Here is a 57671-nt window from a genome sequence, read left to right as displayed (position 1 = left end):
GATCCCCTCTTCGCCCCGCTTGAAGATGTTGCCCGGCAGCTCGTCTGAGAGCAGCACGCGCTGCGGACGACGATGCGCAGGATCGGCCACCGGAACGGCGGCCATCAGTTTACGGGTATAGGGGTGCTGCGGGTTTTCAAACACGGCGCGGCGCGGGCCGATCTCGACAATGCGCCCGCGATACATCACCGCCACGCGGTGGCTGATGCGCTCAACCACCGCCATGTCATGGGAGATAAACAGAAATGCGATACCCATCTCACGCTGTAGATCGAGCATCAGATTGATAATTTGCGCGCGAATCGACACATCAAGCGCCGATACCGACTCATCGGCAATCACCACTTTCGGATTGAGCGCCAGCGCGCGGGCAATACAGATGCGCTGCCGCTGGCCGCCGGAAAACTCGTGCGGATAGCGCCACGCATGCTCCGGCTCCAGCCCGACGCGTTCCAGCAGCCAGCTGACCCGCTCACGAGCGGCATCGCCCTCCAGCAGCCGATGCACGCGCAGCGGTTCCATAATCGAATAGCCCACCGTTTGCCGTGGGTCGAGGGAGGCGTAGGGGTCCTGAAAGATAAACTGGATATCGCGGCGCAGCGCCTGAAGCTTACTGCCCGTCAGCGTATCAATCCGCTGGCCGTTGAAGGTGATGCTGCCGCCCTGAGTTTCCACCAGCCGCAGCAGCGCCCGGCCGGTCGTTGATTTACCGCAGCCGGACTCCCCCACCAGGCTCAGGGTTTCGCCGGGCCATAAATCAAAGCTGACCTTTTCGACCGCATGCACCTCGCGGGTAATGCGGTTGAGAATGCCGCTACGCAGCGGGAAGCGCGCCACCAGATCGCGAACTTTCAGGATCGGTTCCCCGGGCACAACGGTGTTCTGCCCCTCCGGCGACGGGCTCTGGTTTAACAGCGGGAAGAGGCGCGGCAGCGAAGTGCCGCGCATTGCCCCCAGCCGCGGCACCGCGGCCAGCAGCGCCTGAGTATACGGGTGCTTCGGCGCGCGGAAAATCTCCTCCACGCTGCCGGTTTCCACCGCTTCGCCGCGATACATCACCAGCACGCGGTCGGCGATATCGGCGACCACCCCCATATCGTGGGTAATAAAGATAACGCCCATCGCCATCTCTTTTTGCAGGACGGCAATCAGCTGTAAAATCTGCGCCTGAATAGTCACGTCCAGCGCGGTGGTCGGTTCATCGGCAATCAGCACAGCCGGTCGGCAGGAGAGCGCCATGGCGATCATCACCCGCTGACGCATCCCGCCGGAAAGCTGATGCGGATAGCGCGAGAGCATGGCTTCCGCTTCCGGAATGCGCACCTGATCGAGCATTTTCTTCGCTTCGCGCAGGGCCTCATCATGCTTCAGGCCCTGGTGTAAGCGGATAGATTCGGCAATCTGTTCACCGATGGTGAAGACCGGATTCAGCGACGTCATCGGCTCCTGGAAGATCATCGCCATATCCGCGCCGCGCACGCCGCGCATCTCGGTTTCAGACTGTTCGCTCAGCTCAATCACCTGCCGGCTGCGACGACGCAGCAGCAGCGCATCGCTGCGCACTTCGCTGACCGCCTGGTCGAGCAGGCGCATCAGCGCCAGGGACGTCACCGACTTCCCGGAGCCGGACTCGCCGACAATCGCCAGCGTCTCGCCGCGCCGCAGGGTAAACGACAGGTCGCGGACGGCGGAAAAAGCCTGCTGCTGCTGATTGAACACGACGTTCAGGCCGCGCACCTGCAGAACATCATCGGCATCGATTTCTTGACTATGCGGCAACGCCCTTTCCTCTTATTCGCGATAAATACCAATCGTGGGCGTATCGCCCGCATAACACCAGGCCCGGTACATGCCTTCGCTATTAAACGGCAGCGCCACGTTGCCTTCTCTGTCGATGGCGATCAGGCCGCCGCTGCCGCCCAGCGCCGGAAGTTTCTCCATCACCACCCTTTCGCAGGCCTCCTGCAGGCTGAGCTGGCTATACTCCATCAGCGCCGAAATATCGTAGGCCGCGAGCGTACGTATAAACACTTCGCCGGTACCGGTACAGGAAACGGCGACGCTGGCGTTATTGGCATAGCAGCCCGCACCGGGCAGCGGGCTGTCGCCGACGCGTCCCGGTAGCTTATTGGTCATGCCGCCGGTGGAGGTCGCCGCCGCGAGGTTGCCCGCCAGATCCATCGCGACCGCGCCGACGGTGCCCATTTTGTGCCGTTCATCCAGCGGCGCGGCGTGATGATCGAGCACGATATCGTCGCCCTCCTGCGCCTGACGCAGCTGCAGCAAACGCTCGGGAGTCGAAAACAGGCTGTTATCGACCCGCGCCATACCGCGGGAAGCGGCAAACGCTTCCGCCCCCTCGCCAATCAACAGCACGTGCGGGCTTTGCTCCAGCACCAGACGCGCCGCCAGCACCGGATTGCGTAAATGCTGAACCCCGGCCACGGCCCCCGCCTGTAAGCTGTAACCATCCATCACGCAGGCATCGAGCTCATGGCGGGTATCGCGGGTAAATACCGAGCCAATACCGGCGTTAAATAACGGGCACTCCTCCAGCAGCCGGACCGCTTCGGTGACCGTATCCAGCGCGCTGGCCCCGGCAGCCAGCATTTTTTGTCCACTATCGACAATCGCCGACAGCGCCGCCACGTACTCCCGCTCGCGCGCCGGCGTCATCTGCGCGCGGCTAATCGCCCCGGCCCCGCCGTGAATTGCTATAACCGCCTTACCCATTGCGCCATTCCTTAACGATAAAGTGTATAAATATCATTATCGTGCTGACTGTCCTATACAATTTTTGAATATAGAAAGAGCGGACGGTGATGTAAAGCTTGTCGCCAGGTGGGATATAGCCCGCCTCTCTTTTCTGCCATAATAGGCGTTTTCGATGTTTGCCCGCAGGAGAAACCCATGGATTTTACCGCCGGACTGATGCCGCTCGACACAGCCCTGACCCAGATGCTCACTCGTATTACGCCGCTGAATGCGACGGATACCGTACCGCTGTTGCAGGCCTTTTCGCGCGTGACCGCCCATGATCTCGTTTCGCCGCTTAACGTTCCCGGTTTTGATAACTCGGCGATGGACGGCTACGCCGTGCGCCTGGCGGATCTCACCGACGGCGCAGCGCTGCCGGTGGCCGGCAAGGCCTTCGCCGGTCAACCCTTTGACGGCGTCTGGCCCGCGGGCACCTGTATCCGCATTATGACCGGCGCGCCGGTGCCGGAAGGCTGCGACGCGGTGGTGATGCAGGAGCAGGCCGAACAAACCGATGAGGGTATCCGCTTCCTCGCCCCGGTGAAAAACGGGCAGAATATTCGTCGTCTTGGCGAAGACATCGCCCACGGCGCGGTCGTCTTCCCCGCAGGTACCCGCCTGACCGCCGCCGAGCTGCCGGTCATCGCCTCGCTGGGAATTGCCGAGGTTGAGGTGGTGCGTAAAGTGCGGGTGGCGGTCTTCTCCACCGGCGATGAGCTCCAGCTGCCGGGCCAGCCGCTGGCCGACGGGCAAATTTACGATACCAACCGCCTGGCGGTGCACCTGATGCTGCAGGAGCTGGGCTGCGAGGTCATTAACCTCGGCATTATTCCCGACGACCCGGCTAAACTGCGCGAAGCCTTTATTCAGGCTGACCAGCAGGCCGACGTGGTGATTAGCTCCGGCGGCGTTTCCGTCGGCGAGGCGGACTACACCAAAGCGATCCTCGAAGAGCTGGGGGAAATCGGCTTCTGGAAGCTGGCAATTAAGCCGGGTAAACCTTTCGCTTTCGGCAAGCTCAACCACAGCTGGTTCTGCGGCCTGCCCGGCAACCCGGTTTCCGCAACGCTGACCTTCTACCAATTGGTTCAGCCGCTGCTGGCGAAGCTGTCCGGCAACGTCGGGCAAGCTCAGCCGATGCGCCTGCGCGTTCGCGCCGCCTCCGGCCTGAAGAAATCGCCGGGCCGCCTCGATTTTCAGCGCGGCGTGCTGCAGCGCGGTCCGGACGGCGAGCTGGTGGTTAGCAGCACCGGTCACCAGGGCTCGCATATCTTCAGTTCATTCAGCCTCGGCAACTGCTTTATCGTTCTCGAACGCGAGCGCGGCAACGTGGAAGCGGGCGAATGGGTGGAAGTCGAGCCGTTTAATCATCTGTTCGGAGGGCTGTAATGGGCGTGGAGCTGAGCGATGCGGAGATGCTGCGCTATAACCGGCAGATTATTCTCCGCGATTTCGATTTTGACGGTCAGGAGCAGCTGAAAGCCTCCCGTGTGCTGGTCGTCGGCCTCGGCGGGCTGGGCTGCGCCGCCGCGCAGTATCTGGCGGCGGCAGGCGTGGGCCAGCTAACCCTGCTCGATTTCGACACCGTCTCGCTCTCCAACCTTCAGCGCCAGACGCTGCACAGCGACGACACCATCGGCCAGCCGAAGGTCGACTCCGCCCGCGCCGCGCTGGCACGGATTAATCCCCACGTTCAGCTCACGGCGCTCAACGCGCGGCTGGAAGACGAGGCGCTGGCGGCGCAAATCGCCGCGCACGATCTGGTGCTCGACTGTACCGACAACGTCGCGATCCGTAACCAGCTCAACGCCGGATGTTTCCGCCATACAACGCCGCTAGTCTCCGGCGCGGCGATTCGCATGGAAGGGCAAATCAGCGTCTTTACGTATCAGGAAGATGAACCCTGCTACCGCTGCCTGAGCCGCCTGTTTGGCGAAAACGCCCTCACCTGCGTCGAAGCCGGCGTCATGGCGCCGCTGGTCGGCACCATCGGTTCACTGCAGGCGATGGAAGCGATTAAGCTGCTGACCCGCTACGGCAGCCCGGCAACGGGAAAAATCGTCATGTACGACGCCATGCGCTGTCAGTTCCGTGAAATGAGGCTGCCGCGTAACCCTCACTGCGAGGTGTGCGGTACGCCCTGACCCTTTTCCGGCGGCGCTGTCGCCGGATGTTTTGTGACCCGCAGCGGCATTTTAACCTTCATTCTCCTTCCTCTTTATGCTTGTTGATTTATATCAATACAACTTTCATTCGAAAGTAATTTAATCTTCATATGCAAATAAGAGGGTGAATCATGATCTTCAACATTCAGCGTTATTCAACCCATGACGGCCCGGGGATCCGCACTGTTGTCTTCCTCAAAGGGTGTTCGCTGGGCTGCCGCTGGTGCCAGAATCCGGAAAGCCGCGCCCGCACGGCGGATTTGCTGTATGACGCCCGCCTTTGCCTGGACGGCTGCGACCTCTGCCAGCAGGCTGCGCCGGAGGTGATTACCCGCAAGCTGGACGGTCTGATTATCCACCGCGAAAAGCTCACCGATGCGCATATCGGCAAATTGCGCGACTGCTGCCCGACCACGGCATTAACCGTGTGCGGCGAAGAGAAAAGCGTCGAAGAGATTATGGCCACGGTGCTGCGCGACAAACCGTTTTACGACCGCAGCGGCGGCGGCGTCACGCTTTCCGGCGGCGAGCCGTTTATGAATCCCGAACTGGCCCGACAGCTGTTTGAGGCCAGCCACAACGCGGGGATCCACACCGCGGTCGAAACCTGCCTGCACGTGCCGTGGAAATACGTCGAACCCGCTTTGCCGTTTATCGACCTGTTTCTCGCCGACCTCAAGCACGTCAACGAAGCGATTTTTCAGCAGTGGACGGACGGCAGCGCCCGCCGGGTGCTGGATAACCTGCAGCGCGTCGCGCAGGCCGGAAAGAAAATCATCATTCGCGTGCCGCTGATCCAGGGCTTTAACGCCAACGAAAGCGATATTGCCGCCATTACCGATTTTGCCGCTGACCGTTTACAGGTTGGCGAGATCCACTTCCTGCCTTACCACACCTTAGGCATGAATAAATACCAATTACTCAGTCAGCCCTATACCGCTCCGGATAAACCGCTTGCTGCACCCGAGCTGCTCGCCTTCGCGCAGCGCTATGCTCAGAGCAAAGGTTTAACGGCGACTCTACGAGGATAACCTTATGACAACGTTGAAACTGGATACTCTGAGCCCGCGCATTCAGGCGCATAAAATGGCGCTGGTGCATATCGTTAAGCCGCCGGTTTGTACCGAGCGCGCCCTGCACTATACCGAAGCCTATCAGCAGCACCTGGATAAGCCGATCCCGGTACGCCGCGCGCTGGCGCTGGCCCATCACCTGGCGGAACGCACGATCTGGATTAAGCACGATGAACTGATCGTCGGCAACCAGGCCAGCGAAGTTCGCGCGGCGCCTATCTTCCCGGAATACACCGTTAGCTGGATCGAAAAAGAGATCGACGACCTCGCCGATCGCCCCGGCGCCGGGTTTGCCGTTAGCGAAGAGAACAAACGCGTGCTCCATGAAGTGTGCCCGTGGTGGCGCGGTCAAACCGTACAGGATCGCTGCTACGGCATGTTTACCGACGAGCAAAAAGCGCTGCTGGCGACCGGCATTATCAAAGCCGAAGGCAATATGACCTCCGGCGACGCTCACCTTGCGGTTAACTATCCGCTGCTGCTGGAAAAAGGCCTCGACGGCATGCGGGCGAAAGTCGCCGAGCGCCGTTCGCGCATTAACCTAACCGTGCTGGAAGATCTGCACGGCGAGCAGTTCCTTAAAGCCATTGATATCGTGCTGGAAGCGGTCAGCGACCACTGTAAGCGCTATGCCGGGCTGGCGCGCAATATGGCCGCGACGGAGAGCCGCGAATCCCGCCGCGACGAGCTGCTGGCGATAGCCGAAAACTGCGATATTATCGCCCACGAGCCACCGAAAACCTTCTGGCAGGCGCTGCAGCTGTGCTATTTCATCCAGCTGATTCTGCAGATCGAATCCAACGGTCACTCGGTCTCTTTCGGCCGTATGGACCAGTATCTCTACCCTTACTATCGCCGCGACGTTGAGCTGGCGCAATCATTGGATCGCGAACATGCCATCGAGCTGCTGCACTGCTGCTGGCTGAAGCTGCTGGAAGTGAACAAAATTCGCTCCGGCTCGCACTCTAAGGCTTCCGCCGGTAGCCCGCTGTATCAGAACGTCACCATCGGCGGCCAGAATCTGGTGGACGGCAACGCGCAGGACGCGGTGAACCCGCTCTCCTACGCCATCCTGGAATCCTGCGGTCGGCTGCGTTCGACTCAGCCTAACCTCAGCGTGCGCTATCACGCGGGCATGAGCAACGACTTCCTCGACGCCTGCGTGCAGGTGATCCGCTGCGGCTTCGGCATGCCGGCGTTCAACAACGATGAAATCGTCATCCCGGAATTTATCAAGCTGGGGATTGAGCCGCAGGACGCGTACGACTATGCCGCTATCGGCTGCATCGAAACCGCCGTCGGCGGTAAATGGGGCTATCGCTGCACCGGGATGAGCTTTATCAACTTCGCCCGCGTCATGCTGGCAACCCTGGAAGGCGGCCGCGACGCCACCAGCGGCCAGGTTTTCCTGCCGCAGGAACATGCGCTGTCAAAAGGCAACTTCGACAACTTTGAACAGGTTCTGGCCGACTGGGATACGCAGATCCGCTACTACACGCGCAAATCTATCGAGATTGAGTACGTGGTCGACACCATGCTGGAAGAGAACGTGCACGATATTCTCTGCTCGGCGCTGGTCGATGACTGCATCGAGCGCGCGAAGAGCATCAAGCAGGGCGGCGCGAAGTATGACTGGGTTTCCGGTCTGCAGGTCGGCATCGCTAACCTCGGCAACAGCCTGGCGGCGGTGAAGAAGCTGGTGTTCGATCAGGGCGTTATTGGTCAGCAGGAGCTGGCAAAGGCGCTGGCTGAAGACTTCGAAGGCCTGACCCACGAGCAGCTGCGCCAGCGCTTAATCAACGGCGCGCCGAAATACGGTAACGATGAAGACAGCGTGGATATGCTGCTGGCTCGCGCCTACCAGACCTATATCGACGAGCTGAAGCTGTATCATAACCCGCGCTACGGTCGCGGCCCGATCGGCGGCAACTACTACGCCGGCACCTCGTCCATCTCCGCCAACGTGCCGTTTGGCGCCCAAACGATGGCGACGCCGGATGGCCGTAAAGCGCACTCGCCGCTGGCGGAAGGGGCCAGCCCGGCCTCCGGTACCGACCATCTCGGGCCGACAGCGGTAATCAGCTCGGTGGGTAAACTGCCGACCGGCTCAATCCTCGGCGGCGTACTGCTTAACCAGAAGCTGAACCCGGCCACGCTGGAGAACGCGTCGGATAAGCAGAAACTGATGGTGCTGCTGCGCACCTTCTTCGAGGTGCACAAAGGCTGGCATATTCAGTACAACATCGTGTCGCGCGAGACGCTGCTGGAAGCGAAGAAACACCCAGACCAGTATCGTGATTTAGTGGTCCGCGTGGCCGGTTACTCGGCGTTCTTTACCGCCCTGTCGCCGGATGCTCAGGACGATATTATCGCCCGTACCGAGCATACGCTGTAAGTCACATCCCCCGGCTTGCGCTACGCTTAGCCGGGCTACAGGTTCGAAGCCGTTTGCGGGCCGGTAGCCCGGGTAAGGCGTTTACGCCGCAATCCGGGGTTTTATGCTGCACAGAGGTGAACGCAAACTTTCATTCGAAATAAATTTGTGCTCCCCATCACATTGTAATTAGAATGTTACTGGTCGAAGTTAAGCCAGGAGCATGTGTTATGACCGTTAAAGTTATCGTCACCGATATGGACGGAACTTTTCTCAATGACGCCAAGCAGTATGACCGCTCGCGTTTTCTTGCGCAGTTCGCGCAACTCCAGCAGCAGGGTATTGAGTTCGTGGTCGCCAGCGGCAACCAGTACTACCAGCTGATCTCTTTTTTCCCGGAAATCCGTGACCAAATCTCCTTTGTTGCCGAGAACGGCGCGCTGGTTTACGAACGCGGTCAACAGCTGTTCCACGGCGAACTCACCCGTCATGAATCCCAGGTCGTCATTGGCGAACTGCTGAAAGACCCGCAGCTCAACTTCGTCGCCTGCGGCCTCGAGAGCGCTTACGTCAGCGAGCGCGCGCCCGAGGCGTTCGTCACCCTGATGTCAAAGCACTACCACCGCCTGCAGCGCATTAGCAGCTATCATGACATCGACGACACGCTGTTTAAGTTTTCCCTGAACCTGCCGGATAGCGAAATCCCGCAGCTTATCGACAAACTGCACGTCTCGCTGGACGGCATCATGAAGCCGGTCACCAGCGGCTTCGGCTTCGTCGATTTGATTATCCCCGGCCTGCATAAAGCCAACGGCATCAGCCGCCTGCTGAAGCGCTGGAACATCTCGCCGCAGGCCTGCGTAGCCATTGGCGACAGCGCTAACGATACGGAAATGCTCAAGCTGGTGAAATACTCTTTCGCGATGGCCAACGCCGCCGAAAGCATCAAAGCGGTGTCGCGTTTTGCCACCGATGATAACAACCACGACGGCGCGCTGAACGTCATTCAGGCCGTCCTCGACCACGCCGCCCCGTTCAACGAGTAACGCCACCCGGGGTTTACCGCCCCGGCTTCCCGTTTTGTGCACCTCCGCATAATTTTAAACTTGCATTAACTTAATTTTAACTTAAATTATCACATGTAAGATAAATTACTTTCGAATGAAAGATGAGAGGTCATTATGGCTGTTACCCATACCTGTGAAACTTTACCCGCCGACCCCAAAGCGGCCATCCGCCGGATTAAACAGGAGCTGCGGGCGCAAATTGGCGACGTGCAGGCGGTGTTCGATCGGCTGACGGCGCGTATCTCCGCGCGTCTGGAAGAGATTGACGCCCTTAAGGCCAGCGGTCAGGACGTCTGGCCAACGATCCCGTTCGCCGATATTGCCCGGGGCCAGGTCACGGAAGCCCAGCGCGAGCTCATCAAGCGTCGCGGCTGCGCCGTTATCAAGGGCCATTTTTCTCGCGAACAGGCGCTGGCGTGGGACAACGCAATGCTCGAGTATCTCGACCGCAACCATTTCGATGACGTTTATAAAGGTCCCGGCGATACCTTTTTCGGGTCGCTGGAAGCTTCGCGCCCGGAAATCTATCCGATTTACTGGTCCCAGGCGCAGATGCAGGCGCGACAGAGCGATGAAATGGCCGCCGTGCAGTCGTTCCTCAACCGTCTGTGGACCTTTAACCGCGACGGCAAACAGTGGTTCGACCCGGACGTCAGCGTCATTTACCCGGACCGCATTCGCCGCCGCCCGCCGGGAACCACCTCGAAAGGTCTGGGGGCGCATACCGATTCCGGCGCCCTGGAGCGCTGGCTGCTGCCGGCCTATCAGAAAGTGTTTGCCGACGTGTTTAACGGCAACATTGATGCTTACGACCCGTGGGACGCGGCGCACCGCACCGAAGTCGAAGAGTATACGGTCGACAACACCACCAAATGCTCGGTATTCCGTACCTTTCAGGGGTGGACCGCGCTCTCCGATATGATCCCCGATCAGGGCCTGCTGCACGTGGTGCCGATCCCGGAAGCGATGGCGTACGTGCTGCTGCGTCCGCTGCTCGACGATGTCCCGGAAGATGAGCTGTGCGGCGTCGCGCCGGGCAAGGTGCTGCCGATTTCGGAAAAATGGCACCCGCTGCTGATCAAAGCCTTAAGCTCTATTCCGGCGCTGAATGCAGGCGATTCGGTATGGTGGCACTGCGACGTGATCCACTCGGTCGCGCCGGTGGAAAATCAGCAGGGCTGGGGCAACGTGATGTATATTCCCGCCGCGCCAATGTGCGAGAAAAACCTCGCCTACGCGCAGAAGGTCAAAGCGGCGCTGGCGCGCGGCGCTTCGCCGGGAGATTTCCCCCGCGAGGATTATGAAAGCGACTGGGAAGGCCGCTTTACGCTGGATGACTTAAATATCCACGGTAAGCGCGCGTTGGGGATGGCGAATTAATCATCATATAGCCCCTTCGCTTCAACGGCGGTACGGCGGTTACCGGCGCGTATCCGCCGTACCGAATCGCGTACTGCCAGCGTCCCATGCAGGAGTAACGCGCCGTGCGGCGCATCGGGACGGATCAGTCTCTGCTGTAATAAATGTACCGCTTCGGCCCCTAATTCATCGCGTGGGACGTGGACGGCGGTTAGCGGTACATCCTGGATCGCCGCCAGGTTAAAGCCGTCGATGCTCAAGACGGAAACATCCTGCGGGACGCGCAAACCGCGTTTTTGTAATGCGGCGATCGTGCCTGCCGCCATAAAATCACCGCCCACCAGAAATGCCGTCGGCAGCGGGCCATCGCCGCGCTGATCCAGCCACTCCCCGACTTTTTCCTCCGTATCCCTGGCGCTGAAGTTGGCCACAGCGAGTAAATCCCTGCCGTCAACGAAACGGAGATTACGCGCCCGCCACGCCTGCTTAATGCCCAGCAGACGCAGCTCCATGGTATAGCGGCGCAGGCACATCACGTTCATGATCGCCTGATGCCCCATCTCAAACAGATACCGGGCGGCGAACTGGCCGATCAGCCGATGATCCGGCGCGACGGAGGGTAAACGCATTCCCGCGTCGTGGCAGTTAATCATCACGCAGGGCTTCGCCAGATCGGCCGCCAGATCGTGAATATGCGGATCGTCGATACCCAGTAAAATCGCGGCCTGGGTCGATGCTTCATGCATGCGCTGCAAAAACAAATTGGCATCGCTGTCGTTCTCTTCCAGCGCGCAATAGCGCAGGTGTACCTCATGCGGCATAAGGGCGCTATTGATGCTTTGAATCACACGATAGTAGTAAATATCCGTGCGTTCATCGAAAGCGCGCTGAGGGGCAAAGACCACCAGATTATTGAGCAGCATTCGCCCGGCGGCGATACCCTCCATCACGCCCAGCTCGCGGGCGCACTCCAGTACCCTCTGGCGAGCCCTGGCGCTGGTATTCGCTTTCCCCGCCAGCACCCGCGATACCGTGCTCACCGACAGCCCGGTACGCGCCGCGATTTCGCTCACTTTCAGCTTTTTGTCCATTTTGTGATCGCGCTCTACTTTGCTCATGAAAAAATTTTCATATTGAGAATGTGAATATTTTTAAGCGATTTGGCGATGTCATACTGCGATCTGGATCGTCCCATGAAAATATTTGCAGAATTGTCGCTATTGCCCGCTCGCATTCTCCCTTAGCCTGAATTGGTCCAACACCTTTGAGATTAGTCAACCAATAGTGTCGAGACATCAACCTTAACAAACAACGAAATAGAAAATTTTAGCGACAACTCAGCAAGCGGGTTGGTCAATTTTCCCTACTACATGTCTCGTGGAGAGTTCTATGAGCCAAGGCCTCAATAATGATATGGCGGTCAGTAAATCGCGCCGCATAGTGAAGAACCTGCGCTGGTGGATGCTGGTGCTGTTTTTACTCGGCGTCACCGTTAACTACATCACGCGTAATTCGTTGGGGATTATCGCCCCGGAACTAAAAACCTCCCTGGGTATTACCACTGAACAGTACTCATGGATAGTCGGCGCTTTTCAGCTGGCGTACACCATTTTCCAGCCGCTCTGCGGCTGGCTTATCGACGTTATTGGCCTCAAGCTCGGCTTTATGATCTGCGCCACCCTGTGGGCCATCGCCTGCATCGCCCATGCCGGGGCGGGGAGCTGGCTGCACCTGGCGATTCTGCGCTTTTTCATGGGCGGCGCTGAGGCGGCGGCGACGCCAGCCAACGCCAAAACGCTGGGTGAGTGGTTTCCAAAATCCGAGCGGCCGATCGCGGCAGGCTGGGCGGGCGTCGGCTTCTCCGTGGGCGCCATGCTGGCGCCGCCGATTATCTACTTCGCACACGCTTCGTTCGGCTGGCAGGGGGCATTCATGTTCACCGGCGCGCTGGCGCTGCTGTGGGTCGTGCTGTGGTGGGCGTTCTATCATAACCCGGAAAAACACCCTAACCTCGGTAATGCTGAGCTGGCGCTGATCCAGCAGGACAATGAAGCGCCACCGGTCAAACTGCCCTTCTTTACCGCGCTGAAAACCGTATCGAAAAACAAGCGCTTCTACGGTATCGCCATTCCGGCCTTTATGGCTGAGCCTGCCTGGGCGGTGCTGAGCTTCTGGGTACCGCTCTACCTGGCGAAAGAGCACGGCATGGATTTAAAACAAATCGCCATGTTTGCCTGGCTGCCGTTTCTGGCGGCCGACCTCGGCAGCGTCGCCAGCGGCTATCTGACCAAACTATATACCCGCTGGTTCGGCTGTTCGCGGGTGAACTCGGTGGTCGCCAGCTCCGTCACCGGCGCCTTCCTGATGATTTCGCTCGCCACCGTGGCGATCACCCGCGATCCCTATATCACCATCGTGCTGATTTCGATAGGCGGCTTCGGCCACCAGATCATCTCCTGCATGCTCAGCGCGCTGGTGGTGGAGTCGTTCGATAAAGGACAGATGGCGACCGTGAACGGGATGCGCGGCTCCGCCGCCTGGATCGCCAGCTTTCTGTTCTCGCTGTTGATTGGCGTCACCGCCGACAAAATCGGCTTCAACCCGCTATTTATCGCCATGGGGTTCTTTGACCTGATTGGCGCGGTATTCCTGGTGGCATTTATTGCTGAACGTCGCGCAAAACGCGCCTGAGAGTGGATGTAAAAAATGAAGACTTTGAAAAACTGGACTTTGCACCAACGGCTGGACCACCACGTTGAGCTGATCGTAGACGGCCAGCACACCCTGTGTCTGTACGTGCTGGAAGAGAATATGTTCCGCGTGCTGCTAAAGCGGCACGGCCAGCTGGCGCTGGATCGCACCTGGAGTATCGCTCCCCAGCAGGACGTGCCTTGGGAAGGGCGCCCGCGCGAAGATTTGAGCGGCTTTAGCCTCCCCGCCTGGCAGCTCACGGAGCATAGCGATACCCTGAGCATCGCCACCGACCAGCTGCGCGTCACCGTCCACCAGCCGCTGTGGCTGGAATGGAGCTATCGCGATGAGGCCGGCGAGTGGCAGCCGCTGGTTAACGACCGCCCCACCAGCGCCTACCTGGCGAATGCGCACGGCGACGGCGTTGCCCACTACCTGAGCCGACGCAAAGACGAACGCTTCTACGGTCTGGGCGAAAAAGCCGGCGATCTGCAGCGTAACGGGAAGCGCTATGAGATGCGTAACCTCGACGCCATGGGCTATAACGCGGCGAGCACCGACCCGCTGTACAAACATATTCCGTTTACCATCGCGCAGCGTAGCGATGTCAGCTACGGTCTGTTTTACGACAACCTGAGCAGCTGCTGGCTGGATCTCGGCAACGAAATCGATAATTACCATACCGCCTATCGCCGCTGGCAGGCGGAAGCCGGCGACATCGATTACTATCTTTTTTCCGGCAAACGGGTACTGGATATCACCAAAGCATTCGTACGCCTGACCGGCAAAACGCTGTTCGGACCGAAATGGAGTCTCGGCTACAGCGGTTCGACGATGCACTACACCGACGCGCCGGATGCGCAAAACCAGCTGATGAACTTCATCCGCCTGTGTGATGAACACGCCATTCCGTGCGATTCGTTCCAGCTCTCTTCCGGCTATACCTCGATTGACGGCAAGCGCTACGTCTTTAACTGGAACAACGATAAGGTGCCGCAGCCGAAGGTGATGAGCCAGGCCTTCCACGATGCCGGACTGAAGCTCGCCGCCAATATTAAGCCCTGCCTGCTGCAGGACCATCCGCGCTATAACGAGGTCGCGGAGCGCGGGCTTTTTATCCGCGATTCACAGGCGGATGCTCCCGAGCGCTCCAGCTTCTGGGATGACGAAGGGTCGCACCTTGACTTTACCAACCCGCAGACCGTCGCCTGGTGGCAGGAAGGCGTGACAACCCAGCTGCTGGAGATGGGTATCGACTCCACGTGGAACGATAATAACGAGTATGAAGTCTGGGACGGCGAAGCCCGCTGTTACGGGTTTGGCGAGGAAATTGCCATTAAACATATTCGCCCGGTCATGCCGCTGCTGATGATGCGCGCGTCGCTGGAGGCTCAGCAGCGCTTTGCGCCGCACAAACGACCGTACCTGATCTCTCGCTCCGGCTGCGCCGGGATGCAGCGCTACGTCCAGACCTGGAGCGGCGATAACCGTACCAACTGGGATACGCTGCGCTATAACACCCGCATGGGGCTGGGAATGAGCCTCTCCGGGCTGTTCAATGTCGGCCACGATGTTGGCGGCTTCTCTGGCGATAAACCGGACCCGGAGCTGTTCGTACGCTGGGTACAAAACGGCGTTATGCATCCGCGCTTTACCATTCACTCGTGGAATGACGACCAGACGGTCAACGAAGCCTGGATGTACCCGGAAGTCACGCCGGCTATCCGTTCAGCCATTGAGCTGCGCTATCGTCTGCTGCCGTATCTCTATACGCTGCTGTGGCAGGCTCACGCCGACGATGAACCGATGCTGCGTCCGACCTTCCTCGATCACGAACACGATCCGCAGACGTTTGCCGAATGCGACGACTTCCTGCTGGGTCGCGATCTGCTGGTCGCCAGCGTCGTCGAACCCGGCGCGCGTCAGCGCCGCGTCTGGCTGCCGGCCAATCAGGACGGCTGGTACGACTTTGATAGCCACCAGTGGTTCGCGGGAGGCCAGTGGATCGTCCTTGATGCGCCGCTGGAAAAACTGCCGCTGCTGGTTCGCGCCGGAGCAGGCCTGCCGCTGAGCGAGCGTATCCGCCACGTCGATGCGCAAAAAGACGATTGCCGCGAGCTGAAACTCTTCCCGCTGAAGGGCGTGGGGACCCGTCGCGGCCTGCTGTTTGAAGATGATGGCGAAAGCTGGGGCTATCAGAATGGCCATGCGCTGTGGGTAGAGTGGGAAATGGTTTGCGATAGCGCCAGCATCAACCTGAAGGTGAACGCACGCGGCGATTATCGTCCGGCGTGGAAAGCGCTGAAGGTGTCGTTGCCGGCGGGGGAAAAACGCAGGCTGCTGGTGAACGGTGAAGAAAGGAGCGAGTGGCGGGTGTAGTGCGGATAAGGCGCAGCAGCGCCTTTGGGAAATTCAGCCACTCTGCGCTCTGCTCCCGGGGGCGGCGCTTAACGCGCCTTGCCCGGGCTACAGATTCATCGCCGTCTGTGGGCCGGTAGCCGGACAGATGCGCAGCATCGCCTCCGGGGAATTCAGCCACGCTGCGCTCTGCTCCCGGGGGCGGCGCTTAACGCGCCTTGCCCGGGCTACAGATTCATCGCCGTCTGCGGGCCGGTAGCCCGGACAGATGCGCAGCATCGCCTCCGGGGAATTCAGTCACTCTGCGAACTGCAAGGGGGGATTCTGCGCTCTGCTCCCGGGGGCGGCGCTTAACGCGCCTTGCCCGGGCTACAGGTTCACCGCCGTCTGCGGGCCGGTAGATACTGTGAACGCCTGCAACCATTTTTAGTTGCCGATACTTTCTCCGGCTCCCGGATGACAGGCACACCAACGACAGCACTCTCTGGTGCTGTCGTTTTTTCTCAGGGAACGTTGTTACGCTATCAACAGCTCATGCTGTGACGCATCGAACGCCTTTCCTGACTTCAGTACTCCATAAGCCACCTGCGCCAGCTTTCGCATCATCGCCCCTATGATGACTTTTGCCCGCTTTCCGCTCTCTTCCAGCCTTTTCCTGAACGCTTTTCCCCACGCCGTATGGTACAGCGCCGATAACGCTGGCATGTATAACGCCTTGCGCAGTTGAACCGGCCCCGCTTTGCTCATCCGGCTCGCCCGCATCACGCTGCTTCCCGACTCATGCTGCACCGGCGTCAGTCCTGCATACGCCGCGAACTGCCGCGCTGTACCGAACTTCAGCCTCAGGCCCGTATACGCCAGCAGAACAGCCGCTGTTTTCTCCCCGATGCCCGGGATACTGTTCAGCAGCTTCCGCCGTCGTTTCATATCCGGGTCGTTATCCGTCAGGTCTTTTATCTGTTTTTCGATACGTGCCAGCTCCGCGCTCAGACATCCCAGCAGGATGTCAATGCTGGCCAGCTGAACCTCCGGCGCGGTTTCTCGCCGGTTTTTCTCCTGCGTCTGCATCTCTGTCAGCGCCTGATGCCTTAACACCAGGGCTTTCAGTGCCCGCTCTGTCGGATGAGGGGCCTCCCAGGCTGACGGGCGTTTTTCCCGGCAGAAGTGAGCCAGCATACGGGCGTCCACTTTGTCAGTTTTACTGCGCAACCCCTCACTCTGTGCGAAAGCTTTACTGAGGGCGGGGTTGATGATGGACACGGTATACCCGGCATCACTCAGATGCGCGGCCGCGTCTTCCATGTAGGTGCTGGTGGACTCCATGCAGACATGGGCACGGTTCACGTCATGGCCGCGAAGCCAGCGGACCAGCGCTTCGTGTCCGGAGAGGGTATTGTCAAATTTTTTACAGCGATGCCGGCCATCAGGGCGAAGAATATCGACATCCAGTTTAGCTTTGGCGACATCAATACCGATGAAGTGGAGTTCATTTTCCATAGTGAAACCAACCTTGCAAATACGGGTTACCGGTGAAAGCCGGTCCATGATACTGTCCGGTTTATCACATGAGAAAGAACGGCGGTCCGGTGCAAAGGATCTACGGAACAGGCGCGAAAGCCTAAGCCCGGACACGGCATCCGGACCGCCATCAGAGAGAACTGGCCGGTTCTTTCTGACGGAGTAATCATACAAGCCCGGACAGATGCGCAGCATCGCCTCCGGGGAATTCAGCCACGCTGCGCTCTGCTCCCGGGGGCGGCGCTTAACGCGCCTTGCCCGGGCTACAGGTTCATCGCCGTCTGTGGGCCGGTAGCCCGGATAAGGCGCAGCAGCGCCGCAATCCGGGACAGACAACAGCAATATTATTCGATACCTTTGCTGCGCAGATAATCTTCGTAGTTACCGGTGAAGTCCACAACGCGCTCCGGCGTAATTTCAATCACTCGGGTCGCCAGCGAGCTCACAAACTCACGGTCGTGGGAAACAAAGATCAGGGTGCCCTGATACATCTCCAGCGCCATGTTCAGCGATTCGATCGATTCCATATCCAGGTGGTTGGTTGGTTCATCCATCACCAGGATATTCGGTTTTTGCATCATCAGCTTACCGAAAAGCATGCGGCCTTTTTCGCCACCGGAGAGCACTTTCGCCGGCTTCTTGATATCGTCCTGACTGAACAGCAGACGACCCAGGATGCTGCGCACCGCCTGCTCATCATCGCTTTCCTGTTTCCACTGGCTCATCCACTCGAATACCGTCAGATCGTTTTCAAACTCATATTCATGATCCTGCGCGTAGTAGCCAATCTGCGCGTTCTCAGACCATTTAACGGTACCGTTATCGGGCGTCAGATCGCCGACCAGGGTTTTCAGCATCGTGGATTTACCCACGCCGTTGGCGCCCAGAATGGCAAGCTTCTCCCCCACTTCCAGCAGCAGATTGACGTTTTTAAACAGCGGGCCGTTATCAAAGCCTTTCGCCAGCGCTTCCACTTCCAGGGCGTTACGGAACAGCTTCTTATCCTGCTCAAAGCGAATGAACGGGTTCTGACGGCTGGACGCTTTCACTTCGTCCAGCTTAATTTTGTCAATCTGACGGGCGCGCGAGGTCGCCTGGCGAGATTTAGAGGCGTTGGCGCTAAAGCGGCTGACGAATGATTGCAGATCGGCAATCTGCGCTTTTTTCTTGGCGTTGTCCGCCAGCAGACGTTCGCGCGCCTGGGTCGCCGCGGTCATGTACTCATCGTAGTTGCCCGGGTAAACGCGCAGCTCGCCGTAATCCAGATCCGCCATGTGGGTACAGACCATATTCAGGAAGTGACGGTCGTGCGAAATGATGATCATGGTGCTGTCGCGATCGTTGAGGGTCTGCTCCAGCCAGCGGATGGTGTCGATGTCCAGGTTGTTCGTCGGTTCATCAAGCAGCAGAATGTCCGGGTTAGAGAACAGCGCCTGCGCCAGCAGCACGCGCAGCTTCCAGCCGGGAGCGACTTCGCTCATCGGGCCGTAATGCTGTTCAACCGGGATGCCGACGCCGAGCAGCAGTTCGCCGGCGCGCGCTTCAGCGGAGTAACCGTCCATCTCGCCGTACAGCACTTCCAGGTCAGCCACTTTGTAGCCATCTTCTTCGCTCATCTCCGCCAGGGAGTAGATACGATCGCGCTCCTGCTTCACTTCCCACAGCTCGCCGTGGCCCATAATGACCGTATCCAGCACGCTGAACTCTTCAAACGCAAACTGATCCTGACGCAGCTTACCGATACGCTCGTTCGGATCGAGGGAGACGTTGCCCAGCGTCGGCTCAAGATCGCCGCCGAGGATCTTCATAAAGGTGGATTTGCCGCTACCGTTGGCGCCAATCAGGCCGTAACGGTTGCCGCCGCCAAATTTGACGGAAATATTTTCGAACAGCGGCTTACTGCCGAACTGCATGGTGACGTTGCTGGATACTAGCACGGGGTTATCCTGAAAATAGAGAATGAGAAGTGTGATGAACCAGACATTATGCCAGCAAATGCTTCACTTTTCACGGGGCGTTATAAAATCATCAATGACGCCTGTGTTAGGGTCATGTCATATTGCGCGGTTACACTGCTTAATGCGTAATTTTTTACCTTAATCTGGAAGGAACCTATGACCACACTCTCCCGCCATCCGGCTTTCTTATCGCTGCAGGGCGGTATCAACTTTCGTGACCTGGGCGGCCAGCGTACCGCCGACGGCCGTCGCGTGCGTACCGGGAAATTATTCCGCTCCGGCTCGCTGCATATGATGACGGCAGATGACCTCACCCATCTGGACGCGATCCCGCTTAGCCGAGTGATTGATTATCGCGATCCGGGCGAAGTGAATCGCAGCCCCGATAAGCTGAACGAAGCGGCTCACTACCTCAACGCCCCGGCGAATCCGCACGTTCGCGACGTCAACGCCAAAGTCACCGAGCTCAACGCCGCCACCCTGAACGCCCTTAACGGCGAGCAGTTTATGCTGGCGCTCTACCGCCAGCTGCCGTTCAATAACGCCGCTTATCGCCAGCTGGCCGGTTGGCTGATGGAGCCTTTCGACGGCGCGCTGCTGCAGCACTGCGCGGTGGGAAAAGACCGCACCGGCGTTGGCTGCGCGTTGACGCTGTTCGCCCTCGGCTGCGATCGTCATACGGTCATGGAGGAATATCTGCTCACCCAGGGCATGCTGACGCAGGTCGAAGATTACATGCTCCAGTCCCTCGGTAATGCGCTGACCCCCCGCGGCCGGCAGAACCTGGCGGAAATGATGACGGTGCATGAGTCCTACCTTGCCGCCGCACTTTCGCAAATCGACGAACGCTACGCCAGCGTCGATGCCTGGCTGGAGAAAGAGTATCAGCTCACGCCGCAGGCGCGAGAAGCGCTCCAGTCGCGGCTTCTGGAGGGGTAATCCCCTCCCGTTTTCAGGCTGCAGAGCCCGCGTTGACGGGCTACACTCAGGGTCACAGGAAAAAAATGTGATTTCGTACACATCTCATTTACCTGTTTGCCGGAAAGCACATATAATGCGCTCCCATCGACTTCCTGTTTAAACTGACAAAGGCCTGTGCGGCATTAACATCGCCCACGACATAAAGATTATGAAATTATCAACACTCTTCGCGGCAGCCTTCGCCATCGTGGGCTTTTGCAACACAGCTTCTGCTGTAACCTACCCTCTGCCCACCGACGGCAGCCGTCTGATTGGTCAGAACCAGGTGATCACCATTCCGGAAGGCAACAAGCAGCCGCTGGAATATTTCGCCGCTGAATACCAGATGGGTTTATCCAACATGCTGGAAGCCAACCCGGGCGTGGACACCTTCCTGCCGAAAGGCGGCACCGTGCTGAATATCCCGCAGCAGCTGATCCTGCCGGACACCGTGCATGAAGGTATCGTCATCAACAGCGCGGAAATGCGCCTCTACTACTATCCGAAAGGCACCAACACCGTCATCGTGCTGCCGATCGGCATCGGCCAGTTAGGCAAAGACACGCCGATCAACTGGGTGACGAAAGTTGAGCGTAAAAAAGCCGGTCCGACCTGGACGCCTACCGCCAAAATGCACGCTGAATATGCCGCAGCCGGTGAACCGCTGCCGGCCGTTGTTCCTGCCGGCCCTGATAACCCGATGGGCCTGTACGCGCTGTATATCGGCCGCCTGTACGCTATTCACGGTACCAACGCTAACTTCGGCATCGGCCTGCGCGTCAGCCACGGCTGCGTGCGTCTGCGTAACGACGATATCAAGTTCCTGTTTGAAAACGTGCCGGTCGGCACCCGCGTTGAGTTTATCGATGAGCCGGTAAAAGCCACTACCGAGCCTGACGGCAGCCGCTTCATTGAAGTTCACAACCCGCTGTCCACCACGGAAGAGCAGTTCCAGGGCGGCGAAATCGTGCCGATTAACCTGACCAAATCAGTACAGGCGATTACCAGCCAGAGTGACGTAGACCAGAGCGTGGTCGATCAGGCGATCCAGAACCGTTCCGGTATGCCAGTGCGTCTGAACTAAAAAGCATCGCGCAGAGTGGCGGGCCCGGTGCCCGCCATTTTTTTATCCGTTATTGACCAGAATAATTCCGCCGTGGTCGTAGCGATAGTGGCAATGGGCATACTCCAGCGGCGTACCATCCTCCAGATAGATCACCTGTTCCACCTCCAGCACCGGGTCGCTCGCTTCGCAGTTGAGATGTTCTCTGTCCAGCGCCTGCGGTTTCACCGCCCGCACCACCCGATACGATCCCATCATCTTCAGCCCCAGCGTCTCCTGCACGTAGCGAAATACCGAGCTTTCGAGATGCGTTTTATTCAGGCCAGGCACCAGCGCAACGGGCATCACGGTGAGGTCCAGCGACACGGGTTCCTCGTTGAGCAGCCGCAGGCGGACGAAATCATAGACCGGGGCATCGGCGTCAATCAGCAACGAGCTTTGCTCTTTTTCCGACGGAAAACGCAGCTCGAAGCGAATCACCCGGCTGGTCACTTCCCCTACATGCTCCCAGGTTTTGGTGGCGCCAAAATAGTCGCTGCCGGGCAGCTCCCACTGCGAAAGCTGGAGGAAGTTTTTGCGCACGAAGGTTCCCTGCCCCTTACGGGTGTAGATAAGGCCTTCGACAATCAGCTGGCGCATCGCCTGCTGGATGGTCATCCTGCTGGTGCTGAACTCCGCCGCTAAGGCGAACTGGTCGGGTAACGGCGCGCTGGCGGGATACTGCCGGCTGATAATACGTTTTTTGATTTCCCGCGCGATACTCAGATATTTGGCCGTCATTCCCGGATCCTTTTACGTGTCTGATAGTGGCTGGCGGGCAGAATATACCATCTGCCCGCGCGAGGCGCCGCTACATCTCTTCGCCGTGACTGCGGATGGCCCGCTTCAGCCAGGCATAGCTTTTCTTCGGGACGCGCTTAAGGTCCTTAAGGTCGTGGTTTTCACGGTTCACGTAGACAACCCCGTAGCGCTTGCGCATATCTCCCTGCGAACTGAGAATATCGATTAACCCCCAGCCCAGATAGCCAATCACCCGCGCGCCGTCCTCAAACATCGCCTCTTTCATGGCGTTGATATGGTCGCGATGATAGGCGATGCGGTAATCGTCAGCGACCGGATTTTCGCCGTCCCAGGACTCAATCACCCCGATGCCGTTTTCAATCGGGAATACCGGCAGACGCCAGTCGTTGTAGTAGCGGGTAATGATGGTGCGAAAGCCCAGCGGGTCAATCTGCCAGCCCCACTCGGTGGCCTGCAGAAAGTCATTCTTTTTATCGCCAAACCGCATGTAGTGGTTCACCGGCGTGCCCGGCGGGATCGGGTCGCTATCCAGCGCCTTGCTGGCGTAGTAGCTAAAGGCCAGATAGTCGATTTTAACCTGCGCCATCAGCGCCAGATCCTCTGCGCGGTAGATATCCGCAAAGCCTTCGCGGGCGACAACGTGCATGACCTCCGGGCTGTAGCCCTCTCCGGCGAAGGCGCGCAGCAGGTTCTGGTTTAAAAACTCATCGAGCTGCTGGGCGCAAAGGATATCGCGCGGTTTGCAGGTCGCCGGATAGACCAGCGCGTGGGCCAGCATGCCGCCCATCAGGCACTGCGGCTTCGCCTGGTGCAGATACTGCGTCAGGTGCACGTGGGCCATCATCACGTGGTGCTGGATCTGATACAGCTCGCGCAGGGTCTTCTCGCCGCGCATATAGCCTGAAATCAGAAACGCGTCCAGCATGTGGTAGAGGTTCTGTTCATTAAAGGTCAGCCACCACTTCACCTTGTCGCCAAAGCAGTCGATCATCTTCTGCCCGTAACGAATAAAGGCTTCCATCACCCGACGGTCGGTAAAACCGTTGTAGCGTTCAGCCAGCGACAGCGGCATATCGAAGTGATAGAGGCAGATCATCGGCTCAATGCCGCGGGCAAGCAGTTCATCGATAAACTGGTGATAAAAGGCGATACCTTCTTCATTGAACTCACCGTCGCCTTCCGGGCAAACGCGGCTCCAGGCAATCTGGAAGCGGTAGCAGTTCATGCCCAAATCCTGCATCAGGTCGAAGTCTTCCCGGTAGCGGTGGTACGAGTCGGTTGCCACCTTCCAGTCGGACGCAAATTCCGCCGGCTGGCGGATATCGTAAACCGACATCCCCTTCCCGCCCTCATTCCACGCCCCTTCGGTTTGCATACTGGAAACCGAGTTACCCCATAAAAAATCTGCCGGTAGTGTTCTGTTCATCGCTCGCACCTATGACTAGTCATATTAATTTCATGACTAGTCATATAAACGAAATTCTCCCGTCAGGCAAAGTCCAGGATCGCGTTTTGTGAGCGCAACGGATAAAAAAACCGGATCGCGAAACAGACGATCCGGCGTGCAAGAGAGGAAGTTACTGCTGGGCGAGCTGGTCGCGGCGGTATTCGCCCTGGCGCTCCAGCATCCAGCCCGGATACTCTCGCGGCAGCGCGCTGACCGCGTCAAGCCGCGCCAGTTCATCATCATTCAGGGCAATGCTGGTCGCCGCGAGGTTATCGGCGAGCTGCTCAGCGCGCTTCGCGCCAATAATCACGCTGCTTACCGCCGGCTGATGCAGCAGCCAGGCCAGCGCGATTTGCGCCACCGAAACACCCTTCGCATCGGCAATCTCGCGCATCACATCAATGCAGTCAAAAGCCCGCGCTTTATTCACCGGCGGGAAATCAAACTCCTGACGGCGGCCGCCGCTCGCCGAGTGCCCATCGCGATCGTACTTACCGCTGAGCAGCCCTCCCGCCAGCGGGCTCCAGACCATCAGGCCCAGGCCTTCGCTCTGCATCATCGGCACCAGCTCGCGCTCCAGATCCCGGCCGGCAAGAGTGTAGTAAGCCTGTAACGAGGCAAAACGCGCCAGCCCCAGACGTTCGGAAATGCCCAGCGCTTTGACTATCTGCCATGCCGCCCAGTTCGACACGCCGATATAGCGGACGTGGCCGTGCTGCACCAGGTTATCCAGCGCATACAGCGTCTCTTCGATCGGGGTCGCCGGATCGAAGCCATGGAGTTGATAGAGATCGATATGATCGAGCTGCAGGCGACGCAGGCTCTCCTTCACGCTGCCGATGATGTGATAGCGCGAACTGCCGCGCGAGTTCACGCCTGCGGTGCCGGTTTCGCCAAACACTTTGGTCGCCACGACGACGTTTTCACGCGGCACTTTCAGATTCTTCAGCGCCTGGCCGGTAATCTCTTCCGAGCGCCCTTCTGAATAGACGTCAGCGGTGTCGATGAAGTTGATGCCCGCATCCAGCGCGCTGCCCACCAGCTGCTCTGCCTCCGCCTGGCGCAGCTGCCCCACTTTCCCCCACAGGCCGCCTTCGCCGCCGAAGGTCATGGTGCCGAGGCACAGCTCAGAGACAAAAAGGCCGGTATGGCCCAGTTTTTGATAACGCATAGGACTCTCCTTCAATCAGGGTGATTCACCATCGTGAATAAAGTTATACCCCGGAAAAGGAGAGCGCGAATGTGGCGTTTCTGTCCGTTTCTTGCCCAATTCTCTGAAAATCAGAGCTGCAGCAATCCGTACCCTACCAGCGCGGCCCACAGCAGCATGGGCAGAGAGTAGATATGGAAACGCCACCAGATACGGCGATCGCCAGCCATGCGCAGCGCAATCAGGTTTGCCAGAGAGCCCGGCAGCAGGCCGAACCCGCCGACGTTTACCGCCCAGGCCAGCAGCACCGATGGTGGAACGTAATTGAGCAGCAAAATGGTCGCCGGGACGTTGCTGATAAACTGCGACAGGCCAATCGACGTCAGCCACAATTCGCCTGCCGAGAGCTGGCCGACGCCGTTAAGCGCATGCTGGAGAGCCGGTAGCTGGGTCAACAGGTAAACGTCAATAAACATCGCCATGAAGACCAGCAGCAGCGTCCAGTCGACGTGGATAATGACCGCCCGCGCCAGCAGCAAAAAACCCAGCGCGATCAGCGCCAGTCCCCACAGCTCCTGCTTCAGCTCTAAGGCGGTCAAAAAGACCCCATAGAACGCCAGGCAGCTCCAGACCAGCTTTGGCCGCCAGGAGGGCGCCCTGTCGCTACTCTGATAGTCGAGACGCTTCGCGGGGAAACAGAACCAGCACAGCGCCAGCAGGGTGAGCATCATCGCTGCCGCCAGCGGCAGCATCTGGCCGATAAAGGCCGGAAAGGAGAGGCCCGAGCGCCCCCAGAGAAGAATATTTTGCGGGTTACCGATGGGCGTTAACAACGACCCGGCGTTCACCGCCAGCGCTTCAAAAATGATGAGACGGCTTGTCGGGATGGCGCACCATTTTTTTAGAGTCAGCGTGAGCGGCACGACGATGAACAGCGCCACGTCGTTGGTTAAGAAGGTGGATAGCAGCGCGGCCGCCAGCACCATAAAGATGGCCAGCTGGCGCTCGGTCACAAAGCGGCGCGCCATTTTGCGACCTATTACGTCAAAATAGCCGCTCAGTTCAATACCTTTGGTCAGTAGCATCAGCCCGCTAAGGGTGATAATCGTATGCCAGTCAATGGCGTGTAGCCAGCCTGCAGGGGCAAACGGAACAAAAAAGCTTAAAACAACGCCGACGATCAGCAGCAGATGCAAAAAACGGTCGCGGATTAGCGACTGAACAAAGACGAGGTTCATTCTCCCGGTGACCCCTGCTTGAGGGTAAACTGTTTAAACATCGCCAGCGTCTCTTCGCTGACGTGGTGCTCCATGCCTTCGGCGTCGCGACGCGCAATTTCCGGGCTAACGCCGATCACCAGTAAAAAGTTTTCGACGATCTGGTGGCGTTCGCGGCTTTCATGCGCCAGCTTCTCACCTTCCGGGGTTAAAAAGATCCCCCGCCATGGGATCTGTTCGATCAGCCCGACGCTGGCCAGTCGTTTTAACATTTTCGCAACCGTTGGCTGCGACACCCCAAGACGCGCGGCCATGTCCACCTGACGGGCTTCCCCCACTTCCATAATCAGATCGGAGATCAGCTCCACGTAGTCATCAATCAGCTCCCGACGATGCGCCTCGCGCACCTGACGAAACCCCTCAACGTGTTCTTCGACATTCACTAGCTGCGTCACTTTTTTTGTTATTGGCTTACCTGCGCGACGGTTCATTGTGCTTCCTCATTCCTGTGACGCATCAAGCATCATATAAAAGGATCCCTATTGTAATGGATCGCGCACAGAGAACAAAAAATTAACGTTTTAGCCATAGCTATAAAATATAGCCTGTGCTATATCTGTATGTAATACACACATCCTTCAAGGAGTGAAGGACGAAGTTACAGGAGGTCGAGATGAATGAATTCAAGAGGTGTTTAAACGTGTTTACCCATTCTCCTTTTAAAGTACGGTTAATGCTTGTCGGTATGCTGTGCGATCTGATCAACGGCAAGCCCCAGCAGGATAAACCCAACAACTAATGCGGCGTCGCGGTACGCCGCTTCATTTTTCTGTCATAATTTCCCGTCAAACTGGCTGATTACTCAGCGCTACGGCAACTTTTTTCAAGTTTTGTAAGCTTCCTCCCAAAACAATCCGTTATGGATGGTTGACCTTAACATTTGCAAGCCCTATCTTTTGTCAGCCCTGCCACTACTGCGGCTCGCAGAGACCCTCTTCACGCACTGTCCAGCAGGTTTTACCCCTTGATGCCAGGGGACGCACATGGCTCTTTTTGATTGTTTACTATGAATGTCACGCTGAAAGAAACGCTGGTCGCCCGCGGACTGGTACTGAACCCATGGACAGGATTCTACTTTTTACAATCGCTGTTTATTAACCTGGCGCTGGGCTACGACTTTAGCCTGCTCTATACCGTTGCTTTTACCTGCGTGCTGCATCTGCTGTGGCGCAGCTTTCCGCGCGCGCAAAAAGTGACGATCGGCGCCTATTCGCTGCTGGCGGCCATGTACTATCCTTTCGGCCAGGCCTACGGCGCGCCCAATTTCAACACGCTGCTGGCGCTGCATGCCACAAACATCGAAGAGTCCACCGAGATCCTGACCATTTTCCCGTGGTACAACTATCTGCTGGCCGTGTTTATCTTTGCGCTCGGCGTGATTGCCGTACGGCGCAAGCCGGATGCATCGGCGCGATGGGGGAAAATGGAGACGCTGGGGCTGCTGTTCTGCACCGCTATTTTCTTTCTCCAGCCGGTGCAAAACCTCGCCTGGGGCGGCGTCTTTAAGGTTATCGACACCGGCTACCCCGCCGTACGCTTCGTTAAAGACGTGGTTGTGAATAATAATGAAGTGCTGGATGAGCAGGCGCGAATGGCGCAGCTGGCGAATATGAAAGACAGCTGGCACGTGCTGGCGGTAAAGCCCAAATATCATCTGTATGTGGTGGTGATCGGCGAGAGCGCGCGTCGCGATGCGCTCGGCGCCTTTGGCGGCCACTGGGACAACACCCCGTTCGCCAGCTCGGTAAAAGGCTATCTGTTCAATGACTACGTTGCCGCCAGCGGTTCAACGCAGAAATCGCTCGGTTTAACCCTCAACCGGGTGGTCGATGATAAACCGCAGTTTCAGGATAACTTTGTCACCCTCGCCAACCGCGCCGGTTTTCAGACCTGGTGGTTCTCGAATCAGGGGCAAATTGGCGAATACGATACGGCAATTGCCAGCATCGCCAAACGCGCGGACGAAGTTCAGTTCCTCAAGAACGGCGATTTCGAGGCCAATAAAAACACTCAGGATGAGCAGCTATTAAAGCTGACCGCGCAGGTGCTTGCCACCCGCCGCACCCAGCCGCAGCTGATTGTCCTGCATTTGATGGGTTCGCATCCGCAGGCCTGCGACCGCACTAAAGGGAAATACGCGGTTTTTGTTCAGTCGAAAGAGACCTCCTGCTATCTCTACACCATGACGCAAACCGATACGCTGCTGAGCGATCTTTATACTCAGCTACAAAACTCGGGCGAAACCTTCTCGATGACCTATTTTTCCGATCACGGTCTGGCTTTTAAGGAGCGCGGGAAAGAGGTGCAGTATCTGGCGCACGACGATAAGTACCAGCAGAATTTCCAGGTCCCCTTTATGGTGATCTCCAGCGATGATAAAGCGCATAAGGTCATTAAAGCGCGGCGGTCCGCCAACGACTTCCTCAGCTTCTTTTCGCAGTGGACCGGCATCAGCGCTCAGGAGATTGCCCCGCGCTATCGTTTTATCTCGGAACAGAAGGCCGGCCCCATCTACATCACTAACTTCCAGCTGAAGAAAGTGGACTATACCCATCTGGGTACCGACGCGTTTACCGTCAATTAACACGGTTGCGTAAACCGCAGGCAAAAAAAATCCGCCCCTTGAGGCGGATTTTTTATATCACCGGAGTGATTAGAAGCGGTAACCTACGCCAGCAATCCAGGTGCCAACGTCAACGTTACGAATGCGAGACTGCTCGTAGGAGAAGTCCAGAGCAACGTTTTCGATCGGGTTGAACTGCAGACCAGCACCGTAAGAGAAACCGTAGTCGCTCATGTCAGATTTGTTCGGGTAGCTGTTGTCCTGGAATTTACCGTAACCAACACCCACTACGCCGTAGATGCTCGCCCAGTCATTCAGACGGTAAGCCGGACCTGCGGTGATGCCGTAGTACTGGCCTTTTTTGTAAACGCCAGACTCAGAACGATCTTTTTCGGTGTAGGTGAAAGAACCGATAACACCCAGCGGGTTGTTGTCTTGCTCGTAGCGGTACTTCAGGTTGAAACCGCCTGCTTTGTTCGCTTCACCCTGCATGTCGCTCTGCGCGTAGCCACCGGTAACGGTAGAAGTCGCGGCGAAAGCAGTGGTACCTACGGATGCAGCCAGAACAACGGCCAGTGCTGAAAAACGTGCAATTTTATTCATAACCACCTCAAATGTGTTTCTAATAAGTCCTAAGCCTTAAATATAACAAAAACTTTTGGGAAACTCTTTTCACTTTACATTGTCTAACGTACTTTTTCATGTAACTAAAGGTTTCTACGTTTCTATAACAAACTGGAAAACAAACCTTTTTTACAAATATACTCCTATTAAGGCTCATAAAGCGCCAGACGTGTATCCAGATTATTCCTAATCTTCTGGTGAAATTATCTTCAACCCCGCGCTATTGTACTGCTTTTACACCCCTTTTTTTCAACATTAGCTCAACCGGCGCGGGGTAATTCATTTACACTGGAACCTTTACCGCATTTGACAAAATTGACAGGAGAAAGGATGCCCGGCTCTTCCCGCAAAGTACCGGCATGGTTGCCGATACTGGTTATTTTAATTGCCATGATTTCGATCCAGAGTGGCGCCTCGCTGGCCAAGTCACTCTTCCCGCTGGTGGGTGCGCCAGGCGTTACCGCCCTGCGCCTCGCGCTCGGCACCTTCATCCTGGTGGTTATCTTCAAACCCTGGCGCCTGCGCTTTGCCCCGGAGCAGCGCCTGCCGCTGCTTTTCTACGGCCTGTCGCTCGGTGCGATGAACTACCTGTTCTATTTATCGATTCAGCGCATTCCGCTAGGCGTCGCCGTCGCGCTGGAATTTACCGGCCCCCTGGCGGTGGCGCTCTTTGGCTCCCGTCGCCCTCTCGATTTCGTCTGGGTGGCGCTGGCGGTGCTCGGGCTCTGGTTTCTACTGCCGCTGGGGCAAAGCGTGGCGCAGATCGATCCCATTGGCGCGCTGCTGGCCCTCGGCGCTGGCGCCTGCTGGGCGGTCTACATTCTGACCGGCCAGCGCGCCGGCGAAGAGCATGGCCCCGCAACGGTCGCTATGGGGTCGCTGATCGCTGCGGTGGTCTTCGTCCCGATGGGGATGATCCAGGCCAGCGATACGCTCTTTCAGTGGGGGCTGCTGCTGCCGGGACTGGGGATCGCCATTTTATCGACCGCGCTGCCCTACTCTCTGGAAATGGTTGCCTTGACCCGCATGCCCAGCAAGACCTTTGGCACCCTGATGAGCATGGAGCCGGCTCTCGCCGCGCTTTCCGGAATGGTGTTTCTTGGGGAAACGCTAACCGCGACCCAAACGCTGGCGCTGGGGGCGATTATTCTTGCCTCGATGGGCTCCACGCTGACGATGCGTCGGGAAACGAAGATACAGAAGGTCGACATCAGCTAGCGAAAAGGAGCTGATTGACGAGAAACTCAATCATCTCCTTAATTTATAAACTATTTTTCCTGACTAACAGCCCTGCGCTATCAGACCGATAGAGACTACCGCCGCTGCAAAGCTCAAATCCGTTGCTATACTTAATTCCGCAAGTTATTGGGATGAGACGCTCCGAATAATTCGAATTTGAAGTATGACGAGTACAAATATCAAGAGGATATGACACTATGAGTACCGCAAAACTGGTTAAAACTAAAGCAACGAATCTGCTCTATACCCGTAACGACGTCGCTGATAGCGCGAAGAAAGCGACCGTTGAGCTGCTGAATCGCCAGGTGATCCAGTTCATTGACCTGTCTTTGATTACCAAACAGGCTCACTGGAATATGCGCGGTGCAAACTTTATTGCCGTTCATGAGATGCTGGACGGCTTCCGCACTGCGCTCGTCGACCACCTTGATACGATGGCAGAACGTGCCGTACAGCTTGGTGGCGTAGCGCTGGGTACGACTCAGGTCATTAACAGCAAAAGCCCGCTGAAAAGCTACCCGCTGGATATCCATAGCGTCCAGGACCATCTGAAAGAGCTGGCCGACCGCTATGCGATCGTCGCCAACGATGTGCGTAAAGCCATCGATGAAGCCAAAGATGAAGATACCGCTGATATCTTTACCGCCGCTTCACGCGACCTGGATAAATTCCTGTGGTTCATCGAAGCCAATATCGAGTAAGGCCAACTGCCGTCAGCCACGCTGGCGGCTTTTTTTCTTTCCACTTCCCCGCCGCGCACCACTTCAGTGCATGAGAATGTACAAAATACGCGCAAAAGTAAATCAATTGTAATAATCACCTCACACAATCGTTACGCCGAGATTGTTTTAACATCAGGGTTTGCGTTAAAAATGCTCTTGTTATGCGATACCTTTATGATGCACCAAAACGGCGCCCCATATCGGTGCATTTAACGTTATCCGTTATCAAAATTGTGCAACAGGCGCCTTCCTGCTTGTTATAAAACAACAGGTTGTAAAAGTGGCATGATTTTTTCATAAGGCAACTCGTTCTCGCAGGGGATCGTCCCGTGGATATAAAAGGAAATGCTATGAAGTCTGTATTTAAAGTTTCACTGGCTGCACTGACCCTGGCTTTTGCGGTTTCTTCTCACGCCGCTGATAAAACACTGGTTGTCGCGACCGACACGGCGTTTGTACCGTTCGAATTTAAACAGGGCGATAAGTATGTCGGTTTCGACGTTGACCTGTGGGCTGCCATTGCGAAAGAGCTGAAGCTTGACTACACCCTGAAGCCAATGGACTTCAGCGGTATCATTCCGGCGCTGCAGACCAAAAACATCGATCTCGCGCTGGCGGGGATCACCATCACCGACGAACGTAAAAAAGCGATCGACTTCTCTGACGGCTACTACAAAAGCGGCCTGCTGGTCATGGTTAACGCGAATAATAACGATATTAAAGATGTCAAAGATCTGAACGGTAAAGTGGTTGCCGTGAAGGGCGGCACCGGCTCCGTTGATTACGCGAAAGCCAATATCAAAACCAAAGATCTGCGCCAGTTCCCGAACATCGATAACGCCTATATGGAACTGGGTACCGGTCGCGCTGATGCGGTTCTGCACGATACGCCAAACATCCTTTACTTCATCAAAACTGCGGGTAACGGCAAGTTCAAAGCGGTAGGCGACTCGCTGGAAGCGCAAAACTACGGTATCGCCTTCCCGAAAGGCAGCGACGAGCTGCGTGAAAAAGTGAACGGCGCGCTGAAAACGCTGCGTGAGAACGGCACTTACAACGAAATTTATAAAAAATGGTTCGGTACTGAACCCAAATAATAATTAGCGATACTCTCTTCCAGGCCTGCTGTGGTCTGGTAGACCTGGAGCTCTCCGGGCTACCCGTCAGCAGGCCTGAATAGTTTTCTCAGGGGGTTTTCCTCTGTTTTCGACACGGTAACAGGAACACATTATGCAGTTTGACTGGAGTGCCATCTGGCCCGCCATCCCAATTTTACTGGAAGGCGCCAAAATGACGCTGTGGATTTCGGTCCTCGGCCTGGTCGGCGGTCTGATAATCGGTCTGGTGGCCGGTTTCGCCCGCTGTTTCGGCGGCTGGATTGCCAACCACATCGCGCTGGTCTTTATCGAAATCATCCGCGGCACCCCGATTGTGGTGCAGGTCATGTTCATCTACTTCGCCCTGCCGATGGCGTTTAGCGATTTACGCATCGACCCGTTCTCGGCGGCGGTGGTGACTATTATGATCAACTCCGGCGCCTATATTGCGGAAATCACCCGCGGCGCGGTGCTGTCGATCCATAAAGGCTTCCGGGAAGCCGGCCTCGCGCTGGGCCTTTCTCGTCGCGAAACTATCCGCTATGTGATCCTGCCGCTGGCGCTGCGCCGTATGCTGCCGCCGCTGGGCAACCAGTGGATTATCAGCATCAAAGATACCTCGCTGTTTATCGTCATCGGCGTGGCCGAACTGACCCGTCAGGGCCAGGAAATTATTGCCGGTAACTTCCGCGCGCTGGAGATCTGGAGCGCCGTTGCGGTTATCTACCTGATCATCACCCTGGTGCTGAGCTTTGTTCTGCGTCGTCTTGAAAGAAGGATGAAAATCCTGTGATTGAATTTAAAAACGTTTCCAAGCATTTTGGCCCAACCAAGGTGCTGCATGATATCGATCTGAAGATCAACCAGGGCGAAGTCGTGGTGATTATCGGGCCGTCCGGTTCCGGTAAATCGACCCTGCTGCGCTGTATTAACAAACTTGAAGAGATTACCAGCGGCGATTTGATCGTCGACGGTCTGAAGGTCAACGACCCGAAGGTTGACGAGCGGCTGATTCGTCAGGAAGCCGGGATGGTATTCCAGCAGTTTTATCTGTTCCCGCACCTGACGGCGCTGGAAAACGTGATGTTCGGCCCGCTGCGCGTTCGCGGCGCCAATAAAGCGGCGGCGGAAAAACTGGCGAAAGACCTGCTGGAGAAAGTGGGCCTCGCTGAACGTGCGCACCACTACCCTTCTGAGCTTTCAGGCGGACAGCAGCAGCGCGTGGCCATTGCCCGGGCGCTGGCGGTTAAACCTAAAATGATGCTGTTTGATGAGCCGACTTCCGCGCTTGACCCTGAACTGCGTCATGAAGTGCTGAAAGTGATGCAGGATCTGGCCGAAGAAGGCATGACCATGGTTATCGTTACCCACGAAATCGGCTTCGCCGAAAAAGTGGCGTCGCGCCTGATCTTTATCGATAAAGGGCGCATTGCGGAAGATGGCGATCCGCAGATGCTGGTGAATAACCCGCCCAGCCCGCGCCTGCGCGAGTTTTTGCAGCACGTAGCCTGATGCTCCCCGGCTCTCCCTTCGCGGGAGAGCCACTTTCCAGAATCATCCCAACCTCGCTCTGCGGATCTCATCTTCTATACTTATTGGTTTGAGATGCAATGGAGGTGCCTGTGCCGCGGATTTTGTTACTGCTTGCCCTACTCTTCACCGCTCCGCTATGGGCCGCGACGCTGCCAGGCGTTCCGGCAACCACAGCGGACCCGTCCAGCAGCAGTGAACCCGATGTGGCGCAGAAGAAAGCGGCCTACGGCGCGCTGGCCGACGTGCTTGAAAACGCCGACGCCCGTCAGGAGCTTATCGAGCAGCTGCGGAAAGCCGCCGCCACGCCGCCGCCGGACAGTACGCCGAAGCTGACGCCGCCGGAAATAAAAGACGAGACCACGGTGCTGGAGAACGTCACTCACATCAGCCGCGAATACGGAGAGCAGCTCTCTTCGCGCTTCTCCCAGCTGTGGCGCAACATCACCGGTTCTCCGCACAAACCGTTTAATTCTCAGACTTTCACCAACGCCGCCTGGCATTTCCTGCTGCTGGCGGGCCTGGTCTTTGCGTTCTGGTGGCTGGTACGCCTGGCGGCCCTGCCGCTGTATCGCAAGATGGGCCACTGGGGACGGCATAAAAACCGCGACCGCAGCAACTGGCTTCAGCTACCTGCAACGATCGCCGGCGCGTTTATTTTTGACCTGCTTCTGCTGGCGCTCACGCTCTTCGTGGGCCAGCTTTTAAGCGACCGCCTGAACGGTAACAATCCCACCATCGCCTTTCAACAAAGCCTGTTTCTCAACGCCTTCGCGCTGATTGAATTTTTCAAGGCCATTCTGCGGCTTATTTTTTGCCCCCGCATCCCGGAGCTACGCCCGTTCAACCTCAGCGATGAAGCGGCGAAATACTGGAACCTGCGTCTCAGCGCGCTGAGCAGCCTGATTGGCTACGGGCTCATCGTCGCGGTGCCGATTATCTCCAACCAGGTCAACGTACAGTTCGGAGCGCTGGCCAACGTGGTGATTATGCTGTGCATTACGCTCTGGGCGCTGTACCTGATATTTCACAATAAGAAATTGATTACCCAAGGGCTTATCCATCTCGCCGACCGCTCGCTGGCCTTCTTTAGCCTGTTTATCCGCGCCTTTGCGCTGATCTGGCACTGGCTGGCCTGCGCCTATTTTATCGTGCTGTTTTTCTTCTCCCTGTTTGATCCCGGCAACAGCCTGAAATTTATGATGGGCGCGACGCTGCGCAGCCTGGCCATCATCGGCGCCGCCGCGCTGGTCTCCGGTATTCTGTCGCGCTGGATTGCGAAAACCATCACCCTGTCGCCGGAAACCCAGCGCAACTACCCCGAACTGCAAAAACGGCTGAACGGCTGGATCTCCGCGTCGCTGAAAGCCGCGCGTATCCTGACGGTCTGCGTGGCGATCATGCTGCTGCTCAGCGCGTGGGGGCTGTTCGATTTTTGGCAGTGGATGCATAACGGCAGCGGGCAAAAAGCGGTGGATGTGCTGATTCGTATCGCACTGATCCTCTTCTTCTCGGCAATTGGCTGGACGCTGCTCGCCAGCCTGATTGAGAACCGGCTGGCATCGGATATTCACGGCCGCCCGCTGCCCAGCGCCCGCGCCCGAACGCTGCTGACGCTGTTTCGCAACGCGCTGGCGGTGGTCATTAGCACCATTACTATCATGATCCTGCTTTCGGAAGTGGGCGTGAATATCGCCCCGCTGCTGGCCGGCGCAGGCGCGCTGGGCCTGGCGATTTCGTTCGGCGCGCAAACCCTGGTCAAAGACATTATTACCGGGATTTTTATCCAGTTTGAGAACGGCATGAACACCGGCGACCTCGTGACGATTGGGCCGTTAACCGGAACGGTGGAGCGCATGTCGATTCGCTCCGTCGGCGTACGCCAGGATACCGGCGCCTATCATATTATTCCGTGGTCTTCGATAACCACCTTCGCCAACTTCGTGCGCGGTATCGGCTCGGTGGTGGCCAACTATGATGTTGACCGGCAAGAAGATCTGGATAAGGCCAACCAGGCGCTGAAAGACGCGGTCGCGGAAGTGATGGCGCAGGAAGAGATTCGCGGGCTGATCATTGGCGAGCCCTCTTTCGCAGGATTGGTGGGCTTAAGCAATACCGCCTTCACCCTGCGCGTCACCTTTACCACCCTGCCGTTGAAGCAGTGGACGGTAAGGTTCGCCCTCGACACTCAGGTGAAAAGGCATTTTGACCTCGCGGGCGTGCGGGCGCCGGTACAAACTTACCAGGTTCTGCCGATGCCGGCACCGGCGGGACCGCCGGCACCCGCCGAGCCCACGTTATAAAGCGCGGCGACGTTTGGCTTCGTCCATAAAGGTCCAGGCGATAAAGCGGCTCTGCTTATTTCCCTGGGCCATCTCTTTTTTCACTACTTTCACCGCGCCGACGTCGGTCAGCGCACGGTAGAGCGGCGGCAAATTGTCGCCGCGAGAAACCAGGGAGGTAAACCACTTCACCTGACGGCCAAACTGCTGGCTCTCCGCAATCATCTGCGTAATAAACGCAACCTCGCCCCCTTCGCACCACAGCTCCTGCTGCTGGCCGCCAAAGTTCAGCACGCTCTCCTCGCCCAGTCCCAGGTTGCGACGTTTACGCTCACCGCCCGCCTGCGCGCTGGCGGCGGAATCATGGAACGGCGGGTTACACAGGGTCGCGTCGTAGGTCTCATTTTTATGAATAATGCCGGTCAGAATCGCTTTAGCGTCTTTTTGACGACGCAGGCGGATCTGGCGAGTCAGGCCGGGATTGCCGTTGACGATAGCCTGGGCGCTGGCGAACGCGTCGGCGTTCACTTCGCTGCCGGTAAAACGCCAGCCGTACTCGTGCACGCCAATGAGCGGATAGATGCAGTTTGCGCCAACGCCAATATCGAGAATGCTGGCGTTGGCCGGGATCGTCCCGCTATCCAGCGCCAGCAGATCGGCGAGATGATGGATGTAGTCAGCCCTGCCCGGCACCGGCGGGCAGAGAAAGCCGTCGGGAATATCCCAGTATTTCACCGCGTAGAAGTGCGCCAGCAGCGCTTTATTCAGCGCCTTCACCGCCAGCGGATTGGCAAAGTCGATGGTCTGCCCACCCACCGGGTTAAGGGTGATAAAGCCCTGGAGCTCAGGGTGGGCCTGGCACAGCGCGGGCAGGTCGTAGCGTTGTTGGTGACGGTTACGCGGGTGTAACCCCGGTTTCTGGGCTTTCATGGCAATCTCCTTTGAACAGCCGCGTAAGATACCCGTTGACGGCGGCGCGGTAAATAAGTGAGTCTGGTTATCTCTTTTTTTGTCACGGGTGTCGTATGTATTTCTACCAACCTTCGCACGGACACGGGCTGCCGCACGACCCGCTTAACGCCATTATCGGGCCGCGCCCCATCGGCTGGATAGCCTCCCTTGATAACAGCGGCCAGCGTAACCTCGCGCCGTACAGTTTTTTCAACTGCTTTAACTATCGGCCGCCGATTATTGGTTTTGCCAGCAGCGGCTGGAAAGATAGCGTACAGAATATCGCCGAGACTAAAGAGTTCGTCTGGAATCTGGCCACCCGGCCTCTGGCGGTCGCGATGAACGAAACCTCCGCCACCCTTCCCCATAATGAAGATGAATTCATCCGCGCCGGGCTGACTGCCGCTCCCAGCCGCATCGTCAGCGCGCCGCGGGTCGCCGAAAGCCCGGTAAACTTCGAGTGTCGCCTTTCACAATGCATCCAGTTAACGACCGCAGAAGGGCGAGCGGTTGACACCTGGCTGGTGCTGGGCGAAGTGGTGGCGGTGCATATCGATGAATCGCTGCTGGAAGACGGAATTTACCAGACCGCCAGGGCCCAGCCGATTCTGCGCGCCGGAGGCCCCAGCGCCTATTATGGCATTGATGAAAGCCTGCGCTTTGACCTCGTTCGTCCGGACGCCCGCTAACCCTCCCACCCGGCCTGTACTAGCGCCGTTTTCCAGGCCGGGTAGCTGAATGCCATTTCCCGCGACAACCTCGCCTGCCCGGCGCGCCTTTATGTAGAAAAAATGCAGCCAATGTAAATAAATGTATTTATTTTTTTATAAATGAGTGATAGAAATTCGCCTGTTGTTTGATAATGATTATCACAATCATTATCAAACTCATTGCTTTTGTAAAAAATCACCTGCAGTGGTCGGGGCGAAGCAACGCTTCGTCTGCGGTCGTTATGGCCTAATTAAAATTATAAGTCACTTATTGATATGGAAAAAAATAACAATTTGCCGTTCAGCAGTTTTCACTCGCTCACTCTCTTCACCGGCTTATGCCTGAGTCTTTCTCCGACCGGCCAGCTGCTTGCCGCGGATAGCACTGAAAAAAATAGCGGCGAAACGCTGGTGGTCGAAGCGCAGACGCCATCGCTGTACGCGCCGACCCGCTCCGCCGATCCTAAATTTTCACGCCCGATCGCCGACACGACGCGGACGGTTAGCGTGGTCTCTGAGCAGGTGATGAAGGACCAGGGCGTCACTAACCTCACCGACGCGCTGAAAAACGTTCCCGGCGTCGGCGCTTTCTTTGCCGGCGAAAACGGCAACTCGACGACCGGCGACGCGATTTACATGCGCGGGGCGGACACTTCCAACAGCATTTACGTCGACGGCATCCGCGATATCGGCAGCGTCAGCCGCGATACTTTTAATACCGAGCAGATCGAAGTCATCAAGGGACCTTCAGGCTCCGACTACGGACGCAGCGCGCCGACCGGTTCAATCAATATGATCAGCAAACAGCCGCGCCTCGATTCCGGCATCGACGCCTCCGCCAGCGCGGGCAGCGCCTGGTTCCGACGCGGCACCCTGGATATTAACGAGGCCATTGGCGAAACCAGCGCGGTGCGTCTGAATCTGATGGGCGAGAAAACCCACGATGCGGGCCGGGACAAGGTGAAAAACGAGCGTTACGGCGTCGCGCCATCGGCCGCATTTGGCCTCGGCACCGAAAACCGCCTGTATCTTAACTATCTGCACGTAACCCAGCACAACACGCCCGACGGCGGCATTCCCACCATCGGTCTGCCGGGCTATTCCGCCCCTGGAGCCAGCACCTCGGCGCTGAATCACTCCGGCAAGGTCGCCACCAGCAACTTCTACGGCACCGACTCCGACTACGATGATTCCACAACCGATACCGTGACGATGCGCTTCGAGCACGACCTGAGCGACACGACGACGATTCGAAACACCACCCGCTGGTCTCGCGTGAAGCAGGATTACCTGATGACTGCGGTGATGGGCGGCGCGTCAAACATCACTCAGCCAAACCCCAACGATGTCGGCACCTGGACCTGGTCGCGCCTGGCGAATACCAAAGACATTAGCAACAAGATCCTGACCAACCAGACTAACCTGACGTCGACGTTCTATACCGGGGCCATCGGTCATGACGTCAGCACCGGTGTGGAATTTACCCGCGAAACTCAGACCAACTACGGGGTATATCCGCTCACGCCTCCGGCGGTGAATATTTATCATCCGAACAGCGATATCTCCATCGGCGGCCTGAACCGCAGCGGCGCCAACGCTAACGGACAGACGGATACCTTCGGCGTCTATGCTTTCGATACGCTGCAGATAACCCAGGACGTCGAACTTAACGGCGGGATCCGTCTGGATAACTACCAGACCAAATACGATAGCGCCAGCCTGTGCGGCGGTACCGGACGCGGCGCCATCGCCTGCCCGACCGGAGTCGCGAAAAATACCCCCGTCACCACCGTCGATACCTCAACCAGCGGTAACCTGGTTAACTGGAAGGCCGGCGCGCTGTACCACCTGACCGATAACGGCAACCTCTACGTCAACTACGCCGTCTCCCAGCAGCCGCCGGGAGGGAGCAACTTCACCCTCGCGCAAAGCGGCACCGGCAGCAGCGCCAACCGAACCGACTTTAAACCGCAGAAGGCCAAAACCAGCGAAGTCGGCACCAAGTGGGAGCTGATGGATAAGCGCCTGCTGCTGACCGCCGCCCTCTTCCGCACCGATATTGAAAACGAAGTCGAGCAGAACGACGACGGCAGCTATTCGCAGTACGGTAAGAAGCGCGTTGAAGGCTATGAGATCTCTCTGGCCGGTAATATCACGCCCGACTGGCAGGTGATTGGCGGCTATACCCAACAGCACGCCAGCGTTCGTGAAGGCGCGAATACCGCCCAGGATGGCACCAGCGCGCTGCCGTATACGCCAGAGCACGCGTTTACCCTCTGGAGCCAGTATCAGGCCACCGATGCGATCGCCGTCGGCGCCGGCGCGCGATACGTCGGCAGCATGCATCGCGGCAGCGACGGTGCGGTCGGCACGCCTTCCTATACCGAAGGCTACTGGGTGGCTGATGCCAAAGTCGGCTATCGCATTAACCGTAATCTCGACCTGCAGCTGAACGTCTACAACCTGTTTGATACCGACTATGTCGCCTCGATTAACAAGAGCGGCTACCGTTATCACCCGGGCGAACCGCGAACCTTCGTGCTCACCGCCAATATGCACTTCTGATCCACACCGGGGCGGCTGCGCCCCGTTTTCTCCGGAGATAAAACGATGATGTATCATATTCCCGCCGTTCTCAGCTCTCAGGAAGTGGACGATTTTATCGCTCAGCTGCAGCAGGCGGAATGGGTCGACGGGCGCGTGACGACCGGCGATCTGGGCGCCCAGGTCAAAAATAACCAGCAGGTTGATACCCACAGCAATCGTTACGGCGAACTTCAGGGCAACGTACTGGCGGCGCTGAATCGCAGCTCGCTGTTTTTTGCCGCCGCGCTGCCGAAAGCGATTTCCAGCCCGCTGTTTAATCGTTATCAGCAGAGCGAAACTTATGGTTTCCACGTCGACGGCGCGGTACGCAGCCAGGCGCAGGGAGGCTGGATGCGCACCGATCTTTCCGCCACGCTCTTTTTAAGCCCCCCGGAGAGCTACGAAGGCGGTGAGCTGGTCGTGAACGATACCTACGGACAGCATTCGGTTAAGCTCCCTGCCGGGGACCTGGTGCTCTATCCTTCAAGCAGCCTGCACTGCGTCACCCCGGTGACCTCAGGCGTTCGCGTCGCCTCGTTCTTGTGGGTTCAGTCAATGATCCGCGACGATAAACGCCGCAGTATGCTGTTTGAACTGGATGGCAATATTCAGAAATTAAAAAGCCGCCACGGCGAAAGTGACGAAGTCCTGTCTCTGCTTAATCTTTACCATAACCTGCTGCGCGAATGGTCAGAGATCTGAGCCTTGTCTGGTCATTTTTTATCCCCATATTCTCTATACTAAAGAGAGGCGAGATAGCGAGGTGAACTATGGCATCAGGCTGGGCGAATGATGACGCGGTGCAGGAACAGATCGACAGCACCATCAACGACGCGATAGCTCGGGCGCGAAACGAACTGTCATCGGGGGAAAGCAACAAATTTTGTGAAGAATGTGGGGAGCCGATTCCTGAGGCGCGCCGACGGGCGGTGGCGGGGGTGAAATACTGCGTAAAATGCCAACAGGAGAAAGATTTACATAACAATACATTTTCAGGATATAATCGCAGAGGCTCCAAGGATAGCCAGCTTCGCTGACCAATATTTACCGTTCATTACGCACATCGCGTTATCTTTTCGCGCACGTTTTTTGGCAAACGGCGTGGCAAAATGTGCCCTTCCAGCCCCCCGTTCGCCGCCCCGACCTGTTTCGCCGCCGCCGGCTAAAATAATTTATTAATATTCAATAAATTAATAATCATTCAAAAAATTAGATGAAGACTGTTAATTTCCTTCGATTTTATCTCCCGCTAAAAACCGTGATACTTATCACATCGACGGAACATCGTCCCCTATACAGAACAACCTGCGAGAGATTAACTATGAAAAACATCAAATATGCTGCCGCCGCTATCGCCCTTTCCGCTCTGTCTTTCGGCGCGTTCGCCGCTCAGCCGGTGACATCGGCTCAGGCAGAGAGCATGAACAAAATTGGTGTGGTTTCCGCTGAAGGCGCGACGACGCTGGATGGACTGGAAGCTAAACTGGCTGAAAAAGCCGAGGCCGCTGGTGCAACCGGCTATAGCATTACCTCCGCTAACAGCAACAACAAACTGAGCGGTACTGCGGTTATCTATAAATAATCGTCAGTTATCCCTGTAGCAACAGCAACACCCTGTAATGCCACTGTTTTAACCCTGTAAGATCCTTTAATACCCTTGCCTTGCCCGTCCATGCCACTGGACGGGCTTTTTTTTGCCTGCGATCCTGCGATAGAGTTACCAGCTCTCAGCCACCTTCGCCAGCCCCTGCTCCAGAGACAAGACCACGCCGGTGGCCAGAAGACAGCAGGCCAGCTGAATTTTCAACGATGACGGCAGCGGTTCGCTCCCGACCATACAGCGCTCGATCCAGCGCGCGGTCACTTCGGGGTCTTTTGACTCCGGCAGAGCGACTGCCTGCGCAGCGGCGCCATCCTGACGCTCGTTAACCACCCGCGTACCGGTCTCATCAATCAGGCTAATCTGCGGGCAGCGCTGCGGGTTAGCGTAAACTTCGCCTTCAGTACCGTGCATCAGCAGCGCCCGGCCGCCGATCCCGGCAAAAAATTTCGCGACCCGACCGACGTACTCAGGGTGCGAAACGCTCGACAGGCGCAGCGCCGCATCTTCGGCAAACGGCGTCGCCAGCTTGGCCAGGGTGTGGGCGCTGTTACGCACGCCCATGCGCCAGCGCATCGCCAGCTGTTTTTCCAGCGGCGGACAAAATACGCCGACCGGAACGTAAACCGGCTGGTGACTATCTAACCGCGCCTGTGCCTGGCCCGCGTGAAGCGTCGCCGGGATCCCCATCAGGTCAAAAATGGTTTCCGTCAGCACGCGGGTGGGATCGTGGCTCACGCCGTGAACGATAACCGGGAAGCCGAGCTTATGCAGCAGGACGGCCAGCAGCGGCGTCAGGTTAGCCTGTTTACGCGCGCCGTTATAGCTGGGGATCACAATCGGCATCGGCTTGCCGACCGGCGGCGTCAGCTTAATGGTGTGCTCCTGCATCGCTTCATAGAAGCCCTTCATCTCCGCTTCACCTTCGCCCTTGATGCGCAGGGCAATAAGAATGCCGCCGAGCTCAAGGTCAGGCACCTCGCCGTTAAGCATCCGCGAGTAAAGCGCGCGCGCCGTTTCCACATCCAGGTCGCGAGCGTGGTTTTTTCCGCGCCCGACTTCTTTAACGATCTTGCTGTAGTCCATTGCAGGCTCCTCTGAGCTTCTCACCGCGTCGACATTGCACCGCTAACGCCGTTTGCGACGCGTCTGTTTTATTTTAGTTTTTACTATAACCTCAGGGACGGCTGGCTGCTCTATCGGAAATATGGGTAATGCATTCAATAAACGCTTACCGTAGTTTTTGGTCAACAGGCGTTTATCATAAATTACCACCTCTCCCCAGCAGCTATGGCTACGGATCAGGCGGCCAACCTGTTGAATCAGGTTGAATGACGCGCTGGGCAGGCTCTGAACTTCGAACGGATAGCGGTTGAGGCTTTTGAGCCATTCGCCTTCGGTGATCACCACCGGGCTGTCAATCGGCGGGAAAGCGATCTTGTGGATATGCACCTGGCTTAACAGTTCGCCTTTTAAATCCAGGCCTTCCGCAAAGGATTGCAGCCCAACCAGTACGCTGCGCTCGCCGCCTTCAACGCGTTTACGATGCAGCTCGACCAGCCGGTAGCGAGGCTTATCCCCCTGAACCAGCAGCAGCAGGCGCAGATCGGTAACGTGTTCGAGAAACCGCTGCATCGCTCTTCCGCTGGCGAAGAGTACCAGCATGCCGAGATGCTTTTTGCTCTCGACCTGTTCCCGGAAATAGGCGGCCATCTCGGCAATATGCTGCTCTTCGTTATCGATAAGCGGTTCGTAATGCATCTGCGGAATGACGATTTTACCCTGTTCGACGTGATTAAAGGGCGAATCCAGCGCCACAAAGCGGTCTCCCGCTTTCTCTTTCAGCCCGCTCATCTCCTGCAGACGCGAAAAGCTATTAAGCGAGCGTAGCGTCGCAGAGGTAACGACGATATGCGGGACGCTGCGCCACAGCAGCCTCTCCAGCTGATCGCTGACGCGGATCCCCACGCAGTGGAACCAGATATGCATCTGGCCGTCCCGCAGGTCGCGGGTGACCCATTTCGTCACCGGCGCGCCGGAGGACTGCGCCAGCGATGCCAGCCGCCACAGTTTACTTTGGCTTTCAAACATTCCCAGCGCGCGGTTCATCTGCAGCAGAACCCGGTGCAAACGCACCACGTCGTGACTGCCGGTTTTTTCGCCCAGATCGTTAAGGAACAGCTCCGCCAGACCGCGCAGCGTTTCGGTGAGCTTCGCCAGCCGCTGGCAAATCTCCATCACTTCCTGCGGCAGCTCCCCCATCGGGAAGCGGTGCTCCGCCTCCTGCCCGGCCGGCATGTACAGATTGAGGATATTATTCAGGGAGGAGATGAGCTCGTAGAGCTCCTCGCAATGCCCATTCAGACGCTCGGGATTCGCCAGCGGCGGCGTGGTTTTAGGGCGAAACTGCTCCATGCAGGTCGCGACCAGCTTCGTAAAAAGATCCAGCTGCAGGCGGTACCAGGGGGCGGTGATTTCCGCGCTCATTTCCAGCGCATCGCGGGCCACCTCCGGAAGATGGTGGCCTTCATCCAGCACCAGCAGCAGATGCTTCGGTTCCGGCAGCACCGCTTCGCTTTCCATCGCCGCCATTACCAGCGCATGGTTCGCCACCACCACTTCCGCTTCCTGGATTTCCCGGCGGGCGACAAAAAACGGACATTCGCGATAATAGTGGCAGTTGCGGTTCAGGCAGCTGGCTTTATCGGTGCTCAGGCGGCTCCATAATGAATCATCCACATTTTTATCGGTATGATCGCGCAGGCCGTCCCATTTGTAGCTATCAAGGTCCGCTTTCAGCGTCGCGCACAGCTTCTGTTCCGCCTGGTTGTTAGGCGTGAGTTCGTCATCAAGAAAGGCCAGTAAATCCTGCTGCGTTGGCTCGGTGCTGGCAAGCGCGGCCAGGTTACGCGGGCAGACGTAGCGCCCGCGGCCAAAGGCGGCGGTAAATCGCAGGTCGGGAATGATTTTGCGCAGCAGCGGCAGGTCTTTACTGTAGATTTGGTCCTGCAGAGCAACGTTGGCGGTACTGACCACCAGCGTTTTTTGTTCTTCACGGGCAATGGCGATGCCGGGAATCAGGTATGACAAGGTTTTGCCGACGCCGGTCGGGGCTTCTATCGCCAGATGTCGCCCCTCTTCCCCGGCGAGCGTCTTCGCCACATCGGCAATCATCTGCCGCTGCGGAGGACGGGGAATAAAGTCAGGGATTTGTTCCTGAAGCGCCTTATACCAGGCGGCGATTTGCGCTTTCAGCGCTGCGGTCAAAGCCATGAGAAAACCTGAATACTGTATAAACAGCCACTATTGTGCCATTTTTTAGCCGTCGGAAGGAACGTCTTTCTGAGCAAACTGGAATCACGCTCGAGGTTATGCTGAGCGAAGCGCGTCCGGGTAAGGAGTCTTACCCGGACAACCCATCAGTGGCTTAGCCGCGCGATTGCGACACTCGCCACAGGAGTGACGGGATAGCGTTACTCCGCCGCGGCGGGTTTGCGCGGGCGACGACGGCGAGGAGGCTTACCGTCCTGAGTTCGCGCTTTCGGCGCTTCGCCATCGGTACGACGCGGAGCGGACTGCTGACCGCGACCTTGCCCCTGGCCACCGCGGCCCTGACCCTGGCCACCGCGACCGCCGCCGCGCTGCTGCTGACGACCGTTCTGAATCGGCTCGGCTTTAATCGATGGATCCGGCTCGTAGCCCGCCAGGGCAATACGCGGGATCTCTTTTTTCAGCAAGCGTTCGATATCATGCAGCAGTTTATGTTCATCAACGCAAACCAGCGACAGCGCTTCACCCGTTGCCGCGGCGCGCCCGGTACGACCGATACGGTGCACATAGTCTTCCGGTACGTTTGGCAGCTCGTAGTTCACCACGTGCGGCAGCTCTTCAATATCCAGACCGCGCGCGGCGATATCGGTGGCCACCAGTACGCGAATGCCGCCGGATTTAAAGTCAGCCAATGCGCGGGTACGCGCGCCCTGGCTCTTGTTGCCGTGAATAGCGGCGCTGCGGATGCCGTCTTTATTGAGCTGTTCCGCCAGATGGTTTGCGCCGTGCTTGGTGCGGGTAAAGACCAGCACCTGCTGCCAGTTACCTTCACCGATCATCTGCGACAGCAGCTCGCGTTTGCGCTTTTTATCGACAAAATGCACCAGTTGGCTCACCTGCTCAGAGGCGGTGTTGCGGCGGGCGACTTCGATCTCCAGCGGGTTATGCAGTAGCTTTTCCGCCAGCGATTTAATGTCATCGGAGAAGGTTGCGGAGAACAGCAGGTTCTGACGTCTGGCCGGCAGCTTCGCCAGCACCCGGCGAATATCGTGAATAAAGCCCATATCCAGCATACGGTCGGCTTCGTCCAGCACCAGCACTTCGACTTTGTCGAGGCTCACGGCGTTCTGATGTTCAAGATCCAGCAGACGACCCGGCGTTGCCACCAGGATATCGACGCCGCTGCGCAGCTTCATCATCTGCGGATTAATGCTCACGCCGCCGAACACCACCAGCGAGCGAACGTTGAGGTATTTGCTGTAATCCCGGACGTTCTCGCCAATTTGCGCCGCCAGCTCGCGCGTTGGGGTCAGGATCAGCGCACGCACCGGGCGACGCCCTTTAGCATGCGGCTCCTGTTGGATCAGATGCTGAAGCAGCGGCAGCGTAAATCCCGCCGTTTTGCCGGTACCGGTCTGAGCGCTGGCCATCAGATCGCGCCCCTGTAATACTGCCGGGATAGCCTGCTGCTGAATTGGGGTTGGCTCAACGTAGCCCTGCTCAGCGACGGCGCGCAGGATTTCAGGATTCAGGCCAAGGGAATCAAAAGACATAACAACTCCGAACCGCCCCGGCCCGTCACAGGCGTAGTTTTCAGGGAGATTATTGCGAAAGAGATGGCAAAAACCACAATGCCATGAAGCTGCGCAGTCTAGCAGATTTTGTGACGAACCGCATAAAATCTGCCGAAAAGAATCCTCCGGCTAACAAACCACTGTTCCCCGTCCTGTCGATGAGAAGCGGCGATGGCGCTTCGCGCCAGGCGTCCCCGAAATAGCCCGTTTAATGCCTCGACGGGGAAACCGCGAACAAAAGCGGAGAAACGCCGCCGCAGAACGCGGCGGCGAAAGCGATTAACGCAGGCGATACTTAATTTTTTCGACCATCTTCGCGGTGGAGATGCCGTAGCGGTCGTGCAGCGTCGGAAGCGCGCCGGCCAGCAGGAATTCGTCAGGCAAACCGACGGTATCCAACTCGCAGCGTACGCCTTTACGCATCAGCAGCGCGGCAACCGCCTCCCCCAGCCCGCCGACCGACGTGTGGTTTTCCGCGGTCACTACCAGACGGCCGGGCTTCGAAGCCTGCGCAACGATCGTTTTTTCATCAAGCGGTTTGATGGTGGGGACATGCAGCACCGCCGCGCTGATATTATCGGCCCGCAGTTTTTCAACCGCCTCGAGGGCGCGCATGGTCATCAGCCCGGAAGAGATAATCAGTACATCGTTACCGTCCTCCAGCAGCTTCGCCTTGCCCAGCTCAAACTGATAATCATATTTATCGAGCACCAGCGGCACCTTACCGCGCAATAGACGCATATACACCGGACCGTCGTGGTCGGCAATCGCCGGTACCGCCTGCTCTATCTCCAGCGCATCGCAGGGATCGACGATGACCATGCCGGGAATGCCGCGCATAATCGCCAGATCTTCCGTTGCCTGATGGCTCGGCCCGTAGCCGGTGGTCAGGCCCGGCAGCGCCGCGCAGATCTTCACGTTCAGATGCTCTTCGGCAATCACCTGATGGATAAAATCATAGGCGCGACGGGTGGCAAAAGCGGCGTAGGTGGTGGCGAAGGGAATAAATCCCTCCTTCGCCATTCCCCCGGCGGCCCCCATCAGCAGCTGCTCCGCCATTCCCATCTGGAAGAAGCGATCCGGAAAGGCCTGGGCGAAAATATGCAGATCGGTATACTTTGACAGGTCCGCGGTCATACCGACGATTTCCGGGCGCTGGGCAGCCAGCTTCGAGAGCGCGACGCCAAACGGCGCGGAAACGGTCGCCTGACCTTCATCAGCAATGGAGGCGATCATCGCCGACGTTTTTAAGCGTGGTTTACTCTGGCTCATTACAGCACTCCTTCCGGTTTGTTGGCGTCCAGCACCGCAATCGCTTTTTGCCATTCGTCGGCATCGACGCGGATAAAATGGTTCTTATCGCGGGTTTCAAGGAACGGCACCCCTTTGCCCATCAGCGTGTCGCATAAAATGACCCGCGGCTGGTTGCCCGCATGATTTTTCGCGTTATCAAAGGCGGCCACCACCGCCGCCAGATCGTTACCGTCCACGCGCTGCACGTACCAGCCGAAGGCGGCCCATTTTTCATGCAGCGGCTCAAAGCCGAGAATTTTGCGCGAATCGCCGTCCGCCTGCTGTTTGTTCACGTCAACGAGGTTAATCAGGTTAGTCAGGCCGTAGTGGGCCGCCGACATCGCCGCTTCCCAGGTTGAACCTTCGTCCAGCTCCCCATCCGACATAGAGTTAAAAACCCAGGATGCGCTGCCCTTCTTCTTCAGACCGAGCGCCATCCCGACGGCGATGGAGAGCCCCTGCCCCAGCGAGCCGCCGGACATCTCCATTCCAGGCGTATAGGTCGCCATGCCCGACATCGGCAGGCGGCTGTCGTCGGAACCGTAGGTCTCCAGCTCCTCTTCCGGGATAATTCCCGCTTCCAGCAGCGCCGCATAATAGGCGATGGCGTAATGACCGTGAGAGAGCAGAAAACGGTCACGCCCTTCCCACTGCGGATCTTCCGGACGGTAGCGCATCGCGTGGCTGAAGGCGGTGGCCAGCACATCCGCATAGCCTAATGCCTGGCCGATATAGCCCTGCCCCTGGACTTCGCCCATTTGCAGGGCATAGCGACGAATACGCCACGCCGCCGCGGCAACTTGTTGTGTTTCTGTCATCTTCATCTGCTTGCCTCGCTTAGTGGATTAACATGCCGCCGTTCACGTCCAGGGTGATACCGGTCGAGTAGGAAGAGAGATCGCTGCCGAGGAACAGGGCGGCGCGCGCGATATCCACCGCATCGCCCAGACGGTTCATCGGGATCCCGGCGAGGATATTGGCCGTCATGTCGTCGGTCAGCTTGCCGGCGGTAATATCGGTCTGAATCAGCCCGGGCGTGATGCAGTTTACGCGGACGTTATCCGGGCCAAGCTCGCGCGCCATCGCCCGCGCCAGGCCGAGCACACCGGCTTTTGCCGCGCTGTAGTGCGGGCCGCCGAAGATACCGCCGCCGCGCTGGGCGGAAACCGAAGAGATACAGACAATGCTGCCCGATTTTTGCGCCCGCATCGCCGGAATAACCGCCTGCGACATCAGCAGCGTGCCGCGCAGGCTGACGTCCAGCACAGCGTCATAGTTGGCGCGCTTAATTTCCATCAGCTTCAGCGGCTGGGTAATGCCGGCGTTATTCACCAGCACATCGACCCGGCCATATTTCGCCAGAATCTGTTCGATTGCGGCCTGCACCTGAACTTCATCGGCGACGTTCGCTGCCAGACCAAGATGGCCTTCGCCCAGGGCCGCCGCTGCGGCTTTGCTGGCTTCGCCATTGAGGTCGATAATGACCACGCTGGCGCCGTTCTCGGCAAATAATTTGGCGGTGGCAAAACCCAAACCGCGTGCGGAGGCCGCGCCAGTAATAATGGCGACTTTATCTTTTAATAACATATTTTCACTCCATGACATGACGTCATATTAATTAACAGAAATATTGCCGTTATTGTGGCTCATCGAGGAAAAGAATCACCACCAGACCTATTGCGGCGCAGATACCGAAATAGGTGAATACAGAATTAAAGCTGCCGGTCTGATCAAGTAAAAAACCGGCGGCCATCGGGGCGACAAAGCCGCCAAGGTTGCCGCCGCTATTAATAATAGAAGAGGCAATCGGATAGGTTTTACTGTCCGAAACGGCCATTCCGTAGGCGGTAAAAGCCGGCCAGCCAATATTCAAACAAAAACCGACAAAGAATAATCCAATACATACCGCCAAGGTGCTTGCTGGAATGTTCAGCATAATGAGCATCATGACCACGGTTGAAATCGCGGTGAACATCATGGTGGGTTTACGCCGGCGGCCTAACACTTTATCCGAGATCCAGCCTCCACCAATCGCGCCAATAAAGCCGCCGATGCACGGCATACTCGCCACGAAGCCCATACTCATCACGTCAAAACCGCGCTCTTTCACTAAATACAGCGGGATCCACGTTAATAACCCGTACAGCACGCTGACCATCATAAAATAGGCCAGACAGTCACCAAGAATATTTTTCGAGGTAAATAATCCTTTCGCCGTATCGATAGGCGCCATCTTTTTCACCCGAATAATTTTATCCAGCCAGGTGAAGCGGTCGGCAATTAATATATTTTCGCGGACGGCGTTTTTATCGGTTTCACGCCCGGCATTAATCTCTTCCAGTTCGCGTTGCGAAACAAATCCGCTTTCCGCGGGCGTTGACTTAACCAACAGGTACCACGCGACCGCCGCCACAATCCCCGGTATCGCAAAGGAGAAAAAGACCCATCGCCAGCCCCAGGTAACCGCGATCCACACCGCCAGCGGCGGTACGATTATCGGCGCAAACATGGTGGCGGCGATGTAGACGCCCGTTGCCGTGGCCTTCTCTTTCGGCGGGAACCAGTTATTAATGGTTGAAGCCAGCCCCACCGGGCACGGCCCTTCGCTAAGCCCCAGCCCCAGTCGCACCATCTTCAGGCCAAATACCGAGCTCACGGTGCCCATCAGCCAGGTAAAAGCGGAAAAGCCGAAAATAGACAGCGAGACCAGTCCCCGGGTGCCGCGTCTGGCAATAAAAAAACCGGCCGGGATCTGGCTTACCGCATAGCCGAGGAAAAACATGCTGGCGATGGCCCCGGCCTCAAAGTTGTTGATATGAAACTCGTCAATGATAAACGGCAGTACCGCACCGATATTCGTTCTGTCGGCGTAATTTATGGCATACACCAGGAAAATCATCGTCAAAACCACGAAACGATATTTTGTTTTTCTGGCGTCAGTACAGACAACAGTATCTATACGTGACATAGGGTATCCTCTTTATTTTTTATGTTTTTTGTCGCGACCCTTACCGCATCGCGCCCTGTTATCAGGCCTGTAGTTGCAATATAACAATCCCAAAAAGAAAGAGTATTCAAAAAAGCTCAATTGCGCGTGAGAAAAATTTGCTTCGTGACTGCACTCAAATTCCTGTCAATTATTTTTTTCGAGAGTTGTGCATTTAAAAACTGTTAACTTCATCACGGATTGCGCCATCACTTATTTTCCGGCTGTGCTATGCTGACCATCATTTTCTGGGATAACGGCTGGACGTCCTTCTTTCTGAGTAAAAAAACCGCCTTGCGTTATTCCCCCCGCCGGAGGAAATCATGAACCAGCCGCTGCAGAATAAAAGCTTGCCGATGCCATCCTTACGTAATATTCAGGCCTTTATTGAAGTGGCTGATACCGGCAGCCTGAACCTGGCGGCAGAGAATCTTAATATTACGGCCTCCGCGGTAAGTCATCAGATAGCCAGCCTGGAACAGTATCTGGGGAAAAAGATATTTTCCCGTAGCAGTAAAGGGATGGTATTAACCACAATTGGCGAAAAATACCTTAAAGAGGTTTCCGGGGCGTTAAATATTATTGGTCAGGCCACTAACCAGGTGATTAATGATATCCACCAGGATTATTTACGGATTCATTCCGCACCGAGCTTTGGATTATTGTGGCTGATGCCCCGTCTGAATAAATTTCGCCAGGCCTGGCCGGAGCTTAAAATTAGCCTGACCTGCTCTTATGAAAGCATCCAGTTCTCCCGCGATAATATTGATATCGATATTCGCCACGGGCTCTCACAGTGGCCAACCCTGGTGGTCAAGACCATAAAAAATGAACGCGTGCTCCCCTTTAGCTCATCGACTTATTTAGCCGGCCGCGACGTTCAGTCCATTGAAGACCTGCTGGCCTGCGACCTTATTCATTCCGATAGCACGCTGATCGGCTGGAGCAACTGGCTGTCGTGGCATAAGGTTCGCGGCTGGAATAAAAACTTTATTTTTAATTTTGACCGCTCCTATATGAGTATTGAGGCTGCCCGGATGGGAATGGGGATTATTCTTGAGAGTAATTTGCTGGCCGGGCAGAGCGTGAGCCAACGCCACCTGGAACCCGTCTTTACCCGCGACGTCAGCATGCCGGTTAACGCGCATCACTTCGTTCTACCGCACCCGAATGAACAAAAAGAGAAAGTGAAGATCTTCTTTGCCTGGGTTGCCGAAGAGCTGAGTCGCGAAGGATTTCATATCTAGCAGCAAACGGTGGACAAACCGCCAACCTGCGCCTAGAGTTAATCAATCGATTGATTAACTTTTCTCGCGCGATGACAACCACTCCCACGACCAGTAAGGGCGAGCAGGCGAAAAGCCAGCTTATCGCCGCCGCAATCGCCCAGTTTGGCGAATACGGCCTGCACGCCACAACCCGCGATATTGCCGCCCAGGCCGGGCAGAATATCGCCGCCATTACCTACTATTTTGGTTCCAAGGACGATCTCTATCTCGCCTGCGCCCAGTGGATTGCCGATTTTATCGAGCACAATTTCCGCCCCCACGCGCAGGCGGCGGAAGCGCTGTGCGCTGAGCCTGTTCCGGATAAAGCCGCCATGCGCACCCTGATACTGGGCGCCTGCCAGAATCTGATTTTGCTGCTGACCCAGGACGACACCGTCAATTTGAGCAAATTTATCTCCCGCGAGCAGCTGTCGCCAACGCCGGCCTACCGGCTCATCCACGATCAGGTGATTGCTCCGCTACACTGCTACCTGACCCGCTTAATCGCCGCCTATACCGGCCTTAACGCTGACAGCACGGAAATGGTCCTCCACACCCACGCGCTGCTGGGCGAAGTTCTCGCTTTTCGCCTTGGTCGGGAAACGGTGCTGCGCCGCGCGGGCTGGGCTGAGTTCGATCGGAACAAAACCGCGCAAATTATTGAGGTTATCACCTGCCATATTGATTTCGTTCTGGAAGGATTATCGCAAAGGAGTCTGGAGTCATGAAAAAACCGCTCATCGTCGTTGTGCTGCTTCTCCTGCTGGCCGCTGTCATTGGCGGAGGCTGGTGGTGGTACCAGAGCAGCCAGCAGAAAGCGCTCACGCTGTATGGCAACGTGGATATTCGTACCGTCAACCTCAGCTTCCGCGTGGGCGGGCGGCTGGCGTCGCTCAGCGTCGACGAGGGCGATGCGATTAAAGCCGGGCAGACCCTGGGCGAGCTGGACCGAGCGCCCTACGAGAATGCCCTGCAGCAGGCTCAGGCCAACGTTTCCACCGCCCAGGCGCAGTACGATCTGATGATGGCGGGGTATCGCTCGGAAGAGATCGCTCAGGCCGCCGCCGCGGTCAACCAGGCGCAGGCCGCTTACGACTATGCGCAGAATTTTTACCAGCGCCAGCTGGGGCTGCGCAAAAGCAGCGCCATCTCCGCTAACGACCTGGAAAACGCCCGCTCATCGCGCGATCAGGCCCAGGCGACGCTGAAGTCCGCGCTGGATAAGCTGCGCCAGTACCGCGCCGGTAATCGTCCGCAGGAAATCGCCCAGGCCAAAGCCAGCCTTGAACAGGCGCAGGCCGCGCTGGCGCAGGCGAAGCTGGATCTGCACGATACCACGCTGACCTCGCCGTCCGACGGGACGCTGATGACCCGCGCCGTCGAGCCGGGCAGCATGCTCAGCGCTGGCGGCACGGTGATGACGTTATCGTTAACCCATCCGGTGTGGGTACGCGCCTATATCGATGAAAAAAACCTCGGTCAGGCCCAGCCGGGTCGCGAAGTGCTGCTTTACACCGATAGTCGCCCGGATAAACCCTACCGCGGCAAAATTGGCTTCGTCTCCCCTACCGCTGAATTCACGCCGAAAACCGTGGAAACGCCGGACCTGCGCACCGATCTGGTTTATCGCCTGCGTATTGTGGTCACTGATGCCGACGACGCGCTGCGCCAGGGGATGCCGGTCACCGTCACCTTCAGTCACGGAAACGGCCAATGAGCGAGGACGTGATTACGCTGAGCGGCCTGACCCGGCGCTTTGCCGGCATGGATCGCCCGGCCGTCGCGCCGCTGGACTGCACCATTCACTCCGGCTATGTGACCGGTCTGGTGGGCCCGGATGGCGCCGGAAAAACCACCCTGATGCGCATGCTCGCCGGGCTGCTGAAGCCCGACGCAGGCAGCGCAAAAGTGATCGGCTTCGACCCGATTGCCGACGATAGCGCCCTGCATGCGGTGCTCGGCTATATGCCGCAGAAATTCGGCCTGTATGAAGATCTGACGGTGATGGAAAACCTGACGCTCTACGCCGATCTGCGCAGCGTGACCGGCGAGGCGCGGGAAAAAACCTTCGCCAGGCTGCTGGAGTTTACCTCCCTCGGCCCCTTTACCGGCCGGCTGGCGGGCAAGCTTTCCGGCGGCATGAAGCAGAAACTTGGCCTGGCCTGCACCCTCGTCGGCGAACCGAAAGTCCTGCTACTGGACGAACCCGGCGTCGGCGTCGACCCTATCTCCCGCCGCGAACTGTGGCAGATGGTGCACGAACTGGCGGGCGACGGAATGCTGATCCTCTGGAGCACCTCTTATCTTGATGAGGCCGAGCAGTGCCGGGACGTTCTGTTGATGAACGAGGGCCAGCTGCTCTACCAGGGGGCGCCAAAAGAGCTGACGCAGACCATGGCCGGACGCAGCTTTTTGGTTTCCAGCGCCCGGGAGAATAACCGCCGCCTCCTCCAGCGTACGCTGAAGCTACCGCAGGTCAGCGATGGCGTGATTCAGGGTAAATCGGTACGCCTGATCCTTAAAAAAGAGGCCAGCATCAGCGATGTACAGAAGGCTGGCGATATGCCGCCGCTGGAGGTCGCCGAAACCGCGCCGCGCTTCGAGGATGCCTTTATCGACCTGCTGGGCGGCGCCGGTACTGCCGAATCGCCGCTGGGCAACATTATCCACACCGTGGAAGGCTCCCATGAGGACACGGTGATTGAGGCGCAGACCCTGACCAAGAAATTCGGCGATTTTGCCGCCACCGACCACGTTGATTTTCAGGTCAAACGCGGGGAGATTTTCGGCCTCCTCGGGCCTAACGGCGCGGGAAAGTCCACGACGTTTAAGATGATGTGCGGCCTGCTGGTCCCCACCTCCGGGAAAGCGCTGGTGCTGGGCATGGACCTGAAAGTCAGCTCCGGCAAGGCGCGTCAGCATCTGGGCTATATGGCGCAGAAGTTCTCGCTCTACGGCAACCTTTCCGTTGAGCAGAACCTGCGCTTCTTCTCCGGCGTCTACGGCCTGCGCGGACGGGCGCAGAACGACAAAATCGCCAGCATGAGCGAGGCGTTTGGCCTGAAAAGCATCGCCCGGCAGGCCGCCGACGATCTGCCGCTCGGCTATAAACAGCGCCTGGCGCTGGCCTGCTCGCTGATGCACGAGCCGGATATCCTGTTTCTTGATGAACCCACTTCCGGGGTCGATCCCCTCACCCGCCGCGAATTCTGGCTGCATATCAACAGCATGGTAGATAAAGGCGTGACGGTGATGGTCACCACCCACTTTATGGATGAAGCGGAGTATTGCGATCGTATCGGCCTGGTCTATCGCGGCAAACTGATCGCCAGCGGCACGCCGGACGATCTGAAGGCGCTGGCGGCGGATGATGAACAGCCTGACCCGACGATGGAGCAGGCGTTTATCACCCTCATTCACGACTGGGATAAGGAGAACGCCGGTGAGCGCTAAACTGCTATCGTGGCGGCGCGTACGCGCCCTGTGCGTGAAAGAGACGCGGCAGATTGTCCGCGACCCCAGCAGCTGGCTGATTGCGGTGGTCATCCCCCTGCTGCTGCTGTTTATCTTTGGCTACGGGATTAACCTCGACTCCAGCAAGCTGCGGGTGGGCGTGCTGCTGGAGCAGCAGAGCGAAGAGGCGCTAGATTTTGTCCATACCATGACCGGCTCCCCTTATATCGACGCCACCATCAGCGATAACCGCCAGGAACTGGTGCAGATGATGCAGGCGGGACGCATTCGCGCCCTGGTAACCCTGCCGGTGGACTTCGACCAGAAGATGGCCCGCCCCGGCGACGATGCGCCGATCCAGCTCATCACCGACGGCAGCGAACCGAATACCGCTAACTTCGCTCAGGGCTACGTCGAAGGCATCTGGCAAATCTGGCAGCAGCAGCGGGCGGAAGATCGCGGCGAAACCTTCGAGCCGCTAATCGACGTGCAGACGCGCTACTGGTTTAACCCGGCCGCGATCAGCCAGCATTTTATTATCCCCGGCGCGATTACCATCATTATGACGGTAGTCGGCGCGATCCTGACCTCGCTGGTGGTGGCCCGCGAGTGGGAGCGCGGCACCATGGAGGCGCTGCTGTCGACCGAGATTACGCGCGCCGAGCTGCTGCTGTGCAAGCTGATCCCCTACTATTTCCTCGGCATGCTGGCGATGCTGCTGTGTATGCTGGTGGCGGTGTTTATTCTCGGCGTGCCCTTTCGCGGTTCGCTGGTGATTCTGTTTTTTATCACCAGCCTGTTTTTGCTGAGCACCCTGGGAATGGGGCTGCTGATTTCCACCATTACCCGCAACCAGTTTAACGCCGCGCAGGTGGCGCTGAATGCCGCATTCCTGCCTTCAATTATGCTGTCCGGGTTTATTTTTCAGATAGACAGCATGCCGGCGATAATCCGCGCGGTGACCTACGTGATCCCGGCGCGCTATTTTGTCAGCACCCTGCAAAGCCTGTTTCTGGCGGGCAACATCCCGGTGGTGCTGCTGGTGAACGTGATGTTTTTAATCGCCTCGGCGGTGATGTTTATCGGCCTGACGTGGCTGAAAACCAAACGGCGTCTGGATTAATTTGCCTGCGTGCCCCCGGGTTGCGGCTAACGTCTTACCCGGGCTACCGTTTCTGCCAGATTGGGTAGCCAGGATAAGCGCAGTCCGGGAATACAAAGCAGTATAAAGAGAGAATATAAGATGTTTCATCGCTTATGGACGTTAATCCGCAAAGAGCTACAGTCGCTGTTGCGTGAACCGCAGACGCGGGCGATTTTGATTATGCCGGTGCTCATTCAGGTGCTGCTGTTCCCCTTTGCCGCCACGCTGGAGGTAACGAACGCCACCATCGCCATCTATAACGAAGACAACGGCAAGCACGCCGTGGAGCTGACCCAGCGCTTTGCCCGCGCCAAAGCCTTCACCCACGTGCTGTTACTGAAAAGCCCTCAGGAAATAAGACCGACCATCGATGAACAAAAAGCGCTATTGGTCGTGCGTTTCCCGGCGGATTTTTCGCGCAACCTCGACACCAACCAGACCGCCCCGCTCCAGCTGCTGCTGGACGGGCGCAACTCCAACAGCGCGCAAATTGCCGCCAACTACCTCCAGCAGATCGTCAAAAGCTATCAGCAGGACCTGCTGGAAGGCAAAGCCAAACCGAACAATAGCGAGCTGGTGGTACGCAACTGGTATAACCCGAATCTCGATTACAAATGGTTCGTGGTGCCGTCGCTGATCGCCATGATCACCACCATCGGCGTAATGATCGTCACCTCGCTCTCCGTTGCCCGCGAGCGCGAACAGGGGACGCTCGACCAGCTGCTGGTCTCGCCGCTGGCAACCTGGCAGATCTTTATCGG

48 protein-coding genes (2 of these 48 cut by a window edge) are annotated in these 57671 nt (G+C 57.5%); 29 read left to right on the top strand and 19 right to left on the bottom strand.

Annotated features, from left to right (window positions below):
- Positions 1-1779 carry the 5' portion of a glutathione ABC transporter ATP-binding protein GsiA gene (gene gsiA, locus CDA56_RS22620; protein WP_103815515.1) on the bottom strand. It extends 75 nt beyond the left edge of the window, so 1779 of the gene's 1854 nt are visible here — the first part of the coding sequence; the start codon lies at positions 1777-1779; its stop codon lies off the left edge, out of view.
- Positions 1780-1791: 12 nt separating this feature from the next.
- On the bottom strand, positions 1792-2733 hold the full coding sequence (iaaA, locus tag CDA56_RS22615) for a beta-aspartyl-peptidase (RefSeq protein WP_048261110.1): 942 nt from the start codon (positions 2731-2733) through the stop codon (positions 1792-1794).
- A gap of 177 nt (positions 2734-2910) precedes the next feature.
- Between iaaA and moeA the strand changes: the two genes are divergently transcribed.
- From moeA to CDA56_RS22580, 6 genes are all read left to right on the top strand, one after another.
- Positions 2911-4146 carry a molybdopterin molybdotransferase MoeA gene (gene moeA, locus CDA56_RS22605; protein ID WP_014837888.1) on the top strand — a complete coding sequence of 412 codons (1236 nt, stop codon included), beginning with the start codon at positions 2911-2913 and terminating at the stop codon, positions 4144-4146.
- Complete coding sequence (moeB, locus tag CDA56_RS22600; protein ID WP_103815517.1) at positions 4146-4901, top strand: molybdopterin-synthase adenylyltransferase MoeB; 756 nt, start codon at positions 4146-4148, stop codon at positions 4899-4901. The genes moeA and moeB overlap by 1 nt, the downstream gene beginning before the upstream one ends.
- 152 nt (positions 4902-5053) lie before the next feature.
- Complete coding sequence (locus CDA56_RS22595) at positions 5054-5953, top strand: glycyl-radical enzyme activating protein (protein WP_038424255.1); 900 nt, start codon at positions 5054-5056, stop codon at positions 5951-5953.
- 4 nt (positions 5954-5957) lie between these two features.
- Positions 5958-8390 carry a formate C-acetyltransferase/glycerol dehydratase family glycyl radical enzyme gene (locus CDA56_RS22590; protein WP_064379215.1) on the top strand — a complete coding sequence of 811 codons (2433 nt, stop codon included), beginning with the start codon at positions 5958-5960 and terminating at the stop codon, positions 8388-8390.
- A gap of 209 nt (positions 8391-8599) precedes the next feature.
- A complete protein-coding gene (locus tag CDA56_RS22585; RefSeq protein WP_064379213.1) occupies positions 8600-9415 on the top strand; it encodes a Cof-type HAD-IIB family hydrolase in 816 nt (271 codons plus the stop codon).
- A 135-nt stretch (positions 9416-9550) separates the two neighbouring features.
- The gene (locus CDA56_RS22580) at positions 9551-10816 is read left to right on the top strand and encodes a DUF1479 domain-containing protein (RefSeq protein WP_025108086.1); all 1266 of its coding nucleotides are present in this window, start codon (positions 9551-9553) and stop codon (positions 10814-10816) included.
- Here CDA56_RS22580 and CDA56_RS22575 read toward each other — a convergent pair.
- Positions 10813-11913: a LacI family DNA-binding transcriptional regulator gene (locus tag CDA56_RS22575; protein WP_165795151.1), complete on the bottom strand. Its 1101-nt coding sequence runs from the start codon at positions 11911-11913 to the stop codon at positions 10813-10815. The two genes, CDA56_RS22580 and CDA56_RS22575, sit on opposite strands and share 4 nt — an antisense overlap.
- Positions 11914-12184: 271 nt before the next feature.
- On the opposite strand from CDA56_RS22575, the gene CDA56_RS22570 reads away from it, so the two are divergent.
- Entirely contained in the window at positions 12185-13486 is a 1302-nt protein-coding gene (locus CDA56_RS22570) for an MFS transporter (protein ID WP_064374993.1), read from the top strand.
- A 15-nt stretch (positions 13487-13501) separates the two neighbouring features.
- The gene (locus CDA56_RS22565) at positions 13502-15865 is read left to right on the top strand and encodes a glycoside hydrolase family 31 protein (RefSeq protein ID WP_025108088.1); all 2364 of its coding nucleotides are present in this window, start codon (positions 13502-13504) and stop codon (positions 15863-15865) included.
- Positions 15866-16360: 495 nt separating this feature from the next.
- Here CDA56_RS22565 and CDA56_RS22560 read toward each other — a convergent pair whose 3' ends face one another.
- The gene (locus CDA56_RS22560; protein ID WP_032747738.1) at positions 16361-17341 is read right to left on the bottom strand and encodes an IS110 family RNA-guided transposase; all 981 of its coding nucleotides are present in this window, start codon (positions 17339-17341) and stop codon (positions 16361-16363) included.
- 365 nt (positions 17342-17706) lie between these two features.
- Entirely contained in the window at positions 17707-19299 is a 1593-nt protein-coding gene (locus tag CDA56_RS22555) for an ABC-F family ATPase (protein ID WP_004849135.1), read from the bottom strand.
- A gap of 177 nt (positions 19300-19476) precedes the next feature.
- Here CDA56_RS22555 and CDA56_RS22550 point away from each other — a divergent pair, with 177 nt between their 5' ends.
- Together CDA56_RS22550 and ldtB are read left to right on the top strand one after the other, a co-directional pair.
- Positions 19477-20259: a tyrosine-protein phosphatase gene (locus CDA56_RS22550; RefSeq protein WP_048261123.1), complete on the top strand. Its 783-nt coding sequence runs from the start codon at positions 19477-19479 to the stop codon at positions 20257-20259.
- Between the two features lie 190 nt (positions 20260-20449).
- Positions 20450-21364, top strand: coding sequence for a L,D-transpeptidase (gene ldtB / locus CDA56_RS22545; protein ID WP_103814166.1), 915 nt, complete (start codon positions 20450-20452; stop codon positions 21362-21364).
- Positions 21365-21406: 42 nt separating this feature from the next.
- Here ldtB and CDA56_RS22540 read toward each other — a convergent pair whose 3' ends face one another.
- The 5 genes from CDA56_RS22540 to mntR all read right to left on the bottom strand — a co-directional run bounded on the left by CDA56_RS22540 (position 21407) and on the right by mntR (position 26449).
- Positions 21407-22123, bottom strand: a complete 717-nt coding sequence (locus CDA56_RS22540; protein WP_025108090.1) for a GntR family transcriptional regulator — start codon at positions 22121-22123, stop codon at positions 21407-21409.
- Between the two features lie 70 nt (positions 22124-22193).
- Positions 22194-23570 (bottom strand): glycoside hydrolase family 1 protein, encoded by a 1377-nt coding sequence (locus CDA56_RS22535; protein ID WP_103814164.1) that lies wholly within the window; start codon positions 23568-23570, stop codon positions 22194-22196.
- A 151-nt stretch (positions 23571-23721) separates the two neighbouring features.
- A complete protein-coding gene (locus CDA56_RS22530; protein WP_025108092.1) occupies positions 23722-24762 on the bottom strand; it encodes an aldo/keto reductase in 1041 nt (346 codons plus the stop codon).
- Positions 24763-24872: 110 nt separating this feature from the next.
- Complete coding sequence (locus CDA56_RS22525; protein WP_103814162.1) at positions 24873-25979, bottom strand: anion transporter; 1107 nt, start codon at positions 25977-25979, stop codon at positions 24873-24875.
- Positions 25976-26449, bottom strand: a complete 474-nt coding sequence (gene mntR / locus CDA56_RS22520) for a manganese-binding transcriptional regulator MntR (protein WP_014228517.1) — start codon at positions 26447-26449, stop codon at positions 25976-25978. The genes CDA56_RS22525 and mntR overlap by 4 nt, the downstream gene beginning before the upstream one ends.
- Positions 26450-26631: 182 nt before the next feature.
- Between mntR and mntS the strand changes: the two genes are divergently transcribed.
- Both mntS and CDA56_RS22510 read left to right on the top strand, forming a co-directional pair.
- On the top strand, positions 26632-26757 hold the full coding sequence (gene mntS, locus CDA56_RS22515; RefSeq protein WP_004100500.1) for a manganase accumulation protein MntS: 126 nt from the start codon (positions 26632-26634) through the stop codon (positions 26755-26757).
- Between the two features lie 267 nt (positions 26758-27024).
- Positions 27025-28602 (top strand): phosphoethanolamine transferase, encoded by a 1578-nt coding sequence (locus CDA56_RS22510; RefSeq protein WP_032694517.1) that lies wholly within the window; start codon positions 27025-27027, stop codon positions 28600-28602.
- Positions 28603-28671: 69 nt separating this feature from the next.
- Here CDA56_RS22510 and ompX read toward each other — a convergent pair whose 3' ends face one another.
- Positions 28672-29184: an outer membrane protein OmpX gene (gene ompX / locus CDA56_RS22505; protein WP_004130755.1), complete on the bottom strand. Its 513-nt coding sequence runs from the start codon at positions 29182-29184 to the stop codon at positions 28672-28674.
- Between the two features lie 351 nt (positions 29185-29535).
- Between ompX and rhtA the strand changes: the two genes are divergently transcribed.
- The 6 genes from rhtA to ybiO all read left to right on the top strand — a co-directional run bounded on the left by rhtA (position 29536) and on the right by ybiO (position 36096).
- Positions 29536-30423: a threonine/homoserine exporter RhtA gene (gene rhtA / locus CDA56_RS22500; protein WP_004100495.1), complete on the top strand. Its 888-nt coding sequence runs from the start codon at positions 29536-29538 to the stop codon at positions 30421-30423.
- 218 nt (positions 30424-30641) lie between these two features.
- On the top strand, positions 30642-31145 hold the full coding sequence (gene dps / locus CDA56_RS22495) for a DNA starvation/stationary phase protection protein Dps (protein ID WP_004130751.1): 504 nt from the start codon (positions 30642-30644) through the stop codon (positions 31143-31145).
- Positions 31146-31516: 371 nt separating this feature from the next.
- The gene (glnH, locus tag CDA56_RS22490; protein ID WP_004849110.1) at positions 31517-32263 is read left to right on the top strand and encodes a glutamine ABC transporter substrate-binding protein GlnH; all 747 of its coding nucleotides are present in this window, start codon (positions 31517-31519) and stop codon (positions 32261-32263) included.
- A 133-nt stretch (positions 32264-32396) separates the two neighbouring features.
- On the top strand, positions 32397-33056 hold the full coding sequence (gene glnP, locus CDA56_RS22485) for a glutamine ABC transporter permease GlnP (protein WP_004100490.1): 660 nt from the start codon (positions 32397-32399) through the stop codon (positions 33054-33056).
- Complete coding sequence (glnQ, locus tag CDA56_RS22480) at positions 33053-33775, top strand: glutamine ABC transporter ATP-binding protein GlnQ (protein WP_004849106.1); 723 nt, start codon at positions 33053-33055, stop codon at positions 33773-33775. The genes glnP and glnQ overlap by 4 nt, the downstream gene beginning before the upstream one ends.
- A gap of 110 nt (positions 33776-33885) precedes the next feature.
- Positions 33886-36096 carry a mechanosensitive channel protein gene (ybiO, locus tag CDA56_RS22475; protein WP_014228515.1) on the top strand — a complete coding sequence of 737 codons (2211 nt, stop codon included), beginning with the start codon at positions 33886-33888 and terminating at the stop codon, positions 36094-36096.
- Here ybiO and rlmF read toward each other — a convergent pair.
- Positions 36091-37005, bottom strand: coding sequence for a 23S rRNA (adenine(1618)-N(6))-methyltransferase RlmF (rlmF, locus tag CDA56_RS22470; protein ID WP_032694519.1), 915 nt, complete (start codon positions 37003-37005; stop codon positions 36091-36093). The two genes, ybiO and rlmF, sit on opposite strands and share 6 nt — an antisense overlap.
- Before the next feature lie 95 nt (positions 37006-37100).
- On the opposite strand from rlmF, the gene CDA56_RS22465 reads away from it, so the two are divergent.
- The 5 genes from CDA56_RS22465 to ybiJ all read left to right on the top strand — a co-directional run bounded on the left by CDA56_RS22465 (position 37101) and on the right by ybiJ (position 41904).
- Entirely contained in the window at positions 37101-37715 is a 615-nt protein-coding gene (locus tag CDA56_RS22465) for a flavin reductase family protein (protein ID WP_025108097.1), read from the top strand.
- Positions 37716-38012: 297 nt separating this feature from the next.
- Positions 38013-40301, top strand: coding sequence for a catecholate siderophore receptor Fiu (locus tag CDA56_RS22460; protein WP_032748841.1), 2289 nt, complete (start codon positions 38013-38015; stop codon positions 40299-40301).
- Between the two features lie 45 nt (positions 40302-40346).
- Positions 40347-41024, top strand: a complete 678-nt coding sequence (gene ybiX / locus CDA56_RS22455) for a PKHD-type hydroxylase YbiX (protein WP_025108099.1) — start codon at positions 40347-40349, stop codon at positions 41022-41024.
- A 68-nt stretch (positions 41025-41092) separates the two neighbouring features.
- Complete coding sequence (locus CDA56_RS22450) at positions 41093-41359, top strand: DksA/TraR family C4-type zinc finger protein (protein ID WP_004130731.1); 267 nt, start codon at positions 41093-41095, stop codon at positions 41357-41359.
- Between the two features lie 284 nt (positions 41360-41643).
- On the top strand, positions 41644-41904 hold the full coding sequence (gene ybiJ / locus CDA56_RS22445; protein WP_004130722.1) for a DUF1471 family protein YbiJ: 261 nt from the start codon (positions 41644-41646) through the stop codon (positions 41902-41904).
- A 135-nt stretch (positions 41905-42039) separates the two neighbouring features.
- Here ybiJ and ybiB read toward each other — a convergent pair whose 3' ends face one another.
- The 7 genes from ybiB to CDA56_RS22410 all read right to left on the bottom strand — a co-directional run bounded on the left by ybiB (position 42040) and on the right by CDA56_RS22410 (position 51027).
- On the bottom strand, positions 42040-43008 hold the full coding sequence (gene ybiB / locus CDA56_RS22440) for a DNA-binding protein YbiB (protein WP_014228510.1): 969 nt from the start codon (positions 43006-43008) through the stop codon (positions 42040-42042).
- A 42-nt stretch (positions 43009-43050) separates the two neighbouring features.
- The gene (dinG, locus tag CDA56_RS22435) at positions 43051-45195 is read right to left on the bottom strand and encodes an ATP-dependent DNA helicase DinG (RefSeq protein ID WP_032748835.1); all 2145 of its coding nucleotides are present in this window, start codon (positions 45193-45195) and stop codon (positions 43051-43053) included.
- Between the two features lie 200 nt (positions 45196-45395).
- On the bottom strand, positions 45396-46745 hold the full coding sequence (rhlE, locus tag CDA56_RS22430) for an ATP-dependent RNA helicase RhlE (RefSeq protein WP_025108102.1): 1350 nt from the start codon (positions 46743-46745) through the stop codon (positions 45396-45398).
- 300 nt (positions 46746-47045) lie between these two features.
- Positions 47046-48038: a transketolase family protein gene (locus CDA56_RS22425; RefSeq protein ID WP_014837873.1), complete on the bottom strand. Its 993-nt coding sequence runs from the start codon at positions 48036-48038 to the stop codon at positions 47046-47048.
- A complete protein-coding gene (locus CDA56_RS22420) occupies positions 48038-48883 on the bottom strand; it encodes a transketolase (protein WP_014228507.1) in 846 nt (281 codons plus the stop codon). The genes CDA56_RS22425 and CDA56_RS22420 overlap by 1 nt, the downstream gene beginning before the upstream one ends.
- 13 nt (positions 48884-48896) lie before the next feature.
- Entirely contained in the window at positions 48897-49646 is a 750-nt protein-coding gene (locus tag CDA56_RS22415; RefSeq protein WP_014228506.1) for an SDR family NAD(P)-dependent oxidoreductase, read from the bottom strand.
- A 49-nt stretch (positions 49647-49695) separates the two neighbouring features.
- Positions 49696-51027 carry an MFS transporter gene (locus tag CDA56_RS22410; RefSeq protein WP_032748828.1) on the bottom strand — a complete coding sequence of 444 codons (1332 nt, stop codon included), beginning with the start codon at positions 51025-51027 and terminating at the stop codon, positions 49696-49698.
- A gap of 341 nt (positions 51028-51368) precedes the next feature.
- Between CDA56_RS22410 and CDA56_RS22400 the strand changes: the two genes are divergently transcribed.
- The 6 genes from CDA56_RS22400 to CDA56_RS22375 all read left to right on the top strand — a co-directional run.
- The gene (locus CDA56_RS22400) at positions 51369-52292 is read left to right on the top strand and encodes a LysR substrate-binding domain-containing protein (protein WP_014837871.1); all 924 of its coding nucleotides are present in this window, start codon (positions 51369-51371) and stop codon (positions 52290-52292) included.
- Positions 52293-52363: 71 nt separating this feature from the next.
- Entirely contained in the window at positions 52364-53041 is a 678-nt protein-coding gene (gene cecR / locus CDA56_RS22395; RefSeq protein ID WP_102803325.1) for a transcriptional regulator CecR, read from the top strand.
- On the top strand, positions 53038-54030 hold the full coding sequence (hlyD, locus tag CDA56_RS22390) for a secretion protein HlyD (RefSeq protein ID WP_102803324.1): 993 nt from the start codon (positions 53038-53040) through the stop codon (positions 54028-54030). Before cecR ends, hlyD begins: the two co-directional genes overlap by 4 nt.
- Positions 54027-55766: an ATP-binding cassette domain-containing protein gene (locus CDA56_RS22385; RefSeq protein WP_025108108.1), complete on the top strand. Its 1740-nt coding sequence runs from the start codon at positions 54027-54029 to the stop codon at positions 55764-55766. The genes hlyD and CDA56_RS22385 overlap by 4 nt, the downstream gene beginning before the upstream one ends.
- Complete coding sequence (locus tag CDA56_RS22380) at positions 55756-56889, top strand: ABC transporter permease (protein ID WP_038424238.1); 1134 nt, start codon at positions 55756-55758, stop codon at positions 56887-56889. Before CDA56_RS22385 ends, CDA56_RS22380 begins: the two co-directional genes overlap by 11 nt.
- 120 nt (positions 56890-57009) lie before the next feature.
- Positions 57010-57671 carry the 5' portion of an ABC transporter permease gene (locus tag CDA56_RS22375; protein WP_004849064.1) on the top strand. Its footprint extends 445 nt past the window's final position, so the window shows 662 of its 1107 coding nt (coding positions 1-662); the start codon lies at positions 57010-57012; its stop codon lies off the right edge, out of view.

It is taken from the genome of Klebsiella michiganensis (assembly GCF_002925905.1).
GTDB lineage: Bacteria > Pseudomonadota > Gammaproteobacteria > Enterobacterales > Enterobacteriaceae > Klebsiella > Klebsiella michiganensis.
The sequence above is the reverse complement of the archived record's forward strand: the minus strand, read 5'-3'. Positions and strand labels throughout refer to the sequence as shown.

Bases quoted from the DNA above. Each gene is read 5' to 3' on its own strand.
- iaaA (WP_048261110.1), bottom strand. From the start codon at position 2,733: ATGGGTAAGGCGGTTATAGCAATTCACGGCGGGGCCGGGGCGATTAGC.
- moeA (WP_014837888.1), top strand. From the start codon at position 2,911: ATGGATTTTACCGCCGGACTGATGCCGCTCGACACAGCCCTGACCCAG.
- moeB (WP_103815517.1), top strand. From the start codon at position 4,146: ATGGGCGTGGAGCTGAGCGATGCGGAGATGCTGCGCTATAACCGGCAG.
- CDA56_RS22595 (WP_038424255.1), top strand. From the start codon at position 5,054: ATGATCTTCAACATTCAGCGTTATTCAACCCATGACGGCCCGGGGATC.
- CDA56_RS22590 (WP_064379215.1), top strand. From the start codon at position 5,958: ATGACAACGTTGAAACTGGATACTCTGAGCCCGCGCATTCAGGCGCAT.
- CDA56_RS22585 (WP_064379213.1), top strand. From the start codon at position 8,600: ATGACCGTTAAAGTTATCGTCACCGATATGGACGGAACTTTTCTCAAT.
- CDA56_RS22580 (WP_025108086.1), top strand. From the start codon at position 9,551: ATGGCTGTTACCCATACCTGTGAAACTTTACCCGCCGACCCCAAAGCG.
- CDA56_RS22575 (WP_165795151.1), bottom strand. From the start codon at position 11,913: ATGAGCAAAGTAGAGCGCGATCACAAAATGGACAAAAAGCTGAAAGTG.
- CDA56_RS22570 (WP_064374993.1), top strand. From the start codon at position 12,185: ATGAGCCAAGGCCTCAATAATGATATGGCGGTCAGTAAATCGCGCCGC.
- CDA56_RS22565 (WP_025108088.1), top strand. From the start codon at position 13,502: ATGAAGACTTTGAAAAACTGGACTTTGCACCAACGGCTGGACCACCAC.
- CDA56_RS22560 (WP_032747738.1), bottom strand. From the start codon at position 17,341: ATGGAAAATGAACTCCACTTCATCGGTATTGATGTCGCCAAAGCTAAA.
- CDA56_RS22550 (WP_048261123.1), top strand. From the start codon at position 19,477: ATGACCACACTCTCCCGCCATCCGGCTTTCTTATCGCTGCAGGGCGGT.
- ldtB (WP_103814166.1), top strand. From the start codon at position 20,450: ATGAAATTATCAACACTCTTCGCGGCAGCCTTCGCCATCGTGGGCTTT.
- CDA56_RS22540 (WP_025108090.1), bottom strand. From the start codon at position 22,123: ATGACGGCCAAATATCTGAGTATCGCGCGGGAAATCAAAAAACGTATT.
- CDA56_RS22535 (WP_103814164.1), bottom strand. From the start codon at position 23,570: ATGAACAGAACACTACCGGCAGATTTTTTATGGGGTAACTCGGTTTCC.
- CDA56_RS22530 (WP_025108092.1), bottom strand. From the start codon at position 24,762: ATGCGTTATCAAAAACTGGGCCATACCGGCCTTTTTGTCTCTGAGCTG.
- CDA56_RS22525 (WP_103814162.1), bottom strand. From the start codon at position 25,979: ATGAACCTCGTCTTTGTTCAGTCGCTAATCCGCGACCGTTTTTTGCAT.
- mntR (WP_014228517.1), bottom strand. From the start codon at position 26,449: ATGAACCGTCGCGCAGGTAAGCCAATAACAAAAAAAGTGACGCAGCTA.
- mntS (WP_004100500.1), top strand. From the start codon at position 26,632: ATGAATGAATTCAAGAGGTGTTTAAACGTGTTTACCCATTCTCCTTTT.
- CDA56_RS22510 (WP_032694517.1), top strand. From the start codon at position 27,025: ATGAATGTCACGCTGAAAGAAACGCTGGTCGCCCGCGGACTGGTACTG.
- ompX (WP_004130755.1), bottom strand. From the start codon at position 29,184: ATGAATAAAATTGCACGTTTTTCAGCACTGGCCGTTGTTCTGGCTGCA.
- rhtA (WP_004100495.1), top strand. From the start codon at position 29,536: ATGCCCGGCTCTTCCCGCAAAGTACCGGCATGGTTGCCGATACTGGTT.
- dps (WP_004130751.1), top strand. From the start codon at position 30,642: ATGAGTACCGCAAAACTGGTTAAAACTAAAGCAACGAATCTGCTCTAT.
- glnH (WP_004849110.1), top strand. From the start codon at position 31,517: ATGAAGTCTGTATTTAAAGTTTCACTGGCTGCACTGACCCTGGCTTTT.
- glnP (WP_004100490.1), top strand. From the start codon at position 32,397: ATGCAGTTTGACTGGAGTGCCATCTGGCCCGCCATCCCAATTTTACTG.
- rlmF (WP_032694519.1), bottom strand. From the start codon at position 37,005: ATGAAAGCCCAGAAACCGGGGTTACACCCGCGTAACCGTCACCAACAA.
- CDA56_RS22465 (WP_025108097.1), top strand. From the start codon at position 37,101: ATGTATTTCTACCAACCTTCGCACGGACACGGGCTGCCGCACGACCCG.
- CDA56_RS22460 (WP_032748841.1), top strand. From the start codon at position 38,013: ATGGAAAAAAATAACAATTTGCCGTTCAGCAGTTTTCACTCGCTCACT.
- ybiX (WP_025108099.1), top strand. From the start codon at position 40,347: ATGATGTATCATATTCCCGCCGTTCTCAGCTCTCAGGAAGTGGACGAT.
- CDA56_RS22450 (WP_004130731.1), top strand. From the start codon at position 41,093: ATGGCATCAGGCTGGGCGAATGATGACGCGGTGCAGGAACAGATCGAC.
- ybiJ (WP_004130722.1), top strand. From the start codon at position 41,644: ATGAAAAACATCAAATATGCTGCCGCCGCTATCGCCCTTTCCGCTCTG.
- ybiB (WP_014228510.1), bottom strand. From the start codon at position 43,008: ATGGACTACAGCAAGATCGTTAAAGAAGTCGGGCGCGGAAAAAACCAC.
- dinG (WP_032748835.1), bottom strand. From the start codon at position 45,195: ATGGCTTTGACCGCAGCGCTGAAAGCGCAAATCGCCGCCTGGTATAAG.
- rhlE (WP_025108102.1), bottom strand. From the start codon at position 46,745: ATGTCTTTTGATTCCCTTGGCCTGAATCCTGAAATCCTGCGCGCCGTC.
- CDA56_RS22425 (WP_014837873.1), bottom strand. From the start codon at position 48,038: ATGAGCCAGAGTAAACCACGCTTAAAAACGTCGGCGATGATCGCCTCC.
- CDA56_RS22420 (WP_014228507.1), bottom strand. From the start codon at position 48,883: ATGAAGATGACAGAAACACAACAAGTTGCCGCGGCGGCGTGGCGTATT.
- CDA56_RS22415 (WP_014228506.1), bottom strand. From the start codon at position 49,646: ATGTTATTAAAAGATAAAGTCGCCATTATTACTGGCGCGGCCTCCGCA.
- CDA56_RS22410 (WP_032748828.1), bottom strand. From the start codon at position 51,027: ATGTCACGTATAGATACTGTTGTCTGTACTGACGCCAGAAAAACAAAA.
- CDA56_RS22400 (WP_014837871.1), top strand. From the start codon at position 51,369: ATGAACCAGCCGCTGCAGAATAAAAGCTTGCCGATGCCATCCTTACGT.
- cecR (WP_102803325.1), top strand. From the start codon at position 52,364: ATGACAACCACTCCCACGACCAGTAAGGGCGAGCAGGCGAAAAGCCAG.
- hlyD (WP_102803324.1), top strand. From the start codon at position 53,038: ATGAAAAAACCGCTCATCGTCGTTGTGCTGCTTCTCCTGCTGGCCGCT.
- CDA56_RS22385 (WP_025108108.1), top strand. From the start codon at position 54,027: ATGAGCGAGGACGTGATTACGCTGAGCGGCCTGACCCGGCGCTTTGCC.